55 protein-coding genes (2 of these 55 cut by a window edge) are annotated in these 56348 nt (G+C 62.7%); 22 read left to right on the top strand and 33 right to left on the bottom strand.

Going from position 1 to position 56348, the window contains the following annotated elements:
* The 4 genes from QKW60_RS19280 to QKW60_RS19295 form a co-directional block, all read right to left on the bottom strand.
* A protein-coding gene (locus QKW60_RS19280; RefSeq protein WP_282371115.1) for a xanthine dehydrogenase family protein molybdopterin-binding subunit crosses the window boundary here: on the bottom strand, positions 1 to 2039 show its 5' portion. Its footprint begins 202 nt before the window's first position; the window shows 2039 of its 2241 coding nt (coding positions 1-2039); the start codon lies at positions 2037 to 2039; the stop codon falls past the left edge of the window.
* A 1-nt stretch (position 2040) separates the two neighbouring features.
* Positions 2041 to 2517, bottom strand: coding sequence for a (2Fe-2S)-binding protein (locus QKW60_RS19285; protein WP_282371116.1), 477 nt, complete (start codon positions 2515 to 2517; stop codon positions 2041 to 2043).
* Positions 2514 to 3377: an FAD binding domain-containing protein gene (locus QKW60_RS19290; RefSeq protein ID WP_282371118.1), complete on the bottom strand. Its 864-nt coding sequence runs from the start codon at positions 3375 to 3377 to the stop codon at positions 2514 to 2516. Before QKW60_RS19290 ends, QKW60_RS19285 begins: the two co-directional genes overlap by 4 nt.
* A gap of 100 nt (positions 3378 to 3477) precedes the next feature.
* A complete protein-coding gene (locus tag QKW60_RS19295; protein WP_282371120.1) occupies positions 3478 to 5520 on the bottom strand; it encodes an NADH:flavin oxidoreductase in 2043 nt (680 codons plus the stop codon).
* 148 nt (positions 5521 to 5668) lie between these two features.
* On the opposite strand from QKW60_RS19295, the gene QKW60_RS19300 reads away from it, so the two are divergent.
* Entirely contained in the window at positions 5669 to 6313 is a 645-nt protein-coding gene (locus QKW60_RS19300) for a TetR/AcrR family transcriptional regulator (protein WP_282371122.1), read from the top strand.
* Here QKW60_RS19300 and QKW60_RS19305 read toward each other — a convergent pair.
* The gene (locus QKW60_RS19305; RefSeq protein WP_282371221.1) at positions 6297 to 6524 is read right to left on the bottom strand and encodes a sulfurtransferase TusA family protein; all 228 of its coding nucleotides are present in this window, start codon (positions 6522 to 6524) and stop codon (positions 6297 to 6299) included. The genes QKW60_RS19300 and QKW60_RS19305 overlap by 17 nt on opposite strands.
* 187 nt (positions 6525 to 6711) lie before the next feature.
* On the opposite strand from QKW60_RS19305, the gene QKW60_RS19310 reads away from it, so the two are divergent.
* The 3 genes from QKW60_RS19310 to QKW60_RS19320 all read left to right on the top strand — a co-directional run bounded on the left by QKW60_RS19310 (position 6712) and on the right by QKW60_RS19320 (position 12202).
* A complete protein-coding gene (locus QKW60_RS19310; RefSeq protein WP_282371124.1) occupies positions 6712 to 8397 on the top strand; it encodes an NAD(P)H-dependent oxidoreductase subunit E in 1686 nt (561 codons plus the stop codon).
* Position 8398: 1 nt separating this feature from the next.
* The gene (gene fdhF, locus QKW60_RS19315) at positions 8399 to 11179 is read left to right on the top strand and encodes a formate dehydrogenase subunit alpha (RefSeq protein WP_282371125.1); all 2781 of its coding nucleotides are present in this window, start codon (positions 8399 to 8401) and stop codon (positions 11177 to 11179) included.
* A 354-nt stretch (positions 11180 to 11533) separates the two neighbouring features.
* Positions 11534 to 12202, top strand: coding sequence for a hypothetical protein (locus QKW60_RS19320; RefSeq protein WP_282371126.1), 669 nt, complete (start codon positions 11534 to 11536; stop codon positions 12200 to 12202).
* 21 nt (positions 12203 to 12223) lie between these two features.
* Here the strand turns inward: QKW60_RS19320 and QKW60_RS19325 are convergent, their stop codons facing one another.
* From QKW60_RS19325 to QKW60_RS19345, 5 genes are all read right to left on the bottom strand, one after another.
* Positions 12224 to 12871, bottom strand: a complete 648-nt coding sequence (locus tag QKW60_RS19325; RefSeq protein ID WP_282371127.1) for a response regulator — start codon at positions 12869 to 12871, stop codon at positions 12224 to 12226.
* Positions 12871 to 14226, bottom strand: coding sequence for a sensor histidine kinase (locus QKW60_RS19330; RefSeq protein WP_282371128.1), 1356 nt, complete (start codon positions 14224 to 14226; stop codon positions 12871 to 12873). The genes QKW60_RS19325 and QKW60_RS19330 overlap by 1 nt, the downstream gene beginning before the upstream one ends.
* Before the next feature lie 219 nt (positions 14227 to 14445).
* The gene (locus QKW60_RS19335; RefSeq protein WP_282371130.1) at positions 14446 to 15663 is read right to left on the bottom strand and encodes a hypothetical protein; all 1218 of its coding nucleotides are present in this window, start codon (positions 15661 to 15663) and stop codon (positions 14446 to 14448) included.
* A 272-nt stretch (positions 15664 to 15935) separates the two neighbouring features.
* Complete coding sequence (locus QKW60_RS19340; RefSeq protein ID WP_282371133.1) at positions 15936 to 17255, bottom strand: amidohydrolase family protein; 1320 nt, start codon at positions 17253 to 17255, stop codon at positions 15936 to 15938.
* Positions 17252 to 18076, bottom strand: coding sequence for a purine-nucleoside phosphorylase (locus tag QKW60_RS19345; RefSeq protein WP_282371137.1), 825 nt, complete (start codon positions 18074 to 18076; stop codon positions 17252 to 17254). Before QKW60_RS19345 ends, QKW60_RS19340 begins: the two co-directional genes overlap by 4 nt.
* Before the next feature lie 186 nt (positions 18077 to 18262).
* On the opposite strand from QKW60_RS19345, the gene QKW60_RS19350 reads away from it, so the two are divergent.
* Genes QKW60_RS19350 through QKW60_RS19360 form a run of 3 tightly spaced genes read left to right on the top strand, consistent with a single transcriptional unit; the run spans position 18263 to position 23420 of the window.
* Positions 18263 to 19315, top strand: coding sequence for an efflux RND transporter periplasmic adaptor subunit (locus tag QKW60_RS19350; protein ID WP_282371139.1), 1053 nt, complete (start codon positions 18263 to 18265; stop codon positions 19313 to 19315).
* Positions 19312 to 20376 carry an efflux RND transporter periplasmic adaptor subunit gene (locus QKW60_RS19355; RefSeq protein ID WP_282371141.1) on the top strand — a complete coding sequence of 355 codons (1065 nt, stop codon included), beginning with the start codon at positions 19312 to 19314 and terminating at the stop codon, positions 20374 to 20376. Before QKW60_RS19350 ends, QKW60_RS19355 begins: the two co-directional genes overlap by 4 nt.
* Entirely contained in the window at positions 20373 to 23420 is a 3048-nt protein-coding gene (locus tag QKW60_RS19360) for an efflux RND transporter permease subunit (protein ID WP_282371143.1), read from the top strand. The genes QKW60_RS19355 and QKW60_RS19360 overlap by 4 nt, the downstream gene beginning before the upstream one ends.
* 78 nt (positions 23421 to 23498) lie before the next feature.
* Here the strand turns inward: QKW60_RS19360 and QKW60_RS19365 are convergent, their stop codons facing one another.
* Positions 23499 to 24431: a ribokinase gene (locus QKW60_RS19365; RefSeq protein ID WP_282371145.1), complete on the bottom strand. Its 933-nt coding sequence runs from the start codon at positions 24429 to 24431 to the stop codon at positions 23499 to 23501.
* A gap of 130 nt (positions 24432 to 24561) precedes the next feature.
* On the opposite strand from QKW60_RS19365, the gene QKW60_RS19370 reads away from it, so the two are divergent.
* Both QKW60_RS19370 and QKW60_RS19375 read left to right on the top strand, forming a co-directional pair.
* Entirely contained in the window at positions 24562 to 26067 is a 1506-nt protein-coding gene (locus QKW60_RS19370) for a caspase family protein (RefSeq protein WP_282371147.1), read from the top strand.
* Positions 26068 to 26144: 77 nt separating this feature from the next.
* The gene (locus QKW60_RS19375) at positions 26145 to 26831 is read left to right on the top strand and encodes a hypothetical protein (protein ID WP_282371148.1); all 687 of its coding nucleotides are present in this window, start codon (positions 26145 to 26147) and stop codon (positions 26829 to 26831) included.
* A 226-nt stretch (positions 26832 to 27057) separates the two neighbouring features.
* On the opposite strand, the gene QKW60_RS19380 is transcribed toward QKW60_RS19375, so the two are convergent.
* Positions 27058 to 27243, bottom strand: coding sequence for a hypothetical protein (locus QKW60_RS19380; RefSeq protein ID WP_282371163.1), 186 nt, complete (start codon positions 27241 to 27243; stop codon positions 27058 to 27060).
* Here QKW60_RS19380 and QKW60_RS19385 point away from each other — a divergent pair.
* The gene (locus QKW60_RS19385; protein WP_282371165.1) at positions 27233 to 29602 is read left to right on the top strand and encodes a caspase family protein; all 2370 of its coding nucleotides are present in this window, start codon (positions 27233 to 27235) and stop codon (positions 29600 to 29602) included. The two genes, QKW60_RS19380 and QKW60_RS19385, sit on opposite strands and share 11 nt — an antisense overlap.
* An 8-nt stretch (positions 29603 to 29610) precedes the next feature.
* Here the strand turns inward: QKW60_RS19385 and QKW60_RS19390 are convergent, their stop codons facing one another.
* The 7 genes from QKW60_RS19390 to trpB all read right to left on the bottom strand — a co-directional run bounded on the left by QKW60_RS19390 (position 29611) and on the right by trpB (position 34389).
* Positions 29611 to 30126 (bottom strand): helix-turn-helix transcriptional regulator, encoded by a 516-nt coding sequence (locus QKW60_RS19390; protein WP_282371166.1) that lies wholly within the window; start codon positions 30124 to 30126, stop codon positions 29611 to 29613.
* Positions 30127 to 30141: 15 nt separating this feature from the next.
* Positions 30142 to 30570, bottom strand: a complete 429-nt coding sequence (locus QKW60_RS19395; protein ID WP_282371168.1) for a hypothetical protein — start codon at positions 30568 to 30570, stop codon at positions 30142 to 30144.
* Between the two features lie 109 nt (positions 30571 to 30679).
* On the bottom strand, positions 30680 to 31003 hold the full coding sequence (locus QKW60_RS19400; RefSeq protein ID WP_282371169.1) for a hypothetical protein: 324 nt from the start codon (positions 31001 to 31003) through the stop codon (positions 30680 to 30682).
* Between the two features lie 294 nt (positions 31004 to 31297).
* A complete protein-coding gene (locus QKW60_RS19405) occupies positions 31298 to 31858 on the bottom strand; it encodes a helix-turn-helix transcriptional regulator (RefSeq protein ID WP_282371170.1) in 561 nt (186 codons plus the stop codon).
* 39 nt (positions 31859 to 31897) lie between these two features.
* Positions 31898 to 32347: a hypothetical protein gene (locus tag QKW60_RS19410; RefSeq protein ID WP_282371171.1), complete on the bottom strand. Its 450-nt coding sequence runs from the start codon at positions 32345 to 32347 to the stop codon at positions 31898 to 31900.
* A gap of 135 nt (positions 32348 to 32482) precedes the next feature.
* Positions 32483 to 32809, bottom strand: a complete 327-nt coding sequence (locus QKW60_RS19415; RefSeq protein WP_282371172.1) for a hypothetical protein — start codon at positions 32807 to 32809, stop codon at positions 32483 to 32485.
* A 347-nt stretch (positions 32810 to 33156) separates the two neighbouring features.
* Complete coding sequence (gene trpB / locus QKW60_RS19420; RefSeq protein ID WP_282371173.1) at positions 33157 to 34389, bottom strand: tryptophan synthase subunit beta; 1233 nt, start codon at positions 34387 to 34389, stop codon at positions 33157 to 33159.
* Positions 34390 to 34525: 136 nt separating this feature from the next.
* On the opposite strand from trpB, the gene QKW60_RS19425 reads away from it, so the two are divergent.
* The gene (locus QKW60_RS19425) at positions 34526 to 35560 is read left to right on the top strand and encodes an endonuclease/exonuclease/phosphatase family protein (RefSeq protein WP_282371174.1); all 1035 of its coding nucleotides are present in this window, start codon (positions 34526 to 34528) and stop codon (positions 35558 to 35560) included.
* A gap of 3 nt (positions 35561 to 35563) precedes the next feature.
* Here QKW60_RS19425 and QKW60_RS19430 read toward each other — a convergent pair whose 3' ends face one another.
* From QKW60_RS19430 to QKW60_RS19455, 6 genes are all read right to left on the bottom strand, one after another.
* A complete protein-coding gene (locus tag QKW60_RS19430; protein WP_282371175.1) occupies positions 35564 to 36010 on the bottom strand; it encodes a GNAT family N-acetyltransferase in 447 nt (148 codons plus the stop codon).
* A complete protein-coding gene (locus tag QKW60_RS19435; RefSeq protein WP_282371177.1) occupies positions 36007 to 36657 on the bottom strand; it encodes a phosphoribosylanthranilate isomerase in 651 nt (216 codons plus the stop codon). Before QKW60_RS19435 ends, QKW60_RS19430 begins: the two co-directional genes overlap by 4 nt.
* A 21-nt stretch (positions 36658 to 36678) precedes the next feature.
* Positions 36679 to 37038 (bottom strand): LapA family protein, encoded by a 360-nt coding sequence (locus QKW60_RS19440; protein WP_336619177.1) that lies wholly within the window; start codon positions 37036 to 37038, stop codon positions 36679 to 36681.
* Between the two features lie 9 nt (positions 37039 to 37047).
* Entirely contained in the window at positions 37048 to 37329 is a 282-nt protein-coding gene (ihfB, locus tag QKW60_RS19445; protein WP_282371178.1) for an integration host factor subunit beta, read from the bottom strand.
* Between the two features lie 294 nt (positions 37330 to 37623).
* Complete coding sequence (gene rpsA / locus QKW60_RS19450) at positions 37624 to 39309, bottom strand: 30S ribosomal protein S1 (protein ID WP_282371180.1); 1686 nt, start codon at positions 39307 to 39309, stop codon at positions 37624 to 37626.
* Between the two features lie 108 nt (positions 39310 to 39417).
* A complete protein-coding gene (locus QKW60_RS19455) occupies positions 39418 to 40014 on the bottom strand; it encodes a (d)CMP kinase (RefSeq protein ID WP_282371182.1) in 597 nt (198 codons plus the stop codon).
* Positions 40015 to 40111: 97 nt separating this feature from the next.
* Here QKW60_RS19455 and QKW60_RS19460 point away from each other — a divergent pair, with 97 nt between their 5' ends.
* The 4 genes from QKW60_RS19460 to QKW60_RS19475 all read left to right on the top strand — a co-directional run bounded on the left by QKW60_RS19460 (position 40112) and on the right by QKW60_RS19475 (position 43341).
* Positions 40112 to 40555 carry a MarR family winged helix-turn-helix transcriptional regulator gene (locus QKW60_RS19460; RefSeq protein ID WP_282371185.1) on the top strand — a complete coding sequence of 148 codons (444 nt, stop codon included), beginning with the start codon at positions 40112 to 40114 and terminating at the stop codon, positions 40553 to 40555.
* Positions 40552 to 41193 carry a cysteine hydrolase family protein gene (locus QKW60_RS19465; protein ID WP_282371187.1) on the top strand — a complete coding sequence of 214 codons (642 nt, stop codon included), beginning with the start codon at positions 40552 to 40554 and terminating at the stop codon, positions 41191 to 41193. Before QKW60_RS19460 ends, QKW60_RS19465 begins: the two co-directional genes overlap by 4 nt.
* 75 nt (positions 41194 to 41268) lie before the next feature.
* A complete protein-coding gene (gene bchE, locus QKW60_RS19470) occupies positions 41269 to 42822 on the top strand; it encodes a magnesium-protoporphyrin IX monomethyl ester anaerobic oxidative cyclase (protein ID WP_282371189.1) in 1554 nt (517 codons plus the stop codon).
* A gap of 39 nt (positions 42823 to 42861) precedes the next feature.
* Positions 42862 to 43341 carry a YHS domain-containing (seleno)protein gene (locus QKW60_RS19475; RefSeq protein ID WP_282371190.1) on the top strand — a complete coding sequence of 160 codons (480 nt, stop codon included), beginning with the start codon at positions 42862 to 42864 and terminating at the stop codon, positions 43339 to 43341.
* A gap of 16 nt (positions 43342 to 43357) precedes the next feature.
* Here the strand turns inward: QKW60_RS19475 and QKW60_RS19480 are convergent, their stop codons facing one another.
* From QKW60_RS19480 to trmB, 4 genes are all read right to left on the bottom strand, one after another.
* A complete protein-coding gene (locus QKW60_RS19480; RefSeq protein WP_282371191.1) occupies positions 43358 to 43855 on the bottom strand; it encodes a hypothetical protein in 498 nt (165 codons plus the stop codon).
* Complete coding sequence (aroA, locus tag QKW60_RS19485; RefSeq protein WP_282371192.1) at positions 43852 to 45201, bottom strand: 3-phosphoshikimate 1-carboxyvinyltransferase; 1350 nt, start codon at positions 45199 to 45201, stop codon at positions 43852 to 43854. The genes QKW60_RS19480 and aroA overlap by 4 nt, the downstream gene beginning before the upstream one ends.
* 66 nt (positions 45202 to 45267) lie before the next feature.
* Positions 45268 to 46329: an amidohydrolase family protein gene (locus QKW60_RS19490; protein WP_282371194.1), complete on the bottom strand. Its 1062-nt coding sequence runs from the start codon at positions 46327 to 46329 to the stop codon at positions 45268 to 45270.
* 49 nt (positions 46330 to 46378) lie between these two features.
* Positions 46379 to 47071, bottom strand: coding sequence for a tRNA (guanosine(46)-N7)-methyltransferase TrmB (gene trmB, locus QKW60_RS19495; protein ID WP_282371195.1), 693 nt, complete (start codon positions 47069 to 47071; stop codon positions 46379 to 46381).
* A gap of 168 nt (positions 47072 to 47239) precedes the next feature.
* Between trmB and era the strand changes: the two genes are divergently transcribed.
* From era to QKW60_RS19510, 3 genes are all read left to right on the top strand, one after another.
* Positions 47240 to 48148, top strand: coding sequence for a GTPase Era (gene era / locus QKW60_RS19500; protein WP_282371196.1), 909 nt, complete (start codon positions 47240 to 47242; stop codon positions 48146 to 48148).
* A 102-nt stretch (positions 48149 to 48250) separates the two neighbouring features.
* Positions 48251 to 48586, top strand: a complete 336-nt coding sequence (locus QKW60_RS19505) for a DUF1491 family protein (RefSeq protein WP_282371198.1) — start codon at positions 48251 to 48253, stop codon at positions 48584 to 48586.
* 351 nt (positions 48587 to 48937) lie between these two features.
* Positions 48938 to 50017, top strand: a complete 1080-nt coding sequence (locus QKW60_RS19510; RefSeq protein WP_419762707.1) for a DUF2235 domain-containing protein — start codon at positions 48938 to 48940, stop codon at positions 50015 to 50017.
* Here QKW60_RS19510 and QKW60_RS19515 read toward each other — a convergent pair.
* Both QKW60_RS19515 and metF read right to left on the bottom strand, forming a co-directional pair.
* Positions 50001 to 50483: a PaaI family thioesterase gene (locus QKW60_RS19515; protein WP_282371225.1), complete on the bottom strand. Its 483-nt coding sequence runs from the start codon at positions 50481 to 50483 to the stop codon at positions 50001 to 50003. The genes QKW60_RS19510 and QKW60_RS19515 overlap by 17 nt on opposite strands.
* Positions 50484 to 50577: 94 nt before the next feature.
* Complete coding sequence (gene metF / locus QKW60_RS19520; protein WP_282371199.1) at positions 50578 to 51444, bottom strand: methylenetetrahydrofolate reductase [NAD(P)H]; 867 nt, start codon at positions 51442 to 51444, stop codon at positions 50578 to 50580.
* Between the two features lie 103 nt (positions 51445 to 51547).
* Here metF and QKW60_RS19525 point away from each other — a divergent pair, with 103 nt between their 5' ends.
* The 4 genes from QKW60_RS19525 to QKW60_RS19540 all read left to right on the top strand — a co-directional run bounded on the left by QKW60_RS19525 (position 51548) and on the right by QKW60_RS19540 (position 55608).
* On the top strand, positions 51548 to 52453 hold the full coding sequence (locus QKW60_RS19525; protein WP_282371201.1) for a LysR family transcriptional regulator: 906 nt from the start codon (positions 51548 to 51550) through the stop codon (positions 52451 to 52453).
* 71 nt (positions 52454 to 52524) lie between these two features.
* Complete coding sequence (locus tag QKW60_RS19530; RefSeq protein WP_282371203.1) at positions 52525 to 53937, top strand: MFS transporter; 1413 nt, start codon at positions 52525 to 52527, stop codon at positions 53935 to 53937.
* A 53-nt stretch (positions 53938 to 53990) separates the two neighbouring features.
* Complete coding sequence (locus QKW60_RS19535) at positions 53991 to 54752, top strand: glycerophosphodiester phosphodiesterase family protein (protein WP_282371205.1); 762 nt, start codon at positions 53991 to 53993, stop codon at positions 54750 to 54752.
* A gap of 64 nt (positions 54753 to 54816) precedes the next feature.
* On the top strand, positions 54817 to 55608 hold the full coding sequence (locus QKW60_RS19540; RefSeq protein ID WP_282371208.1) for an inositol monophosphatase family protein: 792 nt from the start codon (positions 54817 to 54819) through the stop codon (positions 55606 to 55608).
* A 78-nt stretch (positions 55609 to 55686) separates the two neighbouring features.
* Here the strand turns inward: QKW60_RS19540 and QKW60_RS19545 are convergent, their stop codons facing one another.
* Positions 55687 to 56073 (bottom strand): GFA family protein, encoded by a 387-nt coding sequence (locus QKW60_RS19545; RefSeq protein WP_282371209.1) that lies wholly within the window; start codon positions 56071 to 56073, stop codon positions 55687 to 55689.
* A protein-coding gene (locus tag QKW60_RS19550; RefSeq protein ID WP_282371210.1) for a rhomboid family intramembrane serine protease crosses the window boundary here: on the bottom strand, positions 56070 to 56348 show its final stretch. 465 nt of this gene lie beyond the right edge of the window; only the last 279 of its 744 coding nucleotides appear in the window; its start codon lies off the right edge, out of view; it ends in the stop codon at positions 56070 to 56072. The genes QKW60_RS19545 and QKW60_RS19550 overlap by 4 nt, the downstream gene beginning before the upstream one ends.

Here is a 56348-nt window from a genome sequence, read left to right on the forward strand (position 1 = left end):
GCGACCGGCACGCGGTAGTCGAGGAATGTCGGGTTCTGAAGCCGACCGTCCGGACCATAGATATATTCCTCGTTCAGCGCCCAGCCGATGCCCTGCACCGCTCCGCCCTGCATCTGTCCCTCGACATAGTCGGGATGGACGGCCTTGCCCGCATCCTGGAAGACGGTGTAGCGCAGCACCTTGGTCGCGCCGGTCTCACGGTCGACCTCGACATCGCAGAGATGGACGCCAAAGCTGACGCCCGCGCCATCGGCATTGACCTCATAGTGCCCGGCGATGGGCCCCCCCGTCTCGGCCGAAACGGCAGCGATCTCGGCCAGCGACATCGGCGGGAACTTCCCGGCATTGGGGCCGGCAGGGACTGCAGCGCCGTCTTTCCATTCCACGGCCTCAGGGTCGATGCCCCAGATTTTCGCGGCGCGGGCGCTCATCTTTTTGATCGCATCGCGGGCGGCCTTGATCGTGGCCAGCCCCACCGCGAAGGTCACGCGGCTGCCATCGGTCACGTCGTTGTACCCCAAGGACGAGGTGTCGGCGACGATGGTGCGGATACGTTCATAGGGAATGCCCAGTTCCTCTGCCGCCATCAGGCTGATGGAGGCGCGCGAGCCGCCGATATCCGGATTGCCTTCGGTGATGCCGACCGTACCGTCGGTGTTCACGTTGAGCGACACACAGGTATTGCCGCCGAAGTTGAACCAGAAGCCGCAGGAGAGGCCGCGACCCTGACCGGGCTTCAGCGGGGCCTTGTAATGCGGATGGGCCTTTGCCGCCTCCAGCGTCGCCACCAGCCCGATATCGGGGAAGGTCGGCCCGTAAGAGGATTTCGTGCCCTTGCGCGCGGCGTTTTTCAGGCGGGTTTCCAGGGGGTCGAGTCCCAGTTCGAGGCACAACTCATCAACCACGCTTTCCACCGCATAGACCGCCATCGGCGCACCGGGCGCGCGATAGGCCGCTTCCTTCGGGCGGTTGGTGAGGACTGACCAGCCGTAGGTGCGCACGGCTTCCAGATCATAGGCCGCGAACGCGGCCGAACAGCCGAATTCGGTCGTGCCGCAGGGAAACGCACCGCCCTGATAGCGCAAGGTCGCCTCTCCTGCCGTGATCCGACCATCCTTGGTCATGCCGATCTTGACGTCGGAGGATGATGACACGGTCGGCCCCGTTGCACGGAAAACCTCGTCCCGGCTCATCACGATCTTGACCGGCCGGCCCGCCTTTTTCGACAGCATCAGGGCCACAGGTTCGATGAAGACCGTCGTCTTGCCGCCAAAACCGCCGCCGATTTCGGAGGCGGTGACGCGCAACTGGCTCGCCTCCATCCCCATGATCGAGGAGCAAAGCGTGCGGACATAGAACTGACCTTGGGTGCAGCACCAGAGATCGGCCTTGCCGTCCGAGGTGACCGAGGCGAGGCAGGCATGGGGTTCGATATAGCCCTGATGGGTGGCCGCCGTTTTAAACGACCGCTCGATGATCTTGTCGGCCTTGGCGAACCCGGCCTCCATATCGCCGTGACCGAATTCGAAATGCGCGGTGACGTTTTCCGAATATCCCTTAGGCACGTTTTCCTGCACCCGACCCGCCTGCACAACAGGCGCGCCCGGCTTCATCGCCTCATCGACATCGGTCACATGGGGCAGCACCTCGTAGTCGATCTTGATCGCCTTGAGCGCGGCTTTCGCCGCTGCCGCATCGGTTGCGGCGACGGCTGCCACGGCATGACCATCGTAAAGCGCCTTGCCGCGCGCCATGCAGTTTTCCTGCACATCGCGGATGAAATCATCCTCAGGCACGGCGAAATCATCGCCGGTGATCACGGCCTTCACGCCCTTCAGAGCCAGTGCGGCCGAAACGTCGATGCTCTTGATCCGGGCATGGGCATGGGGGCAGCGCAGGATGCGCCCGGTCAGCATGCCGGGTGCCGTGGCATCGGCCCCATACATCGCCCGGCCCGTGACCTTGTCCACCCCGTCGGGGCGGCGCACACGGGTGCCGACCTGCTTGAACTCGCGGCGGGTATATTCGTCCAAGGACATGTCAGGCCCCCCTCATTTCGGCCGCCGCCGCCTGAACGGCGCGGATGATTTTGTCGTAACCCGTGCAGCGGCAGAGATTGCCGGCCAGCCAATAGCGCAGCTCCTCATCGCTCGGGTCCGGGTTCTTTTCCAGAAGCGCCTTGGCGGCGACGAGAATGCCCGGCGTACAGACCCCGCACTGAAGCGCCGCGCCGTCGATGAAATGGCGTTGCAGCGGGTGGAGTTCGTCGCCGTCGGCCATTCCCTCGATGGTCGTGACCTCGGCCCCCTCGGCCTCGGCCCCCAGCACGAGGCAGGAACAGACAAGGCGGCCATTGACGGTCACCGAACAGGCCCCGCAATCACCGGTGCCGCAGCCTTCCTTAGCGCCGGTCAGGCCAAGCCGGTTCCTAAGCACGTCGAGCAAGGTCTCATCCGGTGCGCAGAGAAACTCAAAAGGATCGCCGTTGATCGTTGTGGAGACATGCAGCTTGGTCATTTCGATCCTCCGGCGCGGGCATAGGCGATAAGGGCGGCGCGTTTGGCCAATGTTCCGGCCATTTTCGTGCGGTATTCGATCGTGCCGCGCTTGTCGTCGATCGGGTTGCAGACCGCTTCGCAGGCCTTGGCCATTGCCGCGAGCGCGCCGTCATCAAGGTTCGTACCGACCAGCGCCTTGCCCGCATCGTCGGCCACGACGACCGTCGGCGCGACGGCACCCAGCACGATCCGGGCCGCTTTCACAGTACCGTCCGCGTTAAGTTCCAGCGAAACACCGGCCGAGGCTACGGCGATGTCCATTTCTGTTCTCGGGATGAAGCGCAGATAGGCGTCAGAGGCACGATCCGGCCGCGCGGGCAGGAAGATCGAAGTGATGATCTCGCCCTTCTTCAGCGTCGTCTTGCCGGGGCCTGCCGGAATGTCTGCCACGGGACAATCGCGTTCGCCATCGGGACCCGCGATCCGGGCGACCGCGTTGGCGGCGACCAGCGAGGGCACCGCGTCACCGGCGGGCGAGGCATTGCAGAGATTGCCGACCATGGTGCAGCGGCCCTGTACCTGCGTCGAGCCGATCAACTGCACACCCTCGGCCACACCGGGCCATGCGGCGCAGAGCGCGGCGTGCTCACCGATCTCGGCACCCGATACAGCCGCCCCGATGCGGAAACCGCCGCTCTCCGCGACGATCCCGCGAATGCCTGGGATCTTCTTGATGTCGACGATCAGGTCGGGCTCGACCATGCCGGACCGAAGCTGCACGAGCACATCCGTGCCCCCCGCCAGAATCCGGGTCAGACCCTTTTCAGCAGCCAAGGCTCCTGCCGCCTCGGCAGCCGTTTTCGCAGCCAGATATCTCATCTTTCGCCTTTCCTCCCGACCGTCGCTTGCGGTGGCTCTCCCGGTCTGATTGCCGGATTCGAGCCACCACAATAACGAACGGAGACGAAAGCGAAAGACGTCAGATATCTTTCACCAGCCGAAGCGCATCATAGATCGCCGCATGCGTGTTCCGCGCCGAAACCGCGTCGCCGATGCGGAAAAGCTGAAACCGGCCTTCGGGGTTGGTGCGCAACTCCTGCGGCCGACCGTCGATCAGTGCGGCATGGTCGACTTCGCCACGGTTGACCGACTGCTCCTTGAGGTCGAAGTAGAGGTCGGCATTCGGCATCGTGCCGCAGTTCACGACGATCTGGTCGTAGTCCTTGTCCTTCGTGAATTTGGAGTAATCCGTCCCGAGTGTCGCCATCAGCCGGTTGCCCGCCTTGCGTACCGCCTTGAGAAGCCAGGTCACGGTGAAAGTGACGTCCTTTTCCTGCAAACTCCGCATGTAGGGGACAAGGTTCATCGCCATGACATCAGGCGAGAAGCTGCGGTCTCGGGTCATGATCTCGACCTTCGCGCCGCTCGCGGCAAGCACGTCGGCCGCCTGAAGCGCCGAATGATCGCCGGCCTCGTCGTATATCAGGACGTCACGGCCGGGCTTGGCATCTCCCGACAGGATATCCCAGGCCGAAACCGTGAGGTCGTCACCGGAGGAAAGGATGTCCGTGTGCGGCAGGCCGCCCGTCGCGACGATCACGACATCGGGATTGAGGGCCATCACATCGTCGGCCTCGGCCCAGGTGTTGAAACGGAACTCGACGTCGCGCGCAGCACATTGCGCCATGCGCCAGTCGATGATCCCGATCATCTCGGACCGGCGCTTCGTCTGCGCGGTCAGCCGAACCTGCCCGCCGGGCTGGTCGGCGGCCTCGAACACGGTGACATGGTGGCCGCGTTCGGCGGCGACCCGCGCCGCCTCGAGCCCGGCCGGACCAGCGCCCGCGATCACGATCCGCTTCGGCTGATCCGCGCGCGCGATCTTGTGCGGCATCGTCAGTTCGCGGCCCGTCGCCGCGTTGTGGATGCAAAGCGCCTCGCCCGCGCCGTAGATCCGGTCGAGACAGTATGTCGCGCCGACGCAGGGCCGGATGTCGTCCTCGCGGCCCTCCCGGATCTTCTGGACGATATAGGGGTCGGCCATGTGGGCGCGGGTCATGCCCACCATGTCGAGTTGCCCTGTCACGACTGCGTGCCGCGCCGTTGCCACGTCAGGAATACGCGCGGCGTGGAAGGTCGGCAGGCCGACTTCGGCTCGGACCCTTCCGGCGAGATCGAGATGCGGAGCCGACCGCGCGCCCTGGATCGGGATCATGTCGGTCATCGCCGGGTCGGTGTGGATGCGGCCGCGGTTGATGTTGAGATAGTCGACCTGTCCGCTCGCCTTGAACATATGCGCGATCTCGAGACCCATTTCTTCGGTGATGCCGCCCTCTTCGGCCTCGTCGGGCGCAAACCGCGTGCCGACAATAAAATCGTCTCCGACACGGCGGCGCACCGCGTTAATGATGTCGAGCGTCAGGCGCATCCTCGTGGCGAGGCTTTCCTTGCCGTAGGGCCCGTCGAGTTCGTTGGTGAGCGGCGAGATGAACTGGTCGAGGAGATGACCGTGGGTCATAATCTCAACCCCATCGAGGCCCGCCTGTTTCATCCGCTCGGCGGCATCGGCGAAATCGCCGATGATCCGTGCGATGTCCCAATCCTCGGCGAGCTTGGGGAAGCGGCGATGCGCCGGTTCGCGGTCGCGGGTAGAGCTGACAGAGGGCAGCCAGGCGCCCTTGTCCCAACCGGTCCGTCGACCGAGATGGGTAAGCTGGATCATCACCGCGCAGCCTTGATCGTGGCATTCGTCGGCGAGCTTTTTCATCCAGCCGACGACTTCGTCCTTCCAGACGAGCACGTTGTTGAAGACCGGAGGGCTGTCGCGGCTGACCGAGGCAGACCCCGCCGTCATCGTCATCGCGACCCCGGCCTTTGCGCGCTCCACATGATAGGCGCGGTAGCGGTCCTTCGGCATGCCATCTTCGGGATAGGCGGGTTCATGGCTCGTCGTCATGATCCGGTTTTTCAGCGTCAGATGCTTGAGCTGATAGGGCTGCAACAGCGGGTCGTTCGAAGCCATGGCACATGTCCTGTCGAATTGCCCGGGCCTGTCCCGGGCGGTTGTGGAATCGCTTTTAGAGCGGTTTTGGATCCTCAGAATGGCAAAAACCGACACATGTGTCGATTTTTTACGCCCGCATCCCCCAATTACGCGGTAAGCGGGTAGTATGGACGACTTGGAACCCCTTGGACGCGGTTGGCGCGGCACGGAAAGCGGCTGGATCGAGGCCGCTTACGCGATGCTGATCGAAGGCGGGGTGGAGGCGGTAAAGATCCTGCCTCTGGCCAAGCGGCTACGTCTGTCGCGAACCAGCTTCTACTGGCACTTTCCCGACCGAGAGGCATTGCTGGCGGCGCTGATCACCCGCTGGCAGGAGAAAAACACTGGCAACCTGGTCCGCCAGACTGAGCTCGTCGCCCCGACAATCAATGCCGCCGTTCTTAATCTCTTCGACTGCTGGATCACCCCCGAACTCTTCGACGCGGCGCTTGACCACGCGATGCGAAACTGGGCGCGGACGGATACCGCCCTGAAAGCCGCTTTCGACGCGGCCGACGCAGCCCGAATTGCCGCAATACGCGCGATGTTTCAACGTCACGGCTATGTTGCGGAAGAGGCCGACATCCGCGCCAATGCGATCTACCTGACGCAGGTGGGCTACATCGCACTCGGGACAACCGAAACGCTGGAGGCGCGTCTTGGGCGCATTCCGACCTATCTGGAAACCTTCACCGGTCGCCCGGCCTCAGATGAGGAACTGCAGTTCTTTCTGGCCCGCCACCGCAACGGCGCGGTCAGCGGCGGCGGATGAGGTAGATCTGCGCCGCGCCATCCTCGACCGTGGAGATCAGGTCGTGCCCCGCCTCGGCGCAGAAATGCGGCACGTCGATCACCGCCGCTGGATCGGTGGCGACCAGCCGCAACACGGCACCGGGTTCCATGCCCGATAGACGCTTGCGCGCCTTAAGAACCGGCAAAGGGCACAAAAGCCCGGTCGCGTCGATTTCCTGATCCCACATCATGACGCCCGGGATACGCAAGGTGGCGGATTCTGTCCATCACTCTTCAAACGGGTATGAGAAAATACGTCACTGGAAAGTGACGCTTTCGATAGAGATCTTCTATCGGTCCACGAGATTGCGAAATTGATCCGATGGGACCGGTTTGACAGAAGCGGCACCTGAACTGTGTACGACGGGATACGTAGCCATGGCACTCGACGACAAGGGCGGCGTCTGGAAATCCGGACGGGGCAAGGGACGCAAGACGCCGAAGGGGCGGCAGCTGGAGGATCAGGCCTGGGCCGAGGTCCGCGCGCTTCTGGGCGACGGTCCGCGCCGCCGTGATCTGCTGATCGAGTATCTGCACCTGATCCAGGACAAGTATGGCTGCCTCTCGGCCCCGCATCTGCGGGCGCTGGCCGAGGAACTCGGCACCGGCATGGCCGAGATCTGGGAGGTCGCGACCTTCTACGCCCATTTCGATCCGGTGAAAGAGGGCGAGGCCCCGCCCCCCGACCTGACGATCCGGGTCTGCGAGTCGCTCTCTTGCGAACTGGCGGGTTCCGAGGCGCTGATCGCCGCCTTGGAAAAGGGCATGGACCCGAAGAAAATCCGCGTGTTGCGCGCGCCCTGCATGGGCCGCTGCGACACAGCACCAGTTCTGGAAATCGGCCACAAACATATCGACAACGCCACGCCTGAGAAGGTCGAGGCGGCGCTGAAGGATGGCCATTTCCACGCCGAAATTCCTCCTTACGAGGGTTTCGCTTCCTACAAGGCGACGGGCGGCTATGCAAAGCTGGCCGAGCTACGCAAATCCGGCGACTGGGAAAAGGTGCAGGAAACCGTGCTCGCCTCGGGCCTACGCGGGCTTGGCGGCGCGGGCTTCCCCTCGGGCCGCAAATGGGGCTTTGTCCGCGCCAATCCGGGTGTGCGCTACCTCGCCGTCAATGGCGATGAGGGCGAGCCGGGCACGTTCAAGGACCGCTACTATCTTGAACGCACCCCGCATCTGATGCTGGAAGGCATGCTGATCGCCGCTTGGGCGGTCGAAGCCGAACGTTGCTTCATCTATATGCGCGACGAATATCCCGCCGTTCTGGAAATCCTGCGGCGCGAGATCGCCGCACTGGAAGAGGCGGGCATCATCCTGAAGGGTGAGGTGGAACTCCGCCGCGGGGCCGGCGCCTATATCTGCGGCGAAGAAAGCGCGATGATCGAATCCATCGAAGGCAAGCGTGGCATCCCGCGCCAGCGCCCGCCCTACGTTGCCGCCGTCGGCATCTTCGATCGCCCGACGCTGGTTCACAATGTCGAAACCCTGCACTGGGTCACGCGGATCGTCCGCGAGGGGCCGGAAGTTCTGAATTCGACCGAGAAGAACGGGCGGAAGGGACTGCGCTCCTATTCCGTCTCGGGCCGCGTGGCGAAACCGGGCGTCTACCTGCTGCCCGCCGGATCGACGATCACCGATATCATCGACGCCTGCGGCGGCATGGCCGAAGGTCACGCCTTCAAGGCCTACCAGCCGGGCGGTCCGTCCTCCGGTCTGCTGCCCGCATCCATGTCCGACATCCCCTTGGACTTCGACACGCTCCAGCCGCACGGGACCTTCATCGGCTCTGCCGCCGTGGTGGTGCTGTCGGACAACGACTCGGCCAAGGCTGCCGCGCTCAACATGCTGCGCTTCTTTGAGTCTGAATCCTGCGGCCAGTGCACCCCCTGCCGGGTCGGCTGCGAAAAGGCTGTGAAGCTGATGCAGGCCGACAAGTGGGACGCGGAGTTGCTGGAAGACCTCTGCCAGGTCATGGGCGATGCCTCGATCTGCGGGCTGGGGCAGGCCGCCCCGAACCCGATCCGCCTGACGATGAAACATTTCCCGGATGAGGTCTGACATGACCGAGACAATCAAGTTCACCCTCGACGGTAACGAAGTTTCCGCCGCCCCCGGCGAAACGATCTGGGAGGTCGCCAAGCGCGAAGGCAAGGTGATCCCGCATCTTTGCCACAAGGACCAGATCGGTTACCGCCCCGACGGCAACTGCCGCGCCTGCGTGGTCGAGGTGGAGGGCGAGCGCGTTCTCGCCGCCTCGTGCTGCCGCAATCCCGCGAACGGGATGGTGGTGAAGACCGATACCGAACGCGCGAAGAAATCGCGCGAAATGGTCATGGAACTTCTGCTCGCTGACCAACCGGAACAGGCTAAGGCGCATGACGCCTCGGCGCATCTTTGGGACATGGCGGCCGCCAATGGCGTGTCGGAAAGCCGCTTCCCGAAGGTCGAAAAAGAGCGCATCCCGCTTCTCGACGACAGCCATGTGGCGATGCGCGTCAACCTTGATGCCTGCATCCAGTGCGGCCTCTGCGTCCGCGCCTGCCGCGAAGTTCAGGTCAACGATGTGATCGGCATGGCGGGCCGCGGGCATGACGCCTATCCGGTCTTCGACATGGCCGACCCGATGGGCCAGTCCACATGCGTCGCCTGCGGCGAATGCGTGCAGGCCTGCCCGACCGGTGCGCTGATGCCTGCGACGGTGGTCGATGAGGCGCAGGTCGGCGACCGGGCGGACTTTGACAGCGAGACGACCTCGATCTGCCCGTTCTGCGGCGTCGGCTGTCAGGTCAGCCTCAAGGTCAAGGACGGCAAGGTGAAATATGTCGAGGGCATCAACGGCCCCGCGAACGAAGGCCGCCTTTGCGTCAAGGGCCGATTCGGCTTTGACTATATCCACCACCCGCACCGGCTGACCAAACCCTTGATCCGGCGAGAGGATGCACCCGCCAAGGGGCTGAATGTCGATCCCGCGAACTGGTCGGAATTTTTCCGCGAAGCAAGCTGGGACGAGGCGCTGAATTTCGCCGCGAACGGGATGAAGACGCTCGCCGAAAAGACTGGCGGCCGCGCCATCGCGGGCTTTGGGTCGGCCAAATGCTCGAACGAAGAGGCCTACCTCTTCCAGAAGTTCATCCGGCAGGGTTTCGGCCACAACAACGTCGACCACTGCACCCGGCTGTGCCACGCCTCTTCGGTCGCGGCACTTCTGGAAAACGTCGGCTCCGGCGCCGTCACCGCGACTTTTAACCAGATCGAAAACGCCGATGTCGCCATCGTCATCGGCTGTAACCCGATCGAGAACCATCCAGTCGCGGCGACCTATTTCAAGCAGTTCACCAAGCGCGGCGGCAAGCTGATCGTCATGGACCCGCGCGGCGTCGGCCTGCGCCGTTTCGCGACCCATATGCTGAAATTCCGCCCCGGCGCGGATGTCAGCATGCTGAACGCGATCATGCACACGATCGTCGAGGAAGACCTCTACGACCGGCAGTATATCGAGGCCTATACCGAGAACTGGGAGGCCGAGAAGGCGCATCTGGCGAACTTCACGCCTGAGAAGATGGAACCGATCTGCGGCATCCCCGCCGACCAGCTTCGTCAGGTGGCGCGCGATTTCGCCACGGCGAAGTCCGGCATGATCTTCTGGGGCATGGGCGTCAGCCAGCACATTCACGGCACCGACAATTCGCGCTGCCTGATCAGCCTTGCTCTGATGTGCGGCCATGTCGGGCGGCCGGGCACCGGCCTGCACCCCCTGCGCGGCCAGAACAACGTGCAGGGCGCGTCCGATGCGGGCCTCATCCCGATGTTCCTGCCGGATTATCAGACCGTCACGGATGACAGCATCCGGGGCAAGTTCTCCGGCGTCTGGGGCTCGGGCGACTTCTCGAATGAGAAGGGGCTGACGGTGACGGAAATCCTTGATGCCGTCCATCATGGCGACATCAAGGGCATGTATATCCTTGGCGAAAACCCGGCCATGTCGGACCCCGACCTGAACCATGCGCGCGAAGCGTTGGCGATGCTGGACCACCTTGTCGTGCAGGATATCTTCCTGACCGAGACCGCGAACTATGCCGATGTGATCCTGCCCGCCGCCGCCTTCTACGAAAAAAACGGCACGGTCACGAACACCAACCGGCAGGTCCAGATCGGCCGCGCCGCAGTCACGCCGCCCGGCGAGGCGCGCGAGGACTGGGCGATCACCACCGACCTTGCCAACCGGATCGGGCTGGGCTGGACCTATACCCATCCGTCCGAAGTCTTCGCCGAGATGAAGAAGACAATGAAGTCCTTGGACAACATCACATGGGAACGGCTGGAGAATGAAGGCGCGGTGACCTATCCGTCGCTCAGCCCCGAAGACCCCGGCCAGCCCATCGTCTTTGGCAACGGCTTCCCGCGCGCAGGCGGACGGGCGAAGTTCACGCCCGCCTCCGTCATCCCGCCCGCCGAACTGCCCGATGCCGACTATCCGATGATCATCACCACCGGCCGCCAGCTCGAACACTGGCATACCGGCTCGATGACCCGGCGGTCGAAGGTGCTGGACGCGGTGGAGCCCGAGGCCAACTGCTCGCTCCATCCCGACACGCTCAAACAACTGGGCGTCGAGCCGGGCGAACGCATCCGCCTGTCGACCCGGCGTGGATCGATCGAGATCATGGCGCGGGCCGACCGAGCCATCGCCGAGGACATGGTCTTTGTGCCCTTCGCCTATGTCGAAGCGGCCGCGAATATCCTGACGAACCCGGCGCTCGACCCCTATGGCAAGATCCCGGAGTTCAAGTTCGCGGCCGTGAAGGTTGAGAAGATCACCGCAGAGATGGCAGCCGAGTAACGGCCCCATCTCGCGCGCATTCGGACTGCGACTGCCAGTTCACGTGCATTTAAAAGTGGCCTGTATCCCATTCCGAACCTTACCCGTTCGGAATGGGATATTTGTTTTCATCCCATCACCCAGGTAGGCTTTAGCGACGCTCTTCGTCCGACCAAGGTCGGATGACTTTGCCCCCGCGCTGAGACACGATTGACAATAGGCGCATCAGGGTGGCGTCATTTGGACTGATAGGAATGGGATCTGGGGAGCGCATAGACAGTGCCGCATTGGAAAACGTAGCCGTCGGAGTTCAAGGCTCCGATTTGCTCGCTGGCCGTTGTCATATGTGTATCGTCGATCCGAAAGGAGAAGCGCTTGAGCGATGAAGCCAAACGGCTTCTGTCCCGTCGTGCCGCACTGAGCCGCCTCGGTGCGCTGGCCGTTGGCGCCTATTGCGCACCCGCACTGACCACCCTCAGCACCGCCGAGGCAAAGGGATCGAATTCGGGCAGCAGCTCGGGCAGTTCCGGTTCGGGATCGGGAAACAGCGGATCCGGATCGGGCAATAGTGGCTCGGGCAGCGGCAGTTCTGCATCGGGCAGCTCGGGATCAGGCAGCGGCGGGTCGGGAACTGGCAAAAGCGGAACCAGCTCATCCGGCGGCAAACCCCGTGTCTTCGGTGGCGACGGCATTCATGTCCAGTTCTCCGACGGGCATATCGAACGCATCCGCGACGGGAGCTTTGAACGGCTCAACAAAGGCGGAAAGACCGTTGAGCGGCGTGCCGCCAGACAATCGGATGTCAACAGGCTCCGCAGGCTGAACGCATCCGCGAAAGGGCATAGGTTGCCCAATGGCGTTCATGCCGTCATCGAGATCGACGAGGTGAAGGGCCATATCGAGATCACCGACTATCGCGGCTGGACCGAAACCGTTTCTGGCAGCACCTATGAGTTGAAAGACCCGAACGGCCGAACCGTCACCCGACGGGCACTGACCGCTAAGGATATCTTTCGCATACGCGATGCCCTGAACCTGGAATAAATCTCGAAACGCGGTAGGCGGTCACTTCTTCCAGTAGTCCCGCGCCATGACCGCCGCCTCGACCCGGTTGCGGACGTGCAGCTTCTGCAGGATCGTGGTCATGTAGTGCTTGACGGTTTTCTCCTGCAGCGACAGCTCCAGCCCCACTTCCTTGTTGCTTTTGCCCGCCGCGACGAGTTTCAGGATATCCTCTTCGCGCCGCGACAGATCTTCGATCGGATTTGCCGGGCGCTTTGTCCCGCCATCGTCGCGCATGGCATTAAGAATGCGCGCTGCCAGCGCGGGCGAGACGTAGGACTGACCCCGCGCCAGGTCCCTGACAATCGCCACCAAATCCCGCGAGCCCACCCCTTTCAGGACATATCCCTTGGCGCCCGTCTTTAGCGCCTGCATCACGTCGTCGTCGTCCTCGGATACCGTCAGCATGGCGACAACCGGTGGATCCGGCAGCGTCACGATGCGACGCAGGGCGGCAAGCCCACCGCCACCCGGCATCGACAGGTCAAGAAGTACCACGTCGGGCCGATGGGCTTCGGTCAGTTCGACGGCACTGTCTGCGTCCTGTCCTTCGCCAACCACCGTAATCCCTTCGGCATCCGACAGGCTTCGGGCGACCCCTTCACGGTAGAGCGGGTGGTCATCGGCAATGACAACGCGGATCTGATCCATCAACTCGCCTCCGCTTCAAGTTCCATTTCAATCATCCCACCAGGGCCATCGCTGCGGTTGCCCACGGTCAACGTGCCTCCCAGACTTTCAACCCGGTCGCGCAGGCCGGACAGGCCGATGCCGGAAAAGTCGTTCGCTTCGGCGGGAGGCGCCTGCTCCCGAAAACCCGCTCCCCGGTCCGCGACACGAAGCCGGATCACTCCGTCGCGGGCAGTCAGCGACACTTCCTGCCCGGCACCGCCCGCATACCGCCAAGCATTGTTCAAACCTTCCTGGACGAAGCGATAAAGGCAAATCTTAGCGGCTTCGGACAGTCCGGCCGCCCCTTCCATATCGCAGGTCAAGGCCACGTCCGTGCCAGTTCGGACCATATGCGCTTCGGCCACGTTACGTATGATCTCACAGGGCGACCGCGCCTCGATATCGGGTAGCGACAGACCTTTCGAGATGCTGCGCACCTCACGGATGGCGTCCTTGACCGCCCGTTCTACTGCATCGAGCTCGGCAGTATCGTCCACCGAGTCCCGCAGATTGTCGAGCCGCAATGCCGCAAAACTCAAGAGCTGGGCAGGCCCGTCATGCAGGTCGGCGCCAATCCGGCGCAGCGCTTGATCGTTCATCGCCGATGCACGGGCGGCGGCCTGCTGAACCCGTTGCCGCAAAGTCGTGTTGTTGGCCGACATCGCCGAAAGGTCGTCAAGCTGCCGGGTGAGCGTCTCGCGCTGTAGATCGATGGTTCGGCTGCCGCGCAGCACGATTAGAAAGAGCAGGCTTCCCACCGCCAGAAACAACAGCGCAACAGCCAGCCAGCTGTTGCGCCGGGCCTCGGCCAGATCGCGTTCAAGCTGGATTGCAGACGCGTAGAACTCCGCGACACCGATCACTTCACCGGACCAGACCTCGCGGATCGGGCTGTAGATTTCCAGAAGCGGAATGCCAAGCGCGCTCTCTCCCTGATCCTCCTCGTCATTCAGGTCCTCGAAATCGGCCCTAATCTCGCCGCGGAACGCGGCCGCAAGGTTCTCCGTTACATCAAAATGCTGCCCGACGATGGACTTGTCTGACGCCTCTACCACCAGCCCGCCAGGTTTCCACAGCTTGAACGAGACAACCCTGTCACCAAGGGGCGTATTGCTAAAAACCTCATCCAGCGCGCGCCTTGCACCGGGAGGCAGGTCATCTGTTTCGGCAATGTCCTGACTCAGCGGCGCAATGATGCTGTCCATGTATTGCGAAGTGGCATAGGCGGTGTTGCGCACTACACTTTCCTCGATCCGTGCGACAACGACGTTACCGATGAGGATCATGGCCAGGACCATGACGACGCCACCCGCGATCGCGAACTGCGCGGCCAAGGACCTGTCGTTCCATGATCTGAAAGGCTTTGCTGTCACACCGTCGCCCCCTCCCTTTCGGACTGTTGTAGGGGCTAACGGCACCACAGGATACGGGCTTTGGTCGGAACAATGCAAATTGCCTTGGCCCCGGCAAGGATCGACCGTGCTTGCTGCCGCAGGGATCCATTTCGCATTGGCAGATTGCTCTGACAACTCCCCAAACCGTGGCGACGGCGGCTAAGGATTGTCAGCCTTATTCAACTGCTGCAACAGCAGGCTTCGTAGATACAGGAGCTGCTGATCCCGATTGGCGCGGGTTGCCTGTGGCTGCGATCTTTGAGCACCGCTTTCCGACGCAGCTACACGCCCCCGGCCGGCCAGCCACACCTCAACCGTGCCTTTCGGCGGTGCCGGGCTGAAACTTGTGAAATCCCGAGCAACGGCACCGATCGCATCGGCTACAACGGCCGCAGCCTCGGCGTCCTCGGGGTGAAAGTACCGGACATTGTTACGGCTGACCACCAGGCCGACATGTCGTGACGCTTGCATGGCGAAGCCGTTCGCATCGAGTCCGGTCATGATGTCATCCATCTGACCTTGCTCGATGCTCGCCGGGAAATGGAGCAAGATCCGTTGCCGGAATACAGCTTCCTGTTCGGCATCCGGAACAGTTGGGGTTGGCGCCAACTGGTCATTCAAACCGAGATCTGGGCCCGGAGCATCCCAGAACACGTAGTGCAGCGGCGGATCTTCCTGAACAACCGGTTCCATCCGGTCCAGAAGCAGGCCCGGCTGACTGGCAGAAAGCGTCTTGATCGCCAGCAGGATCGAACCCCCGCCAATAGCAGGTTTCGGAGGTTCGTCCCGCGCGGCGGCCGTAGCGCCGCTTGAAGGGACCGCGACCGGTGGAACGGGCGCAACGGCCCCGACTGGTCCCGGCGACCCGAACAGAGTGATATGTTGGTCCATGATCCATGATTTGACCGAAGCCGGTGCAATCAACGCCAACGCTGTTCCAATCGCGAGCCCTGCCAAAAAACCACCGCCTACAGCGAGCGGTGTCCATTTCCGGTCGGAAGGCGCGGCCGGTTCGGGTGGCGGGGATGTGAACGCAGCAGCGGTGGGTTTCTGAACGGATCGGACTGCTGGGGATTCCACCATCTGACGAGGCGCGACCGGCGGGTCGACGCGCAACGGCAAAACCAGCGGTTCAGATACCTGCGGCTCCCGATCCGCGGATACGCGACGCCGCAAACCCGCATCGGAGACGGGGGCAGACCTCAGCCGGTCCCACGGATTGCGCTGCTGCAGTAGATTGTCGGTCTCGTCGGCGATACCCGCCTCTGCCAAAGCACGCTTGCGCTCCAGACGCGCTTCGGCCAGTCGTGCCTGAAACGATCCATCGGTTATCAAGTCTTCGAAATTGGGGGATTCGTCGCCGGAATGCGATGGCAAAGTGTCATCGTTCCTTGAACTTCCCATTGCGCGGACCTTTCGGCGGCAGTGACGGCTTTGAACTCGCCCGGACACACCGAAGCACTGAAATACAGCCCTCAAATCTTAAGGGCGGGACATCCGGCACCGGGCATATTACCCATAAAACAAGCAACATTCAAACCGACGGACAGCGGATTGTTTTCATCCTTGGTCGTCCGGTTCACCGCTCCGCATCAAACGGAGATGCTGCGGGCAGCAGGACTGGGCGCCGTCATCCTGCAAATGCCTGATCAGGCTTCACGAATCGCGTCTGCGACGCCTTGCACCGTCGTGATCTCGTCGGCGATCGAAACCGTCAGAGACCGCTCATCAACGATGTGCCGCCCGCGGGCAAAGACATGGGCGACATCTCCGCGCCCGGCGGCATAGACCAGCGCCGAGTAAGGATCGAAGCAGGGAATCAGGTGCGGCGCGGACATGTCGATCACGATCAGATCCGCCTGCATTCCCGGGGCCAGCACCCCGGTGCGGTCCGCCTGCCCGATCGCTGCCGCGCCGCCGCGCGTGGCCATCGCCACCACCTCGCGCGCGGGCAGCACATCCGGCTCTCCGGTCGCGAGAATCTGCATGAAGGCGGCGTGGCGCATCGCCTTCCACATGTCGAGGTCATTGCCGCTCGACGCGCCGTCAGTGCCAAGCGACAGGGTCACTCCGGCTTCACGCATCGCCTTGATCCGTGCGGTGCCTGACGCGAGTTTGGCGTTCGACAGCGGATTGTGCGACACGACCGCGCCACGTTCAGCGACCAGTGCAATCTCTTCATCGTCGAGATGGACCGCATGGGCCAGAAGCGTGCCGGGGCGCAGCATGCCTGCCTTCTCCAGCACCCGGATCGGCGTTGTGTCGTGTTGTTCCTTGGCAAGCGCCATTTCCGAAGGCGCCTCGGCCGCATGGACATGGATCGGAACGCCAAGCCGCTCAGACATTGCGGTCACCTCGGCAAGCTTGCCCGTGTCGAGCGTATAACAGGAATGCGGCATCAGCATCAGGTCGATACCGGGCATGTCGCGATGAGTGGTGACGAAGTCCTCAGCAAAGACCAGCCGCTCGGGCCAGGGTAGGTGGTCGATCCCGTCGAATCCGATGAACACCGGACCCACCGTCAGGCCAAGCCCGAGCTTTTCGGCCGCCGCGACGGTCGCAACCGGGTGGAAATACATGTCCACCACATGCGTCACCCCGCCCAGCGCCATCTCGGCCAGACCGAGAGCGGCCCCCGCCTGCACCGTTTCCGGCGTGACATGCGCCGCCTCGGCCGCCCAGACGGTTTGCAGGAACCCGTCCAGCGGACGGTCATCGGCCAGCCCACGAAAGAGCGTCATCGCGGCATGGCAATGGGTGTTGATCAGACCCGGCAGAACCAGCCCACCCTTGGCATCGATCACGCGATCCGCAGTCACACCTTCGACGTCCTCCTTTGGCCCAAGCGCCGCGATCCGTCCACCCGCAATGGCCAGCGCGCCATCGGCGATTTCGGTAAACGCCACATCCATGGTCAGGATGCGGGCATTGGTGATCAGCGTCTCGACGCGGGTCGGAAAGGTGGTCATGCATCCTCCTTGGGCAAAGCCGGGATAAGCGCCCTCATCAGCGCCAGAAAACGTGGCTGGATCGCGCGGGCGGTTTCCCAGACTTCGTCCTCATTGGTGATGTGGGTATCGGCGGTGCTGTCGACAGCGATGTTGGTCACGGTCGAGATGGCAAGAACCTTCATGTCCAGATGTCGTGCCGCGATCACCTCGGGCACGGTCGACATGCCGACAAGGTCGCAGCCCGCCGATTTCAGCATTCGGATCAAAGCGGGCGGTTCAAAGCTTGGCCCCACGACATGGGCATAGACCCCGCGGCTGAGGCCGCCGATCCGTTCGGCGAGCGCCACAAGATCGGGATCGTAGGCCCGGTTCATCGACACGAAGCGCGGGCCGATATCCGGGTCGTTCGGACCCTTCAGGGGATCGAGACCCGAGGCGACGGCAAGCGACAGGTGATCCTCGATCACCACTAGATCGCCGGCTTTGTAAGCCGGGTTCATCCCTCCCGCCGCGTTCGTCAGAACCAGCGTCGAGGCCCCCAGTTCCTGCATCACCCGGACGGGAAAGACGACCTCCTGCGGCGAATATCCCTCATACATGTGAACCCGGCCCTGCATCACGACGCAATCGCGGCCGAAGAGGCGGCCGATCCGCAATCGACCCGCATGGCTCGGCGCGGTCGATACCGGGAAATGCGGGATGTCGGCATAGGGGATGGCCATGCCCTCCACCTCATCAGCGAGCGGGCCGAGGCCGGAGCCGAGTACAAGCGCAATGTCGGGACGCGGCGCACCGAGGGCCCGGATGTGGTCAGCCGCCGCCAATATCCGCTCGCGCATTTCCGCTCTCCCGCAAGGTTCAAAATCCTTGTCGCATCATGGCTTTGTCCGGGCAAGTCCGGCGTCAAGCCCGATGCTTGCTTGCCGCCGCGTCGCACCCTTTCCTAGCCGTTCCGCCCTCGCGCCTGTCGCTCTGCTTTGTTACCGTTACCAAAATCGCCGAGTCGAAACCGACGGAGAACAGCCATGTGTCTGACAAGACTGGCCGCCCTTATCGCCTTAGTTTCGGCACCGGCCCTGGCGGACACACCGCTGGCGGTGGAGATCATCACAGCGAAAGCAGTTCCCGATGAACGCGTATATTCGCTAACCGGGGAAATCCGCGCCCGCGATGAACTGGCGGTCGCGTTTCCGCAAGGTGGCCGGATTGCCGAAGTTCTGGTCGATGCAGGGACAACCGTAGCGCCGGGTGCGGTTCTCGCACGGCTGGATGCGGTCCAGCAGGAACAAGCGTTGCGCGCGGCCGAGGCAGGGCTGTCCACCGCACGCGCCGATCACCGGCAGGCAAAGGAAAACCTCGACCGGCAGGAGGCGCTTCTGGACCGCGGCGCGACAACCCGCATCGCCCGCGACAGCGCCGAGGACGCGCTGCGCATCGCCGAAGGCGCGTTGGCGCAGGCCGGAGCGGTGCTCGATCGGGCCAAGAAAGCACTGGCAGATACCGAGATCACCGCACCGGGTGACGCGACCGTCACCAGCCGCATGGCAGAGGCCGGTCAGGTCGTGGGCGCCGCGCAGCCGGTTTTGGAGCTTGCGCTCGGCACCGGGTTCGACGCCGTCTTTGACGTGCCCGAGGGCATGATGACGCTCGGCCCCCCGCCAGAAAGCGTGATGCTCAACGCCATCGACACGCCTGAGGTGACGTTTACCGGCCGGATCACCGAGGTGTCGCCAGTTGTAGACGCCCGGACCGGCACCGTGGCCGTTACGGTCGGGGTCGACGATCCTCCCGATGAACTCTCTTACGGCGACCCGGTCCGGGGCAGCGTGACGCTGTCGGGTCCAGCCTATGTTGTCCTTCCCTATACGGTGATCACCGCCGTGGCCGACAGCCCCGCCGTCTGGCAAGTCGATCCCGGGACCATGGCAGTTTCGCTGAAACCGGTCTCGGTCGAACGGTATGAAACCGGCACTGTCGTGCTTGCAGGCGGAATTTCCGACGGCGCGATGATAGTCGGACGCGGCGCGCAACTCCTCTATCCCGGCCGTGTCGTCCGGGCAGTGGAGGCGGGACAATGAGAACCGCGTTTGTCGTCCTATTTGCGTTGGCACTTCCCGCTGCTGCCGAAACCGCCAGCATCACAAAACCGCAGGAGCCACGCCCCGTGGTGTCGGTCATCGTCCAGCCCGAGGCGAGCCTGCCTGTCTCCTATGTCGGCACCGTCAGTGCGCGGATCGAGACCGATCTCGGCTTCCCGCTCGCCGGTATCATCGCCGAACGCCCGGTATCTGCCGGCGATGTTGTTGCGACAGGTCAGGTTCTGGCCCGGCTCGATCCCGAAGAACTCGACGCCGGATTGCGCGCAGCCGAGGCTGGTGTCGCTGTGGCAACCGCGCAGCTGCGCTCCGCCCGGGATGCGACAGATCGGGCACGCGAACTGGCGGCCCGCGGCGTCGGCAGCGAAACCCGGGTCGAGGATGCCGAACGCGCATTGGTCGCCGCCGAAGCAGGGCTGGAGCAGGCTGAGGCGACATTTGCCCGGGCACGCGACCTTTTTGACTTCGCCACCCTGACTGCGCCACAGCCGGGCGTGGTGACCGGCGTATTCGCCGAACCAGGCGCCGCACTCGCCGCAGGACAACCGGTGCTGCGGCTTGCAGGGACAGGCGAGCGCGAGGTTCTGATCGACCTTTCCGAGCAGGACGTCGCCAATCTCGACGTGGGGACGCGCTTTGGCATTCAGCTTGTGGCCAACCCCACGATCACCACCTCGGCCGTGCTGACACGTATCGACCCGGTCGCCGAACGCACGACCCGCACGCGACGGCTGCACCTTACACTGGACACCCCGCCTGACTCCTTCCGGCTGGGCGCGCTGGCGCGGGTGTCGCCATCTGCCGGGCCGGATGCTGGCGTGGTCCTGCCGCGGTCGGCGATCCTCGAAACGGAAGGCACACAGACGGTCTGGCGCGTCGACCGGGCTGACAACAGCGTGGAACGGACACCCGTGACACTGGGCATCGATATCGCTGACTTTGTCGTTGTCACAGGCGGTCTGGCCGCTGACGACGAGGTCATCGTCAAGGGCATCCATTCATTAAAGGACGGGCAGATCGTCGGCCCGCGCGTGGCCGAATGACCCGTTTCAACCTCTCCGACTGGGCGCTCAACCACCGCTCTTTTGTCTGGTTCCTGATGATCGTCTCGCTTCTGGCGGGGATAATGGCCTATTTCGAGATCGGCCGCGAAGAAGACCCTGATTTCGCCATCAAGACCATGATCATCGCCGCCGCCCTGCCCGGTGCGGATGTTCAGGAAACGCTGACCCAAGTCACTGACCGGATCGAGAAGAAACTCGAAGACCTAGATGAGCTGGACTACACCCGGTCCGTCACACTGCCCGGCCAATCCATTGTCTATCTGGAATTGCTGCCGACAACAAAGGCCCGCGAACTTCCGCGGATCTGGCAGGAAGTGCGCAACATGATGGCTGATATCCGGCCCGACTTCCCGGCCGAATTTGCGGGGATGCAGTTCAACGACAGTTTCGGCGACGTCTTCGGCAATGTCTATGCCTTCACCTCGGACGGGTTCACCCCGCGCGAGGTGCGCGACTATGTCGAGCGGGTTCGGCGCGCCGTACAGGCCCTTCCCGATGCGGGCAAGGTGGAGCTTTTCGGCACACAGGACGAAACGATCTATCTGGAATTCTCGACCGAGCGGCTCGCCGCGCTTGGCCTCAATCAGCAGGCGGTGCAGGCGACGCTGGCCGCGCAGAACGCGATCCTCCCTTCGGGCGTGATCGACGCTGGCCCCGAACGGGTTCTGGTTCGGATTGGCGGACAATTTTCCGGCACCGAGAGCCTTGAGGATATAAACCTGCGCGTCGGTGACCGCTTCTTCCGCCTGACCGATGTCGCCGATATCCGCCGCGCCTATCAGGATCCGCCGTCGGAGCTTTTCCGATATCGCGGGCAAGAAGCGGTTGGCCTCGCCGTCGGCATGAAGAAGGGGTCAAACATCCTCGAATTCGGCGAGGAACTGAACGCGGTCATGGCGAGGGCGCAGGCCGACCTGCCTATCGGGGTCGAAATCCATCAGGTCGCCGACCAGCCGCATGTGGTTGATGAAGCCGTAGGGCATTTCCTCAAAGCACTGCTTGAGGCGGTGCTGATCGTGCTGGCCGTCAGCTTTATCTCGCTCGGGTTGCGCGCGGGGTTCGTGGTGACACTGACGATCCCCCTCGTCCTCGCCATCACCTTCGTGATCATGCATTACCTCGGCTTCACGCTTCAGCGCATCTCGCTCGGTGCGCTGATCATCTCCCTGGGCCTGCTCGTCGATGACGCGATGATCGCGATCGAGACAATGATCTCGCGGCTGGAAAAGGGGGAAAACCTGCGGGCCTCGGCCTCCTACGCATGGACCTCCATCGCCTTTCCGATGCTCTCGGGGACATTGGTCACGGTCGCGGGGTTCATCCCCATCGGGCTCAACAACTCTGCGGCGGGGGAGTTCACGTTCTCGCTCTTCGTCGTCATCGCAGTGTCGCTTCTGGTCTCATGGATCGTCGCCGTTCTTTTCGCACCGCTTCTTGGCGTCACCTTCCTACCCGCGAAGATGGCGCATCATTCCGCTGAACCCGGACGGGCGCGTAAGATGTTCCACGTACTCCTCCGCTGGGCGATGGCCCATCGCTGGTTGACCATCGGCTTAACCGTCGGGGTTTTTGCCCTTTCGGTCTTCGGCATGCGTTTCGTCGAACAGCAGTTCTTCCCCAATTCCGACCGGCCGGAACTGATCCTCGATTTCGCCCTGCCGCAGAACGCGTCGATCACTGCGACAGCGGCCGAGATGGACCGGATGGAAGCCTATCTGGAAGGCGACGAGCGCGTCTTGTTCTGGTCCTCCTATGTCGGACGCGGTGCACCGCGTTTTCTTCTGGCCTATGACGTGCCGACACCGGGGCCGAATACCGGGCAGATCGTGATCCAGACCCCCTCGGTCGAGGCACGCGACGCTTTGCGCAACGAACTGCGCGACCGGGCGGCGAAAGAGTTCCCGGGCATCGACATCTTCGTCAAGCTTCTGGACATCGGCCCGCCGGTCGGTCGCCCCGTTCAGTACCGAATCTCGGGCCCCGATATCGGAACCTTGCGCGACTACGCCCGCGATCTGACGGCGATTGCGGACAGCGACAGCCGACTGCGCGACATCGTCATGGACTGGAACGAACCGGCCCGCGTGGTGCGCGTCGACATCCTTCAGGATCGCGCCCGGCAACTCGGCATCACGCCCCGCGACATCGCGGCAGCGCTCAATGCGATCTATGACGGCACCAAGGTAACGGAGCTGCGCGACGACGCCTATCTGGTCGATATCCTTGCGCGTGGCGACGACGCATCGCGGCAATCGGTCGAGGCGCTGGCCAGCCTGCAACTCTCCACCGCGGGCGGCGTGACGATCCCGCTCCGCTCGGTCGCAACCTTCCGCTACGAGACTGAGCAGCCGGTCATCCACCAGCGCAACCGAATGCCGACCATCACCGTGAAAGCGGGAATCGAAGGCAAGGACCAGCCCGCCACGATCGTGAAGGCGCTGGAAGGCAAGATCGCGGACTTCAACGCCACCCTGCCCTTCGGCTACGCGGTCGAGGTCGGCGGTTCGGTCGCAGAAAGCGCCAAAAGCCAGGCCCCCATCGCCGCTGTCGTACCGCTGATGATCCTGATCATGCTGACGCTGATCATGATCCAGATGCAAAGCTTCCGCCTGACCTTCGTCGTCCTCTGCGTAGCCCCCCTTGGCCTCATCGGCGTTGTCGCGGCGCTGGTGCCTTCCGGCGCGCCCCTTGGTTTCGTCGCGATTCTCGGCGTGCTGGCGCTCATTGGCATCCTCATCCGCAACTCGATCATCCTCGTCGATGAGATCGAGGTGCTGAAGGACAAGGGCCGGTCGACATGGGACGCGGTCTTTGAAGCCTCGGATGCCCGCGCCCGCCCGATCCTTTTGACGGCGGCGGCGGCGAGCCTTGCTCTCATCCCGATCTCGCGCCAGATCTTCTGGGGGCCGATGGCCTATGCGATGATGGGGGGCATCATCGCGGGCACGGTCATCACACTGGTCTTCGCCCCGGCGCTGTACCTCGCGGTCTTCAGGGTTAAACGCGATGATGGTGAAGCGTGAAGGATTTTGGTTCAAAATCCTTCCCCGAAAAAGTTTTGTTCCAAAACTTTTTCTATCTAGCCGTCATTCAGGTCCCGTTCAGTTAAAACTGCCCGAGGCAAGAAACGCTTCGACCTCGGACCGCGACGGCATTGACGGCGCGGTTCCCGGCCGGGTCACGGAAATGCCAGCCCCCGCACAACCAAAACGCACGGCAGCGACGGGGTCGGCGCCACGAGCGAGTTCGGCCGCAAAAGCCCCGTTGAATGCATCACCCGCACCTGTCGTCTCCACCACCGGGCCCGCAGCAGCGGCAGGTACATGCACGCAACGCGCGCGGTCGCGATAAAGCACCCCGTTTTCCCCAAGCGTGATAATCGCGGCACCGACACCCTGTTCAAGTAGCTGCCCGGCGGCGCGCTCGGCATCCGCGATGCTTCGTACAGCGATCCCGGTAATGCCCTCAGCCTCGGATTCATTCGGGGTGACGTAATCGCACAGTTGCAGCATCTCGGGAGCGATGGCCGCCGCTGGCGCCGGGTTCAGGATCGTTATCGCCCCGCCCGCCCGTGCGATCTCAAGGCCGCGACGGGCCGCCGCCATCGGCTGTTCAAGCTGGGTGAGGAAGATCGCTGCGCTGCTGATCGCCTCTGCCCGCGCCTCGACATCGCCGACCGATATCCGCCCGGCCGCCCCGGGCGCAATGATGATGGCGTTATTACCGGTCGCTTCCTCGATGAAGATATAGGCCGCGCCGGTATAGCTGTCCGCATCTTCCGTCACATCGGCAGTCACCCCGGCCTTGGCCCATGTCGCCCGCGCAATCTCGGCAAAGGCATCGCGGCCCAGCCTGGTGACAAAGCGCACATCCGCCCCGGCCATGGCGGCGGCAACCGACTGGTTCGATCCCTTGCCGCCGGGGCCGAGAACGAAACTGTTGCCGAGTATGGTTTCCCCGATTCTCGGCTGCCGCTCTGCCCGATAGGAGGTATCGGCGACGAAAACCCCAAGGATAACGATACTGTCTCTCATTCTTCCCCCGAAACGGTCGCGGCCCGCGTGGATATTCAGCCAAAGGTAATGAGAACCTGAATAGAAAAACACCCGATTTGCGCTATGCTGGGCATATTGTATTTCTACCGACCGCGAGCATGGAGGCACCATGAGATTGCTGCCCGCCGCTCTGCGCCGGGCATTGTTTTTTTTCGTCCTGGCGTTTTGCATCATCCCGAGTGCCAAGGCTGCCGAACGGCAGGCTCTAGTCGTGGGTATGGCCAGCTATGCCCATATCCCGCCCTTGCGGAACACCGTCCACGATGCGCAGGCCCTGTCAGAGACGCTTGAACGGATCGGGTTCGAGGTCACGACGCTGATCGACGCACCCAAGGCGGAACTGGCCGAAGCCCTGTCCGATTTCGCCTTCCGATCCGAGACAGCCGATCTGGCGCTCATCTACTTTGCCGGGCATGGCGTCGAGGTGCAGGGAGAGAACTTCCTGATCCCGGTGGATGCGGTGGTGAAGTCAAACCGGGATATTCAACAGCAGTCGATTTCGCTGACTGCCATGCTGTCGGCGGTCGATCATGCCCGCAAGATGCGGGTCGTGATCCTCGACAGTTGCCGCAACCGCCCCTTCGACGATCTGATTGAGACCGACGGCTCTTCGACTTCAGACAGCACATCAGGTGCGCGCGGTGCAGGGGGGCTTGCCCCCGCCGCACCGGATCGTGGCACGCTTGTCGCCTTTGCAGCGCGTGACGGGCAAGTCGCCCTTGATGGTGTTGGCGAAAACAGCCCCTTCGCGCAGGCTCTTGTCGACAATATCGCCGAGCCGGGGCTGGAAATCAGCCTGATGTTCCGGCAGGTGCGGGATGAGGTTTTGGCCCAGACCAACAACCTGCAAGAGCCGCATACCTATGGCTCGCTGCCGGGCATGCCCTACTACATCGCCGGTGAGCCCGATGCCCGGTCCGAACTCGCCGTGGATGATCTGCGCATCGCGTGGTCCGCACTCCGGGGCGAGCAGGCAGCGCAGCTTGAACGGCTGGCCGCGGATGGCGACACAAGGGCAATGATGGGACTGGCCTATATGCGCCTGAACCCGAATTCGGACAATTTCGCCCCGGCACAGGCGGCCGATCTGCTGGCGCGCGCGTCGGCGGCAGGTGCCCCAGAGGCGATGCACGAACTGGCCCGTCTCTATGAGGCTGGAACTGGTGTGGAACAGAATACGGCGAAGGCGCTGGCACTCTTTGAACAAGCCGCCGCCCTCGACTATGCGGACGCAATCAACGATCTTGGTTTTCTTCACTATCAGGGCGGTCTTGGTTTGCGCCGCGACCCCGCCAAGGCGCTGGAGTTCTTCGAACGCGCTGCCGAGCTGCGCCAGTCGCAGGCACTTTTCAACTATGCGGCCCTGATCGACGACGGGCTGGTCCCCGGAAAGGGGCCTGAAGCGGCAGCAGACTATCTCTATCAGGCGCTTAGGGGGGGCAGTTCCGACGTCCTCAACCTGCTGAGCGAGCAGCCCAAGATGTTCAAAGCCGGAACCCTGCGGGCGCTTCAGGCCGAACTCTCGGACCATGGATTTTACAGCGGTGCATTTGACGGCGATTTCGGCCCGGCCACACGGACCGCGATACGCGCGGCATACGGATTGATTGAATAACAGGAGGAAAGATCATGCAATGTGCAGATCTCCGACGGCAGATCGCTCCACGAACGGTTTTCGCGGGAGCGGCGATATTGTCGATTGCCCTGACCCCGGCCGCCACGATCGCGGCTCCGGGTACCAAAGCACAGCCCCAATTCGTTATACACAACAATCCCGTTGATCTTTCAGCACCGATCGTTCGGGTTCAAAGCAAGACGACCAGTTCGCAGCAAAGCACCGGCACCGGCGGGCGACAAACAAGGTCATCCCCGTCTTTGGGAGGTGGCGGTGGAGCATCTTTAAAGAGGTATATCTACCTCAACCCACGCGAGACGGATAAGATCTCGGATGCACTTGGCGGCGCTCTCAAAACCTGCAGCCCGGATTTCGTCGACCGCCGCTACCGGATCGACTGCATCCGATTTTACTTTCGCCAGATCGCCAGCGAACTGCCCAGGACCGGGGAATATGCCCCTGTGCGAGATGCCCTTACAACCGCCGCCGACAAGCTGGATGCGATCATCCGGCAAAACCTCGACCCCAACGCGCCAACAATTAGGCCCCGCCTGAATGGAAAATCCGCCGCGCCGCGCCTGCCACCGATCCGTGCCATAAGGCCAGAGTCCGAGGCACGCGCGATGAGAGCCGCGCAGGCGGTCATAGAGGAGGCCGAAACGGTCCTCCTGCGTTCAACGGAGAACTCGGATCGCCGAATGGCGCATTATCAGCAGATCGCAGCGGCAATTGACTCGACCAAGGTCTTGCTGCGCTCGACCTGAACATACGTAGCCCCGAAACGCCGCTTCGTTGATGGAAAGTTACAGAAGTGGTAAGATGAAACATATTTTTTAAGTGAGGAATTTGTCATGTCAAAGCGGAGTATGATCCTCTGCGCCGTTATTGCGCTTGCGGCCTGTGTGCCAGTGCCGCCCCCCCCGCCCGATCCGGAGCCCGCATCCGTACCGCCGCAGGCCAGCGCCTCCGCGCCAACGGCGGCGACGACATCTACGCAACCTGCGGCACCGGTCCCGTCGCCCAGCTACGCAGGCGGCGGCGGTGGTGGCGGTGGCGGTGGTGGCAGCGGTGGTGGGTGGAACTGACCATGGCCGCCAGTTGCAAGTCGAAACGTGCCGCGTTGAGCGGCCTTCTACCGGCATTCTCAAACCGGATCGGTTCCGGAATGGCCGCCATCGTTGTCGTCCTGTCCGCAGGCCATGCAACCGCCCAGTCAGATCAGACTTACGTAACGCTGGAACGCCCGGCCGAAGTCCTTGGAATGCCCGGGCTCAGCATAGACCTGACGACACCCGCAACACGTCGCTACGCTTTGGTCATCGGCAACGGTGCCTATCTCCATGCCCCGCCGTTGGCCAATGCGGTCGCCGATGCCAGACTGGTCGCCAGCGTATTGAAACAGAGCGGCTATATCGTCCAGGAATATGAGGATCTTGACCGGCGTGGTTTTGAGGCGGCACTCAGGCGCATGATCGCAGATACCGGCAAAGGGTCGGAAATCGTGATCTACTATGCCGGTCATGGTGTGCAGATCGGCAATTCAAACCGCCTGATCCCGGTCGATGCCGAGATCGACTCGATCTATGACCTGCCGTTTGAAACCGTGTCACTGTCCAGCCTCCTGTCCATTGCTGGGGCGCGGTCACGGTCGCTTGTGGTGATCCTCGACAGTTGCCGCGACAATCCCTTCCCCGATCGCGGGGCTATTGTCGGGTTGGACGCCATACCTCAGGAACTGAGAACCGGTTTCGCCGCCCAGGATTCCCCGGTCAATTCCCTCATAGTGTTTTCGACCTCGCCGGGCGCGGTCGCGCTTGATGGACAGGGGGCCAACAGTCCCTTCACCGAAGCCCTGTACAACGCGGCGATAGCGGCTCCGGACGCCCCACTCGACAGCCTTCTCAAGGATGTCCGCCGCAGGGTCTATTCGGTAACCGGTGGACGGCAGGTGCCGTGGGAAAGCTCGTCACTGGTTGAAACGGTATCCTTCGATTCTGATCCATCTACGCCGGGATTCCAGAATGTTCTGGCAGCGGATGCCGTCCCTGGAGCGGAAGCGACCGGAGCTTCGCTCGCGCTATCCCTGCCGCTTGACCGAAAGGTACGTGTCGGAACCGCGCTTCGCGATACGGCGGCCCAACCAATGGCTGCCATAACGGTGACCCGCCCGCCCCAATATGGCCGGTTGGAACTGACCAGCGGTGAAACCACCCGCGGACTGGTGCCCCTGACACAGATGACAGAAGGGGTGGAAAACCTCGTCTATTCCAACAGCCAACCAGAGCTTTCGGCTCTGGCGATGACCGTTCCGGCAATCACCGATGAATTCACCGTGGCGAGCGACGGCAAGGCACAGACAGTCCAGCTGACACTGAACGTCGACCCTTGTGACTATCAGGCGGGCGATCACCTTGACCCAGACGGCGTGGGCGTGGCCCGGTACCCGAATGAAATCGACGTCGACGCCGCACTGGCCGCTTGCGAGGCCGCTGTAGCGCGAGAGCCGACGAACGGCAGGTTCCACTACGAACTGGGAAGGGTTCACCTCGCGCTGCTCAATCTCGATGCCGCAGAGGCTGAATTCACCCTGGCACGCGAGTACGGTCATACCCGTGCCTGGCACGCACTCGGGATGCTGGTGATCGCGCGCGAGCAGATAACCGCAGGAGCCGCCCGCACCCGCGCGCCGGAAGAGGCACTGGCGCTTCTGGCAATGGGCGTCGATCAGGGCGATCCCTATGCCTATCACTCGCTCGGCCAGCAGCTTCTGGAACTGGCGGACGACCCGGCGCTGAAACGCCAGGGCTTCGACCTGCTCTCCCGGTCACTGGAGGTCGGGCATACTTTCTCGATGAACACGCTCGGCTACTATTTCCTGCAGGAAGGCACCGACCACTACGAGCCCGAACGCGGTCTGCGCTACGTTCAGGAAAGTGCCGCGCGCGGAGACATCTACGGCTATGACAACATGGGCTGGGTGATGCTCAACGGCGCGGGTGGTGTAGCGCGCGATCCGAAGGCGGCGCTCGACTGGTTCCAAAAAGCCAGCGAGGGCGGCCATCCGAGATCGCCGACCTCGATCGGCCGAATGTATTTCAATGGCGATCTTGGGGCACCGGACTTTGCCGAGGCGGTAAAATGGTACGATGAAGGCCTGAGCCGGGGCGATGCCTGGGGCGGGGCCAACGGCGCATGGGTGATTGCCCAGCAAACACCGGCAGGCCTGACTCTGGGCGATGCTGTTGCGCGGGCGGCAAAGGCGATGGTCTTGCGGGACGCCGAAGCGGCTGCCTCGGCTCAGCAGTTGATCGACAGGCTTCCTTCAAATGCGCTCGACATGGGGGCGCAGGTCATGATGCACGAGCTTGGCTCTGATATTGTGCCTGACGGCGCATTCGGACCGGCAAGCGAGGCGGCGCTCGCAGCACTCGGTGAGAAGTTCTCAACAACTTTCCCGGTGGACAGAAAGGAGCGGCTGAACGAACTCGCCCGGCTCTATTGGGCGGCAAATCCGTTCCCCGTCATCGTGTTCTGAACCTCAGGTCATCCCGCCCTGGCGAGCGTGACAGGCTCGGCGGGGCGGCCTTCAATCAGTTCCTCGATGATGAGGCCAAGAAGCTGGGGTCTGCTCGTTACGCCGGCCTTACGGTAGATCGCGTTCGTCTGAGCCTTGACCGTCCCCTCAGATGTTCGCCTCATATAAGCAATTTCATGTATCGACAGTCCCTTGATCGCAAACATGGCCACATCGGCCTCCGCCGGGGTCAACTCCCATTCACGGAACCGTTCATCGAGTAGATCGTGAAATGCACCCGAGGCGAGCCTCAGCTTCTCCTCCGCCTCAGCCCGGACGCGACCGGCCTGATAATATGCAATGCCGCCGAGAACGAGGCCGAGGACAAGGCCCACGGCGCCGCCAACTTCCAGAAGTTCATGCACGGACCACGGGATCGGATAGGGCTGCAGGTGGAATATGGACGAAACCAAGTCAGCGACAACGACAATCGCGCAGATCGCCTGCGCGACCAGAATAACAATGATGAAATGCCGTGCCGTCATACGGCCGCCTTCCTCTCAATCAGGCACGTCAGCCGCGCCAGCTTCGCTCTCTTCAGTGCTCCCCGCGAAAGCAGACGCGTCGTCGCCATTGTCCCAGTTCGCGGCATTGGGTTGTTTGACTGTGACCCCATCCACGCCGGACTTGGCAGGTCGTTCCATCAACGACGGCGCTACGGCGTCAGGCGTTCCGCCGGTCCGCGGAGCCACTTGCCAGACATCGCGCAGCACCTCGCCGGTCCGGCTATCGAGCACGATTTCGCGCATACCATCGGACCTGCCGGCGACGATCCGTATACGACCGAGCCAAGTTGAAGACGCCGTAATCCGGTCGTAACCCTGAGCCCGCAACTGATCCGACACGTTGCCCACAAGATCGGATGCACCCGCCGACAATGCGAGGGTGAACCAAAGCACCGTGCCAAACACGAACTTTGAACCTGACACAGGTCCGCCCTCCCGGTGACGGCGTACCCCTTACCGCGAATATCGCCGGGCCGGGGGGAGTCCGCAAGCTGCCGGACACGCCCCGAGGCGCGTCCGGCGGATATTCGCCTTAGCCAGCGGATCCGGCTTCGCCACCACTGGCACCTTCGCCACCACCTTCGCCTGGGCTGGCACCTTCGCCGCCGCCCGAGTGCTCGCCGCCGCCGGAACCCTCGCCACCACTGGGCCCTTCACCGCCGCCGGAAGCCTCGCCGCCAGCGCCGTTTTCGCTGCCGCCAGTCCCTTCGGTGATGATCGTTGTGCCTTCGGTTGATGATTCTGACGTGGTTGCCGCCGTGCCTTCACCCGTCGCGGCCGTTTCCACATGACCTTCTGCGTGGCTCATCCCACCGGCAAATGCCAATGCCGCAGCAAGAAGTACGGAGTATTTCATTTCGGTTGTCCTTTGCTCTGAGGCCGGTGCCGACATTGGCCGACCCGGCTTGGCGCCGCGACATGCGGCCCGCCTCACACAAAGCGGCTTCTTCCCACACTGGCCATGTTTCGGAGGTTTATGCGCCGATCTTTGCCAAGCCGCATCGCGGATAAACGTCCGTTTACGGCACTTTTGTTAGGACCGAAGGACTTGGCGTCGGGCGGAAAGACGCCGAGGTCACCACTCTGCCTCGGCCCCTCAGTGTCATCAGCTGAAAGTTTATATCTAAATCCGGGTTCCCACCGGTTTCGGTCAGTTCACCAATTGAATGGCTGGTCCTGATTCAATGTGATGCAGGCTTTCCGGCATCTTGGGAATCATGTTGTCGTCCATCAAGTCTTCAATGAAGAGTGACAACAGTTGCGGCCGTCCGGAGACACCAGATTTGCGATAGATCGCATTGGTCTGGGCCTTGATCGTCCCCTCGGCGGTCCCTCGCAACGCAGCGATTTCCTGCATGGACAGACCCTTGATCGAAAACAGCGCCACATCGCGTTCGGCCGACGTCAGGCCCCAGTCGCTGAAGCGGGACTGCATGAGTTCCATGAACGCACCGGAAACCTGTCGCAATTGTTCTTCGGCCCGCTTCTGTCGGCGCAGGCCCCGTGCCAGAAGAATGATCCCCACTAAAGCGCCGCAGACCAGACCAAGCACCGCGCCGATCTCAAGTAATTCGCGCAGTTCCCAGCTCATCGGACGATGTTGAATGCCGAGGGCGCGAAGAAGTGTCTCACCAACCAGGAGTGAGGCGCAGAACACCTGAACGACCAGCAACAGCGATAGTGCAATCAGATCACGCTTGGAGCGGCGCATCACGACCTCCCCCTCACGCTGTCAAGGCGGCGGCGATCCTTACCCATCGGCGTTACCTTTGTCAGGTTTGCCTTTGGATTTGCCGTTGCTGGATTCTTTGTTGGATTCCTTCGAGGATTCTCCGCTCCCGGATTCCCCGCTTCCGGTCCCGCCGCTACCGGTCTCGCCGCCCCCGGTCTCACCGCCTCCGGTCTCACCGCCTCCGGTTTCCCCACCAGCGGAACCGCCGCTGCCGGCACCTCCACCAGATCCATTGGATTCTGCCGATTTCTCGTCGCGCGACGACGCACTTTCCGAATAATCGCGCAGAACTTCGCCCGAGGTCGGGTCTACAACGACCTCCCGGATCGTCTTGCCCTTCTGCGCTTTGAACCTGACACGGCCAAGCCACGTTCGCTTGCGATATGTGATGCGGTATCCCTCGCGGAGCAGCCTGGCGGCGACATCGTCGTCAAAGGACAGGGCCAAAGATGAGCCGGCTGTCGCCACTAGGCAAGCACCAGCAAGGAGGAAACCGCGTCTCGTCATATTCGCACTACACACCGCCCCCACGCGGGATGGTGTACAAACTCTTGCTATATCACAAGAATTTTCGGAATTTTGCGAGTTTTGGTTGCGCGTTCGTCAACGATCCTCGGATTCGCCAAAGATCTCTTCCGAAATCACCGTTATTCCGTCTTCTTCGAAATGCCGTTCCACGCCGATTCCGCGCCGGTCAATCTGCTCCATCACGCAGGCGCCATCGGCGTTGAACACGCGGCAGACATAGCCATCATCGCTTTTTGCGTCGATAAGCAGCATGTCGCTGTTCCAACGGACATCCACCTGGGCATAGCCGCTGGCGGTCAGTGCGCTCAACTGATCGCGGACGAGCTGCCCGAGATTCGCGGCCGGACGCAGGATGGTCACCTTTTCAAACGGCGAAGCAGTAATATCGGTCATATGGATCATTTGTCTTTTCCTTCTCAACTTTGCACTGGTAAGCGACGCTCATTCTGCACCCGCATCTTCGGCGCGGCCCACGTCCCGAATTGATCCGCAACTGCCCGGAAAACGCCATAAACCGACGGGAGACGGCCATAAACCGTAGTTTAGGGACCCCAAAAAATGGGAGATTACGGCATCAATGTGATGCAGAGGTCTTTTTTGCTTCCGAAATGGAGACGATAAGTCGTTTTAAGAACAATGCGTTAGCAAGAAATGCAGTGCACACGCCGTTTCGGAAAGTTCCAGACAGCCACTCGATCGCACCAGGCGAATCGCCTAGCGCTAGAGTTCGGCACGGATCTTGGAAGCTCTCAGGTGCGGATATCGAAGCCTAGATGCTTGGCCACGGCGAAGATATCCTTGTCGCCCCGACCGCACATGTTCATCACAATGATATGGTCTTTCGGCAGGGTCGGCGCGATCTTCATCACATGGGCAAGTGCGTGGCTGGGTTCCAGTGCCGGGATGATGCCTTCCAGTGCGCAGGACAGTTGGAACGCCTCAAGCGCCTCCTTGTCGGTGATCGACACATATTTTGCGCGGCCCGTCTCATGCAGCCAGGAATGCTCCGGTCCGATGCCGGGATAGTCGAGCCCTGCCGAGATTGAGAAGCCTTCGAGGATCTGGCCGTCGTCGTCCTGCAACAGATAGGTCCGGTTGCCATGCAGCACGCCCGGACGCCCGCCGGTGAGCGAAGCGCAATGCTCCATGCGGTCGTCAACACCCTTGCCACCAGCTTCGACGCCGATGATGTTGACCGACGGATCGTCGAGGAACGGGTAGAAGAGGCCCATGGCGTTCGACCCGCCGCCGATCGCGGCGATGACGGTATCCGGCAGGCGGCCTTCGCCCTCCTGCTCGGCCAGTTGCCAGCGCACCTCCTTGCCGATGATCGACTGGAAATCGCGCACCATGGCCGGATAGGGATGCGGCCCCGCCACCGTGCCGATGCAATAGAACGTGTCGCGTACATTGGTGACCCAGTCGCGCAGCGCATCGTTCATCGCGTCCTTGAGCGTGCCGCGGCCCGAGGTGACCGGCACCACCTCGGCCCCCAGCAGCCGCATGCGGAAGACGTTCGGCGCCTGCCGCTCTACGTCATGAGCACCCATATAGACGATGCACTTCAGGCCGAACTTGGCGCAGACCGTCGCAGTGGCCACGCCGTGCTGGCCCGCGCCAGTCTCGGCGATTATCCGTATCTTGCCCATGCGGCGTGCGAGGATGATCTGCCCCAGCACGTTGTTGATCTTGTGCGCGCCGGTATGATTCAACTCGTCGCGCTTCATATAGACCTTTGCGCCGCCGAGATGCTCGGTCAGGCGTTCGGCGAAATACAAGGGCGAGGGACGGCCCACATAGTGTTTCCAGAGCCAGTCCATCTCGGCCCAGAAACTGTCGTCGGTCTTGGCCTTCTCATATTCCGCTTCCAGATCGAGGATCAGCGGCATCAGCGTCTCGCTGACGAAGCGCCCACCAAAGATACCAAACCGGCCCTGCTCATCCGGACCCGTCATGAAGCTGTTGAGTTGATCATTGGCCATGTGTCTGCCCTCTCCTGACAGGCCCGGGCTTAGCGCGGCTGGGGCGGCGCGTAAAGATGCCGGAACGCCAGTCAGCAATCCGACATGCATTTATGATAGGATAAGGCCATTGGTTCATTGATTACCGGAGACCGCCATGGCCCGTCGCGGCGTCAGCTTTGCCAGCTTCAACCTCTACAACCTCAACGAACCCGGCCTCGCCGTCTATAAGGACACCGATGGCTGGGATCAGGATGCCTATGACCGCAAGATCGCCTGGACCGCAGTGATGCTGAGGATCATGAAGGCCGATGTCTTCGGCTTTCAGGAGTTGTGGCATGCCGACAGCCTGTCGGCCGCATTGGCCACAGCCGGGCTCGACGGGGAATACACCGCCATCGCACCGCCAGGACATGCGGGGCAAAAGATCGTCTGCGCCGCCGCCGTGCGCTCGGCGATACTGACCGGCACGCCCCGCTGGATCGAAAACTTTCCCCCCGACTTCATCCTGAAAAGCGGCGGCGATGACAGCCAGACCGGGGATATCGAAGTGCTGATCGACGCCTTTTCACGTCCTGTTCTGCGCCTGACGATCCAGCCGCATTCCAACGCGCCTGAGGTCGTGGTTTTCGTCTGTCATTTCAAATCCAAGGGGCCGACCCAGATCTTCCGCGAATCCTGGTACGACAAGGATGTTCATGGCCGCCATTCCGAGGCGATCGGTGGCGCGCTGTCGACCATCCGCCGCACGGCCGAGGCGATGGCGCTGAGGATGATCCTGACCGAAGAGATGAAGAACACCGACACACCAGTCGTGGTGATCGGTGATTGCAATGACGGCCAGCATTCCAACACCCAGAACATTCTGACCGGCCAGCCGCGCTTCCTTACCACTTTGTCGAAAGGCGGAGGCGACAACGACCTATACTCGGCACAGACGCTGCAGCAGTACCGCAGCGAACGAGATGTCTATTACACCCATCTCTATCAGGACATGCGCGAGTCGCTGGACCACATTCTTGTCAGCCAGGAATTCTACGACAACTCAAAGAAGCGGATCTGGGCCTTCGACGGGTTGGAGATCGCGAACGATCACCTGAACATTGACGACCACAAGGAAACCGGCACCGGCGATCACGGTGTTGTGCGCGCGCGGTTCGTCTACAAGCCCGCCGCCGATGCGGTTGTCTGATCTTCAGTCGAGACGGCGCTTGAACCCGGTATGCGATGGCGTGAATCCCAGACGCTCGTAAAAATGCCTTGCGTCGTGCCGGTCGGCATTCATCGTCAGTTGCATGAGCCCGCAATCCGCGGCACGGGCGCGGGCCTCGGCATCGGCGAACATCACTTGCCCGATCCCCTGCCCTCGCAGGTCGACAGCAACGCGGACGCTTTCCACCTGCGCCCGTCGCGTGGCGCGCAGCGACAGGCCGGTGATGAAGGTGAGCTGATAGGTTGCCACGATCCGACCGTCGTCCTCGCCGACAATAACCGTATTGCCGCCTTCGGTCGCTATTGCATCGAAGGCGGAATAATAATCATCGAGTGACGCACCTTCGCGCTCCGCACCAAGCGCATCGTCCCTGAGAAGCGCCACGATCGCTGGAACGTCGTCACGCCGCGCCTCGCGGAACCGGATCATACGGACACCGCTCTTTTTGCCGCGGCGATGAAGGCACGGATCAGATCGGCGTCCTTCACGCCCGGCGCGCTTTCGACACCAGACGACACATCGACCTGTCGCGCCCCGGTCAGGCGGATCGCCTCGGCAACATTGTCGGGCGTCAAGCCGCCTGCCAGCATCCACGGGCAGGGCCAGTATTTCTTCGCGACCAGTCGCCAATCAAAAGCAAGGCCGTTACCGCCGGGCAGGGCCGCGCCCTTGGGCGGTTTCGCATCGACCAGAAGCTGGTCGGCGACCTTGCCATAGGTTTCGATGGCCTTCAGGTCACCGGCTTCCGCCACGCCCACGGCTTTCATCACCGGCAATCCATAGCGGGCCCGGACCTCGGCAACCTGTTCGGGGCTTTCCGCGCCGTGCAACTGCAACATATCGAGTGGCACGGCAGACGTGATCGCATCCAGCTCGGCATCGGTCGCGTTCACCGTCAGAGCCACCTTGGCCACACCGGGCGGCACCATGAGCGCGAGCCGTGCAGCCGTAGGGATCTCAACATGCCGGGGAGATTTCGGGAAAAAGACCAGACCGATATAGGCTGCGCCGTTGTCAACGGCGGCCTCGATATGGGCGGGCTCTTTCAGCCCGCAGATTTTCACGCGGATATCCAAATAACCCCTCCGGGGAACCGGTCAGCCCGCCTTGCGACCCTCAAGCAGCGCCAGAACATCGTCCTCTGCCTCGGGCTTTTCCGCCTTGAGTCGACTGACTTCCTTTTCCAGACGCCCGGCCTCACGCTTGTGCTGGCTGGCGGCGGCGCGGTGTTTCGCCTCACGGAACCATTCCCAGACGAAGCCGATCCCAAGACCCGCGACAATCCCGGCAAAGATCGCGAGGAAGAGCGGCACCTCAAGCGACCACCCGATGCCGAGGAACTGGTCCAGTTCCTCAGGCAGCAGCCGCAAAGTCACCAGACCACGATTGGCCGAGGCAACGGCAATCAGGGCAATCCCGAGGAGGGCGAGAAAGAGAAGGCGAAGCATGCGCAACATGCGCGATCCTTACCCCCCGTTGAGACGGTCCCGCAAGAGCTTTCCGGTCTTGAAGAAGGGAACATGCTTTTCCTCGACCTCGACAGATTCACCCGTGCGGGGATTTCGACCGGTTCGGGCATCGCGCTTCTTAACCGAAAACGCCCCGAAACCGCGCAGTTCGACCCGATCGCCACGCGCCAGTGCCTCGATGATCTCTTCAAAGATCGTATTCACGATCCGCTCGACGTCACGCTGAAAAAGATGCGGATTCTCTTCGGCGATCTTCTGGATCAATTCGGACCGGATCATTCACAACCCCCCTTGTCGGCCATCTTACCGGCAGCCGCAGATTTTCTTTGCTCGAACTATAGGCGCAATCTGCTCGCCGACAAACAGGAAAGCCCTTGGAAAAGCGAGGACTTCCGTCGTCTTTGTGCTTTGAAAAGCCGGGAATCGACGTCGGACCCGACACTGCGGCGCAGCATTCTGGCCCGAGAGGACGCAAGCGGGGTCAGTCAGGGGGAGTTGATCCAACCGATTCGTTTCCGAAACGGAAACGGCCCCGCCGATGGCGGGGCCGTTCTGGTTGTCATGCTGTCAGGCTTACTTGTCGCCCGAACCCTTGAGTGCCGCGCCAAGGATATCGCCGAGCGAAGCGCCCGAGTCGGACGAACCGTATTGTTCCACGGCTTCCTTCTCTTCGGCGATCTCGCGCGCCTTGATCGACAGGCCCAGACGACGGGTCTTGCTGTCCACATTGGTCACGCGGGCGTCGACATGGTCGCCGACCTGGAAACGCTCGGGGCGCTGGTCGGCACGGTCGCGGGCGAGGTCCGAACGGCGGATGAAGGATTTCATGCCGTTGTACTCGACCTCGATGCCGCCGTCTTCGATCGCGGTGACGGTCGTGGTGATGACCGAGCCCCGCTTCACACCGTCAACCGCATCCGAGAACGTGTCTTCGCCGAGTGCCTTGACGGAAAGCGAGATACGCTCCTTTTCGACATCCACTTCGGTGACAGCGGCCTTGACCACGTCGCCCTTGCGGTAGTTCTGGATCGCATCCTCGCCACGCTGTTCCCAGCTGAGATCGGAGAGGTGAACCATGCCGTCGATGTCGTTCTCGAGACCGATGAACAAACCGAATTCGGTGATGTTCTTGACTTCGCCCTCGATCTCGGTGCCCACAGGATGGGTTTCCGAGAAAACTTCCCACGGGTTGCGCATCGTCTGCTTGAGGCCGAGCGAAACGCGGCGTTTCGCGGTGTCGATCTCCAGCACCATGACGTCCACTTCCTGCGAGGTGGAGACGATCTTGCCCGGATGGACGTTCTTCTTGGTCCAGGACATTTCGGAGACGTGGACGAGGCCCTCGACACCCGCTTCCAGTTCGACGAACGCACCGTAGTCGGTAATGTTCGTGACCCGGCCCTTGTGGACGGAGTTCAGCGCGAACTTCTCTTCGACCGAATCCCACGGATCGGACTGAAGCTGCTTCATGCCGAGCGAGATACGGTGGGTTTCCTTGTTGATCTTGATGACCTGAACCTTCACGGTCTCGCCGATCGACAGGATCTCGTTCGGGTGGTTCACGCGGCGCCATGCCATGTCGGTGACGTGGAGAAGGCCGTCAACACCGCCAAGGTCAACGAACGCACCGTATTCGGTGATGTTCTTGACCACGCCGTCGACCGTCTGGCCTTCGGTGAGGTTGCCGATGACTTCCGCACGTTGTTCGGCGCGGCTCTCCTCGAGGATCGCGCGGCGCGACACAACGATGTTGCCCCGGCGGCGGTCCATCTTGAGAATCTGGAACGGCTGCTTCATGCCCATAAGCGGGCCTGCATCGCGCACCGGACGGACATCGACCTGCGAACCGGGAAGGAACGCAACCGCGCCACCCAGATCGACGGTGAAGCCACCCTTGACGCGGCCGAAGATAGCGCCATCGACGCGCTCTTCTGCGGCATAGGCCTTTTCGAGACGGTCCCACGCCTCTTCGCGGCGGGCTTTCTCACGGCTGAGGACAGCCTCGCCGCGCACGTTCTCGACCCGGTCGAGATAAACCTCAACCTCATCGCCGACGGCGATTTCGGCTTGCTCTCCGGGATTTGCGAATTCTTTCAGATCGACGCGGCCTTCCATCTTGTAGCCGACATCGATGATGGCCTGGCCCGCCTCGATGGCGATGACCTTGCCTTTGACGACCGAACCCTCTTCGGGGGTGTCAATTTCGAAGCTTTCTTTAAGGAGGGCTTCGAATTCCTCCATGGTCGCTTTAGCGCACATGCGTGTTCAGTTCCTTTTCATCACGTTTTCTGGCCATGCGGTTGGCTCCGCCGGTCTTTGGTTTCGCGTCCTTCGGGCAGGCCCCGGACAAAGACAAAGGGCCGCAGCTTACGCCCGACCCTGCTCTATCCGTTTTTCTATGGCTTCAATCGCCTTATGGACGGCTGCGTCTATAGAGAGTTCCGTCGTATCTAGCAAGACCGCATCGTCGGCGGGTTTCAACGGCGCTGTGGTCCGTTCCGCATCCCGCTTGTCCCGCTCGATCACCTCGACCAGAACCTTGGCCTCGTCGCCACCCACTTCCAGCCAGCGTCGGTGGGCGCGCACCTTGGGGCTTGCCGTAACGAACAGTTTCACCTCCGCCTCAGGGCAGATCACCGTTCCGATGTCGCGCCCGTCAAGGACCGCACCGCCCTCGCGGCGCGCGAAGCTGCGCTGGAATTCGACCAGCGCGGCCCTCACTTCGGGGATGACGGCAACCCGGCTGGCCGCCTGCCCGGCCTCCAATGTTCTCAGATCATCGCGGGTCAGGTCGGCTTCGTTCAGGCGGCGTGCGGCCTCCACCGGATCGCCGCCCTTTGCGCCAACGGCGCGATAGAGCAGCCCGGTATCGAGATGGGCGAAGCCGAAATGCGCCGCAACTGCGCGGCTGATCGTGCCCTTGCCCGCCGCCGCCGGTCCGTCGATTGCCACTGTAAAGATCATGCGTCGACTCCTCCGGGACTCTGACTAGGCCAAAGTATCGGCAAGCTCAATTCGGCACTATTGACAGTATTAATGTCATTTTGACAATGTACATGTCATGAAGGATCTATACACAATCATCTGGCAGACCCGGCCCCTGCTTCAGCAAATTGAAACTGCCGTTGCCGCGGGCCTCGATGGCACTGGCCTGACGGTAAGAATGCGTGCAGTGCTTGAGATCCTCTTTTCCGACGGACCAATGACCGTGCCCGCATTGGCGCGCCGCCTGTCGATCCAGCGCCAATATGTCCAGCTCATGGTCAACGAGACAGAGGCGGCGGGATTCACCGCGCGTCACGCGAACCCGGCCCACAAGGCATCACATCTGGTGAACCTGACCGAGGCGGGTCGCGACGCCATTGGCAAGGCCCTGACCCGTGAAGCGACAATTGTCGAAAGAATCGCACTGCAGTTCGACCCCAACGACATCGCCGCAGCGAAGCGGGTAAGCGAAGGGCTGATTTCGGCATTCCGGCAGATCAACGGGGAAGAACCGGCATGATACTCGCAGTTTCGCTCGCCGCCCTTGCTGTCTTCCTCTGGCTCGCCATCACACTCTGGCGCTTCGTCCGGATCAGCCGCGCCGAACATATCGGTGACCGGCGTAAGGGAACCGCCCTGCTGCTGATCGACCTGCAGAAGGATTTCCTCGACAATGGCCCCTATCCGCCCGCGCAACGCGCCCAGGCCCTGGACGCGGTATCCCGGGCTGCGGTTCAGGCGCGAGGCAACGGATGGCCGGTGATCGCGGTCCGGCAGACGGTGCGCAGCCGGTCCCTGCGGCTGCTTGCGCGGCTCGCCCTCGGCGGCAAAGGGATGGACGGCACAGCCGGCAGCGATCTTGTGCCGGAGGCTGCCGCCCTGTCGGACCATGTTCTGAGCAAGGAGGTGCAGGATGCATTTGCATCCGGCGAACTCGACCGCCTGCTTGCACAACATGATGTCGCGCATTTGCGGATCGCCGGTCTGGACGGTGAGCACTGCGTTCGCGTCACATGTCTGGCGGCAATACAGCGTGGATATAACGTGACCCTGCTTTCCGACGCGATCCTGACCGCGCGCGACACTGGCTGGGACAAGGCCGCGCGGCAGGCCCAGATGCAGGGCGTGACCGTCGGAACCGTTGCTACGCTCTGCTGAAGCTCTGCTAAAGCCCTTACCGTCGCCTGCTGCCTGCCGCGCTACTTCCGGTCTGACCAACAGACCGGAGACCCCATGCGCCTGACGCTTCTCAACCCGCCCCACACCGCCATCGGTAGCCGTATCCCGGACGAGCATCTGCCACCCTTCGGTCTGCTCTGCATCGGCGGCCCCCTGATCGACGCAGGCCATCAGGTGCGGCTGGTCAATGCCGATCCCGGCCCGATGGAGATGGCGCGGATCGTCGTCGAATGCCTCTATGACCGCCCCGATGCGGTGCTGATCGGTCATTCGGGTTCAAGTTCCGCCCATCCGACCGTGGTCGAAATTGCCCGCGTGCTGAAACGGGCCCGGCCGGAGGTCACGATCATATATGGCGGGGTCTTTCCCACCTATCACTGGCAGGATGTGCTGGTCGAAGTGCCAGAGGTCGACATCATCGTGCGCGGCGAGGGCGAGGTGACAACGCCCCGGCTTTTGGCCACGCTGGAAGCCGGGATGCCATTCGACCATATCCCGGGCCTTGCCTACCGCGAAAACGAAACCCCCGTCGCGACACCGCCCGCCCCGATGCTGACCGACCTCGACAGCGCACGCATCGGTTGGGAACTGATCGACTTCGCCCGGCATTCCTATTGGGGCGGGCGCAGGGCTGTCATCCTGCAGTTCTCGCGCGGCTGCCCGCACCTTTGCACCTATTGCGGCCAGCGCGGCTTCTGGACCCGCTGGCGCCACCGCGATCCGGTCAGGTTCGCGGCCGAGATCGCCCGGCTGGTGCGCGACCATGGCGTTGAACTGATCAACCTTGCGGACGAAAACCCCACCTCCTCACGCCGCGCCTGGAAAGCGTTTCTGGAGGCTCTGATCGCCGAGGATGTGAAAGTCACGATCATCGGCTCGACCCGCGCCGACGATATCGTGCGGGATGCCGACATCCTGCATCTTTACAAGAAGGCGGGCGTCTTGCGCTTTCTTCTGGGGATGGAGGGCACCGACGAGGCGACGCTGAATGCGATCAAGAAGGGCGGCAGCCGGTCAAAGGACCGCGAGGCGATTCGGCTTTTGCGCCAGCATGGTATGATCGGTCTTTGCACCTTCGCCGTGGGCTTCGAGGAGGAAACCGATCGCGACTATTGGCGCATGCTGCGTCAGCTTCTGGCCTATGACCCCGATCAGGTCATGTCGATCTATGCCACCCCGCATCGGTGGACGCCCTTCCATGCTCAGTCTGCGACCCGCCGGGTGATCCAACCCGACCTGCGCCTGTGGGATTACAAGCATCAGGTGCTGGAAACCCCGAACGTCCCGGCCTGGCGTGTCTTTCTGTGGGTCAAGACCGTCGAGGCCACGCTGCAACTGAGGCCGAGGGCGCTCTGGCGGACCTACCTGCACCCTGACCCCGAAATCCGCCACGCAATGCGCTGGTATTCCCGCATGGGACGGCGGGTCGTGTTGCATGAGGTGTTGTCCTTCCTCTTTCGCGAAAGGCGGCGGGCCGGGCCGAGCGTGGCTGAGTTCTGGGGCGGCGGGCGATTTGATGAAGAGGCGCTGTCGCGTTCGGGACGATCGGAAAAACAAACGGGACGGACGATCATGGGCGGCACCAAGGTCCCCGCCTATCTGCGATGAACCGGGGCACGCGCCCCGTCACCCATGAAAGGAAACCTGATGAAACCCACTCTCATTATCGCCGCCCTGACCGCCGCCCTGCCGGTCTTCGCCGCCCCCGCTTTCGCGGCCGATGAACTCAACATCGCGCCGGGCCTCTCCTATGCCGGGGCGCCTGTCGGCCTTCACGGCGCAGACCCTGTCGCGCTCGTGAACGGTGATGTCGTCACCGGCGAGGGCGAGTTCTCCTCCGTCCTGAACGGCGCGGCCTATTACTTCGCCTCGGCCGGGAACAAGGCCGCCTTCGACGCCAACCCGGCCGCCTATGAGCCGCAGAACGGCGGCTTCTGCACCTATGGCGTCTCGGTCGGCAAGAAGTTCGACGGCGATCCGCGCCATGCGGTCGCGCATGAGGGCAAGCTCTATGTCTTCCTCAATGCCAAGACACGCGAACTGTTCCTTGAGGATGTTTCGGGCGCGCTGACCAAGGCCACCGAGAACTGGGCGAAGATCGAGCACGTCGCGGCGAGTGAACTCTGATGTCCCGCGCGCGTCCCTACCGGGGCGCGCGCCTTTGACCCAGCCAAAGCCGGGCCAGCGCGCCGAACAGCACCGCGAGAAGCAGCCATTTCGCAAGTGTCAGAAGACTTGTCGCCGTGGCAACGACCTCAGCGAAACCTTCGGGGTTCTTCAGCATCACCCGGATGAGCGCGTTTTCCAGATAGTCGATCCCGGCTGCAAAAACCGCGACCTTGGTCAATCGTCGCGCCAGCCTCTCTGGCGCCCAACGCTCAAACGCCTCGCGGAAGGTAATACAGAGAAGTGCCGGGAAAATGAGATCCAGCGCCTGTACAATCCAGAGATACCGCCACAGCGCACCTTCGGACAAAGCCGCCAGATAGTCCCGCGCGGTCCCGGCCCCATAGGGCAGATGCGGTGCGTCGAAGCTGCAAACAGCCCAGACCCCGCTGCACTCCATCGAGCTCGCGGCAACCATCGCAACGAACAGGAGAGCCGCCGTTATGGCAGCCGACCTGAACGCCCCGTCAGTCACTTGTTCGACCGCTCGACCGAGGCGCCGAGGCCGGTCATCAGGCCTTCGAAGACAGGGAAGGAGGTCGCTATGGGTGAACCGTCATCGACGCTGACCGGTTTCTGCGCGGCAAGGCCGAGAACAAGGAAGGACATCGCGATCCGGTGGTCGAGATGGCTCTTGCAGGTTGCCCCGCCCGGCACGCCGCCCGGGCCCATGCCGTGGACGATGAGCGTATCCTCATCCTCCTCGATCCGCACGCCACAGGCTTCCAGTCCGCGCGCCATGGCGTCGATCCGGTCGCTTTCCTTGACCCGCAGCTCCTTGACCCCGCGCATGACCGTCTTGCCCTCGGCACAGGCCGCGACTACGGACAGGACGGGATATTCGTCGATCATCGAGGCCGCGCGTTCTGGCGGCACCTCGATGCCTTTCAGCGATGATGCCTTTACGCGCAGGTCGGCGACCGGCTCACCGCCTTCCTCGCGCGGATTCTGAAACTCGATATCGGCACCCATCTCGACCAGCGTGGTGTAAAGCCCGTTTCGGGTCGGGTTCTGGCTGACACCGGGGACGAGGATGTCCGACCCTTCGACGATCAGCGCCGCACAAACGGGAAAGGCTGCCGAGGACGGATCGCGCGGAACGGCGACCGTTTGGGGTTTCAGCTCCGGCTGGCCGGTCAGGGTGATGACATGGCCCTCATCGGTGGCTTCCACCGTCAGGTCAGCACCGAACCCCCGCAGCATGCGTTCAGAATGGTCGCGGGTCGGCTCCTTTTCGATCACCACAGTCTGGCCCGGCGCGTTCAGCCCGGCCAGCAATACGGCGGACTTCACCTGCGCCGAGGGCATCGGCACGGTGTAGCGCACCGGCACCGGATCGGCCGCGCCGACGATGGTCATCGGCAGCCTGCCGCCCTGACGGCCATAGGCCTTCGTCCCGAACAATGCCAAGGGATCGGTCACCCTTCCCATCGGCCGCTTGTTGAGGCTCGCATCGCCCGTAAATGTCGCAGTGATGGGTGTCGTCGCCATCGCCCCCATGATCAGCCGCACACCGGTGCCGGAATTGCCGCAGTCGATGACGCTCGACGGCTCGGCGAAACCACCCACGCCAACGCCATGGACCGACCAATCACCCGGCCTGTGCTGGATCACCTCGGCCCCGAAGGCCCGCATCGCCTTGGCGGTATCGAGAACGTCCTGCCCTTCGAGAAGACCCGTGACCTTGGTTTCGCCAACCGCCATCGCACCAAGGATCAGCGAGCGGTGCGAGATCGATTTGTCCCCCGGCACCTCGGCCCGGCCCTTCAGGGGACCCGACTTGCGGGCGGTCATCGGGATCGGATCACCATGGGCGGACATCGGGGCTTCCTTCGCGCTGAACTCGGCCCCTGCCCTAGCGCAAGCCCGCGGAACGGTCCAGCCCGGTCAAACTTCTTCGCCGAGCCAGATCGAGGGATTGGTCTCGGCAATGCGGCGGAAGAGGTCTTCGCCCAAAGCCACGCGCAGGCGGAAACACACGGCGCGTTCCGACAGTACTTCTTGCCGGGTCATATAATAGTCAGAGCCAAACAGGACGCGCGAGGCGACATCTTCGTCTTCCAGAAAGAGCCGCAGGAACGGAACGAAGTCGGTGAAGTGGAAGAGTGTGTAGGAAATATCGGTCCAAAGCCCGGGATAATTACCGCAGGTGATCATCCGGCGGATCGCAACCTGCCAGTTGCCCTCGACCGCGTCGGGGTCGGTCGTGTCCACGCCGTCCTCCACATAGGCGCGCCAGTCGCGTTGGCCGCCGAAATGGGCTAGGCAGACGCGCAGTTCGGGGAAGGCCTTCATCACCGGGATGAAGGCCTGCGGTCTTGTATACATGTCGGCCACATCATCAACGATGCCCTTGCCGGTGACACCGCCGCGTGAGCAATGGCTCATCACCGGCAGGTTCCTTTCGACAAGCATTGGATACACCTCGTCCATCAGCACCCGGTGATAGGGGTCGAAGCCGAGACGCGGGTAGAGCTTCAGCCCGCGGAACCCGTGTTCCTCAATGCAGCGGCGCACCTCATCCGCCGCGCCCGGCAGGCGGGGATCGCAGGTGGCAAAGGGCAGCACCCGGTCGCGATACCGCTCTGACTTCGCCATTTCTGCCAGTTCGTCGTGCTGATCGCGAAGACCGACCGGCACCCTGCCGTGGTCGATCCCGGCCATTTCCATCGGCAGAACCACGAAGCGCGTATCGGGCGGGTAATGCGGCACGAGCCGGTCGAGCAGGTCGGACTGCCGCTTCACGCCCGATTCCTGGCTGAAACGGAAGAGACGGTCGAGGTTGTCGGCAATCGCTTCGTGCCCCACGAAACGAAAGAGAAAAGCAAGAAAGCGCACGAGAACCGGCACCTTCTTGAATATCCATAAGAGCGGATGCGGGTAGAGAACCGGCACATGCTGGTCAGTGAACGTGTGAACGTGGCAGTTGGTGATCCGGATATGCGCCATGGAAATGCCCTCTGAAATGCGGGCATTCTAGCACATTTCCCTCCTTCGGTCAGCGGCGCCGGAAGGTCAGGTAATGCGGCTCACGGCCTTCCCGCAAGGCCTTCTGCTCATACCGGGTGGACAGCCAGTCTTCCCACGGCTCCGCCCCCTGCCCGACCAGATCGAACCCGGCCTTCGGCACCTCTTTCAGCGTCTGACGAACATAGTCGCGAATGTCGGTCGCCACGCGGAACTCTGCGCCCGGCTTCATCACGCGGGCCAGCGGCAGAAGATGTTCTGGCGTCACGAAGCGGCGGCGGTGATGACGTTTCTTTGGCCAGGGGTCGGGGTAGTTGAGGAAGGCCTTGGCGATGGAGGCGTCTGGTAGGACATCCATAAGATCGCGCGCATCGCCGGGATGGACCGAAAGGTTCGTGACGCCTGCATCACGGATCTTGCCCAGAAGCATCGCCACCCCGTTGATGAAGGGTTCGCAGCCGATGATGCCGACATCAGGGTTTCGTGCGGCCATATGTACAAGGTGTTCGCCCCCGCCAAAGCCCACTTCCAGCCAGACATCACGCGCGTCGCCGAAGATGGCGGCGGGGTCGATCGGGCGGCGGTCGGGGTTTTCCTCGCGCGTGATATCGCTGGGCTGCAAGGCCCCCAGATCCTCGTTCAGGTAGGTCTTCTGGCTGGCACGCAGGGTCTTGCCGCGGATGCGGCCATAGAAATTGCGGCGGGGCTGGTCGGGGCTGGTCATGGCGCCCCTCTAGCGCCGGATCGCGCATATCGCAACCATGGTGCTGACCTTGGCACTTGCGACGGGGTCCAAGCCTGCCCCGCCATGGGACACGAACGTTAAAACACGCCCGCTGGCATGCCAGAGCGGAATCGGCTAGGGCTGAGCGAACCCCAGACAGGAATGCCCATGACCACCCGTGCCGGATTTGTCGCTTTGATCGGAGAGCCCAATGCGGGCAAGTCCACGCTTCTGAACCGAATGGTCGGGGCAAAGGTGTCAATCGTCACCCACAAGGTGCAGACGACGCGCTCCCGTATCCGTGGCATCGCGATGGAGGGCGAGGCGCAGATCGTCTTCGTCGATACGCCGGGTCTCTTCCGCCCGCGCCGCAGGCTTGACCGCGCGATGGTCAAGGCGGCATGGGGCGGCGCGGCAGATGCCGATATCGTCGTTCTTCTGATCGAGGCGCATCGCGGGATGACCGAGGGTGTGAAGGCGATCATCGACCGTATCGCCGATGAACTGCCCAAGGGCGTGCGCGTGGCGCTTGCGATCAACAAGATCGACCGGGTCAAGGCCGAGGCCCTTCTGGCCCTGACCGAAGAGCTGAACGCCGCCTATCCGTTCGAGAAGACGTTTCTCATCTCGGCCGAGCGCGGCCATGGCGTCGAGGACCTGAAGAAATGGCTGGCCGCCGAACTGCCCGAGGGTCAGTGGTTCTACCCCGAAGACCAGATCGCCGACCTTCCCCTGCGCATGATCGCCGCCGAAGTCACGCGGGAGAAACTGACGCTGAGACTGCATGAGGAACTGCCCTACCAGCTGACAGTCGAAACCGAGCGGTGGGAAGAAAAACCCGACGGCTCGGCCCGGATCGACCAACTCGTCTATGTCGCCCGCGACGGGCACAAGGGCATCGTGCTCGGTCACAAGGGCGAGACGATCAAGGCGGTCGGTCAGGCCGCGCGCGCCGAGTTGACGGAGTTTCTCGGCCGACCGGTGCATCTTTTCCTGCAAGTCAAGGTGCGGCCGAACTGGCTGGAGGAGAAGGAGCGCTATTCCGAGATGGGCCTTGAGTTCAAGGATGGCGATTAACGTCCTTTTCCGCAACTGGTGCCGCCTCGGGGGGCATCGAGCCCCCGCTCGGCGGCCTGCCTCCGGCGGGAGTATTTCTCGACAGAAAGTGGGAGGGGCGTCGTGAGCGCCCGGCTGACCGCGGACTTCTGGGTGCGCGCCTATCTGGCGCGGCTGCAGGCGGCGCATATCCCGGCCTATATCGTGGCGCGCGGGGATGCGACGGCGGGTGCGGTGCTGGTGAAGCTTGCCACGCTCGACGGGCAGGCGCGCCTGTTTCAGCGGTCGTTCGACCTGTTCACTGGCGCGCGGGTCTGGGTGGTGCTGGCCGAGGGCGCCGAGGCCGATGTAGACGCCTCGATCGCGCGTCAGCGGCGCAGCGATCCCGACCTCTGGGTGGTCGAGATCGAAAACCGCGAGGGACGGACATTGCTGGATGAGGACGGGCTGGCCGAGTGAAATTAGCGACTGAGGCAGCCGTCGCCGGTCGTGAGAATGCCCGCAAACGGCCACACGGCTGCTCAACCTTTCGTCAAACATGTTTCCATATCCTCAAATACCGGCGGCGTCCGACCTAGGTTAAGAAAGGACACCCGGTCATGCCGACCGGCTGCCGCCAAAGCGGGACAAGCACATGTCAGTACCGACCCTCACCGACCGAAGACTGGACATGCGGTGCATGGTGCGGGAACTGTTGCCGCAAGGGAAACAGAAACAAGCGGTAACAGGAAGTTACGGAATCCTGACTAGGTGCGACTCACGGTTCGAGTTAGGCTTCAAATTGGGTGAAGGAACGGAAGGACGGGAAGGGTGACACGGCTCACCAATCAGCTTCTGAAACTTCTGCGTATCGGCCGCAGGGTTGAAACGCAAAGCGCAAAGCGCGGGCGCGGGCCTACAGATCATGTCATTCTTCTCGATGGAACATTGTCCAGCCTATCCCCGGGGCATGAGACCAATATCGGCCGCATCTACCGGCTTCTGCAGAACTGCCAGTCGGCGCAGATGTCGATCTATTACGAGGCGGGCGTACAGTGGCACATGTGGCGCCATACGCCCGATGTGGCGATGGGACGCGGCATCAACCGGCAGATCCGCCGCGCCTATGGCTGGCTCGCCACCCGCTATCGGCCTGGTGACCGGGTTTTCCTGTTCGGTTATTCACGCGGTGCCTATGCGGTGCGCTCGCTGGCGGGCATCATCGATCAGGTCGGCCTGCTGAGATCGGACTGCGCCACCGAACGAAATGTGAAATTCGCCTACCGCTACTATCAGCGTGAAAGCGAAAGCCCCTTTGAGGCCGCCTTCCGCCGCCGCTACTGCCACGAGAAGGTTGAGATCGAGATGATCGGCGTCTTCGACACGGTCAAGGCGCTGGGTGTGCGGTTACCGTTCCTGTGGATGTGGACGGAGCCGCAGCATGAATTCCACAACCATTCGCTCGGCTCTGCTGTGCGGCATGGCTATCACGCGCTGGCGCTGAACGAAAACCGCGCGGCTTTCGACCCGATCCTGTGGGAAACGGCGGGCGGCAACTGGGATGGGCGGATCGAACAGGTCTGGTTCCGGGGGTCCCACGGCGATGTGGGCGGACAACTGGGCGGGTTCAACACCGCAAGGCCCCTGTCCAACGTGCCGCTGTTCTGGATGCTGGAGCGGGCAGAGCGGCATAACCTGTCACTGCCGCTCGACTGGCGGGAGGGGCTGGACATGGATGCCACCGTGCCCTCAGTCGGCACCACGCGCGGCTGGGGTAAAGCCTTCCTGCTGCGCGCGAAGCGGCACGTCGGGCGCGACCCGTCAGAGAGCATTCATCCGACAGCGCATCTCGACGATCCGGCAAAACGACGTTGGGCACTGCCAGCGATGCGGCTTACGCGCCGGACATGATCAGGCAGGTCGTCGTCCCGGTCGCGTAGATGCGGCCATCTTCAACGCCCCGGATCTCCCCCCGCGCCACACCGGTCGAGCGGCCTGAATGCTGTACGATCCCCTCGGCCTCAATCTCGATCCCCAGCGAAAGCGCACGCGTGATGTTCACCGAATAATCGAGCGTCGTGTAAAACCGCCCCTTGGGCACGGTCGTCATCACCGCGCAAGCCATGCAACTGTCCAGAAGCGTCCCGTACCAGCCGCCGTGAACCGCCCCCATCGGATTGGTATGGCCGAAACCCGCCTTGCCGCGAAAGACCACGCGGCCAGGCTCGACCAGGTGCAGGCTGTAAGTCAGCGTCCGCGCGATCGCGGGCCCGGCGATCTTGCCGTCCAAAATGCCGCGCATGAAATCGAGGCCGGACATCGACAGCAACGTCTCTCGGCTGGCGATATCAGCGGGGGATTCGGCGATGAAGGGCATTGGCATAGCGGACTCCGGTCTGTGCCGCGCCAGCCTGCCGCAAGAACCGGCCCCGGACAATCACTTGTCCGGGGCCGGGTTGCACAACGGTGCCTTAAGCCACGTTCTGCAGGGAGACCTCCGGCACGATGCCCAGTGCGAAACACACGTCGCGGGTCAGCGTGGGCCGGTTAAGTGTGTAGAAGTGAAGGTCATCGACACCGCCCTGCAACAGGTTGTCGCAAAGCTCGGTGGCGACGACGGTTGCCAGAAGCTCTTCGCGCCCGTCACGCTGGGCCGCGGTAAACGCCTCTTCCAACCAAGCGGGGATATGCGCGCCGCAGCTTTGGGCAAACCGCTTGGTCCCGTCCCAGGAGATGATCGGCAGGATGCCGGGAATGATCGGCGCCTCGATCCCGGCCTTCACGCAGGCATCTCGGAAACGGAAGAAGCTTTCAGCCTCAAAGAAGAACTGGGTGATGGCCGAAGAGGCGCCCGCATCGATCTTGCGCTTCAGCCAGTCGACATTGGCCTGCATATCGGCGGCTTCGGGATGCGCCTCGGGGTAGGCGCCGACGCGGATCTTGAACTTGCCGGTGTCGGCCAAGGCTTCGATAAGCTCGACCGACGAGGCGAAGCCATCGGGATGGGCGGTGAATTTCTCGACCCCTTTCGGAGCATCGCCGCGAAGTGCGACGATTTCCGTCACGCCTGCCTCGGCATAGGCATTGGCGATATCCAGTGTCTCCGCCTTCGTCGCCTCGACGCAGGTCAGGTGGGCGGCGACATTCATGCCGTAATGCGCGCCGATTGTGTTAACCACCTCATGCGTCAGTTTGCGGGTCGTGCCGCCCGCACCGTAGGTGACGGAGGCAAAGCTTGGTTTCAGAGGCGCCAGCATCTGCGCGGTTTCCCAAAGCTGGAACGACGCCTCAAGCGTCTTCGGCGGGAAGAATTCAAACGAGATGCGGGGTGCGGGCATGGCTGTATCCTTGTCTTCAATGCCCTCTTGTCTCATTGAAAGAGACGTGAGACAAATTCATAATCTTCAAGAACTATATGAGTATGATTGAAAGAACTCCGCGATGCATCTGGAACTGCGCCACCTCAGGACGATCAGGGCGATCCATGAAACCGGCGGCCTAGCCCGCGCCGCCGATACGCTGAACATAACCCAGTCCGCGCTGTCGCATCAGGTCAAGGGCATGGAGGATCAGGCCGGGGTAGAACTGTTCGTACGGCGGACCAAACCGCTGAAACTTTCCGCTGCCGGTCTGCGCCTTTTGCGGACCGCTGAACGGGTGCTGCCCGAGATGGAGGCGCTGGCCGACGAATTCCGTAGCTTGCGCGCAGGCCGGTCGGGGCGGCTGCACATCGCCATCGAATGCCATGCCTGTTTCGACTGGCTCTTTCCGGTTCTCGAACAGTTCCGCCGCGCGTGGCCTGAGGTCGATGTGGATATCCGCCCGGGCCTCGCCTTCGGCGCGATGGAGGCCCTGATGCGGGAAGAGGTCGATCTGGTGATCTCGTCTGACCCCGAGAAGCTGCCCGATGTCATCTTCAACCCGCTCTTCGACTACGCGCCGACGCTGGTCGCGGCGCGGTCCAACCCATTGGCGGGAAAACCCTATGTCGAGGCAGAGGATTTCCGCGATCAGATGCTGATCACCTATCCCGTGGACCGCACCCGGCTCGATATCTTCTCCGAAGTCCTGACGCCCGCCCGCGTCGAACCCCGCGCAGTACGGCAGGTGGAACTGACGGCAGTGATCCTGATGTTGGTCGCGTCGGACCGGGGCGTGTCGGTCCTGCCCGACTGGGTGCTGCGCGAGGTGAAGTATCAGCCTGACTACGTGACCCGTAAGGTGACGAAACCGGGCCTGACCAAACGTATGTACGCCGCTACGCGGGAAGAGGATGCGACAAAGCCTTTCATGGCGCATTTCCTAAGGCTCGCGCGCAGCGAACCGGTAAAGCTACAACGGGTGTGATTTGAGGCTTGACCTCAACTTAACCTGAGCAATTACGAAGATGCCGGTTGTTGCAGGTAAAGGGCACGAAGATGACAATGGCGGATCGGGTGGAAGGCACTGCGTGGAGGGATCTTTTGCGGCGGGACACTGCGGCGTCGCTGGCGCTGGTTTGTCTTGGCGTCTGGCTCCATGCCGCCGACAGCCTGATCGTGGCGACGATGATGCCTGCGATTGTCGCCGGGATCGGTGGCGATCACCTCGTCGCGTGGAACTTCGCGCTTTATGAGACCGGCTCCATTGTCATCGGCGCGGCGAGCGGGCTGATCGCAATCCGCCACGGGCTGCGCCGCCCGATGACAATCGCGGCGCTCGCCTTCGGCCTTGGCTGCATGGTCAGCGCGCTGGCGCCTGCAATGCAGATCATGCTGGCGGGCCGGGTCCTGCAGGGGCTGGGTGGCGGCGGCTTGACTGCCTTGGCCTTCGTCTCGGCACGCAGGCTTTTCCCGGCCCGGCTCATCCCCAGGGTCATGGCGTCGATGTCATTGGTCTGGGGCACCTCCGCCTTCTTGGGCCCGCTTTTCGGCGGGCTTTTCGTGACCTATGCGAATTGGCGCGCGGGCTTTGCCGTCTTCGGTCTTCAGGCGCTGTTGCTTGCCTTCTGGATCTGGTTCGGTCTTGCACCGGCTGACTCCCCTGCCACCGACGAAAAGGCCACGGACCGGATACCCTTCCGGCGTCTCGGGCTTCTTAGCCTCGCGGTTCTCTCCGTCACCTATGCCGGGATCACCGCGACACCGGGCGGTATGGCAGCGGCCCTGTTGGCGGGTCTTGCCGCGCTGGCGCTCTTTGCCCGACTTGACAGCCACAGCGCGGGCGACCGGTTGCTGCCCCGCCGCGCCTTCGATCCGCGCGATCCCGTGGGGGCGGCGTTGGTGATGGTGCTTGCAGTCAGCATCGCGACCATGGGTCTGGCGACATACGGACCGCTTCTGATGGACTTGATCCATAAGACCCCGCCCCTGATCGCGGGTTATGTCGTCGCCACGATCTCCATCGCCTGGACGGTGGGGGCGGTCCTGTCCGCCGGCCTCGCCGAACGCCACGACCCAAAGATCATCGCAGTCGGAATGTGCCTGATCGTCCTCAGCGTCGTCGGTCTGCTTTACGCGGTACCACGCGGCCCCGTGGGCCTGATCGCCGTTTTCGCCGCCTGCGAAGGGCTGGGTTTCGGCCTGTCATGGACTTTCATCCTGCGCCGCGGCACCCGGCTTGTCCGTGCAGAGGATGCCGATCGTTTCAGCGCGGGCCTGCCGACACTCAGCCGCCTGGGTTATGCCTTCGGCGCTTCCGCAGTCGGCATCCTTGCCAATTCCGCCGGATTCAGCGCCGGGGCGGGACCGGATGAGGCCGCGCATGTCGCCCGGGTGATCTTTGCAGGCAGCCTGCCCTTTGCCGGTATCGCGCTCTTTGCGATGCTGCGTTTCGTCACGGCAAGAAGGTGACGGGGCTTGCGCGCAAAGTGTCTTGGGTTTCATGATCCTGAAGGGGGGGGATCATGGCCACAAGCTCCGCACTGCACCCATTCCTCGATCACAACGGCCCCATCGCCTTTGCCCATCGCGGCGGATCGCTGGAGGTCGAGGAAAACACCATGGCGGCCTTTACCCATGCGGTGGCGCTTGGCTACAGCCATATCGAGACCGACGTTCAGGCGACACGCGACGGCGTTGCTGTGATCTTTCACGACGACACCCTGACCCGGATGACAGGTGAGTCAGTGCGGATCGCGGACCTGACATGGGCGGACCTGAAGCACCGCCGAACCAAGGGGGGCGCGGCGATCCCGCTTCTGGAGGACCTGCTGGCGGAATGGCCCGACCTGAAGGTCAACCTGGAGGCCAAGGCCGATGCAGCGGTCGAACCGATGGCGCAAGCGATCCGACGGTCGGACGCGCTGAACCGGGTCTGCGTGGGGTCGTTCGACGCGAGGTTAACCGATAGACTGCGCAGCCTGCTCGGCCCCGGCCTCTGTTGGTCACCGGCCCACAAGGGGGTGCTGGGCCTCTGGCTGCGCGGATGGTCCCTGCCCGGGCGGCAGCCCGATTTTCCAGTCGTGCAGGTGCCAACCACATTCCGGGGCATTCCCCTGGTCACCCCCCGCTTCGTCCGCGCCGCGCATGCGCATGGCATTCAGGTCCATGTCTGGACTGTGGACGAGGAAGCCGAGATGGAGCAGCTTCTCGATATGGGCGTCGATGGGCTGATGACCGACCGGCCAAGCCTTCTGAAGCAGGTCATGGCGCGGCGGGCGGGCTGAGGGGGCTTCACATCCCTTGTTTCCCCGCGTATAGCCGCCCCCTGATCCGCCGGAGTGATGACCGATGCAAGGCAGTGCCAACCTCAACCTGATGATCAAGGCCGCACGCAAGGCGGGCCGTTCCCTAGTGAAGGATTTCCGCGAGGTCGAGAACCTTCAGGTGTCGGTCAAGGGGGCAGGCGATTTCGTCAGCCGCGCCGATACGGCGGCGGAAAAGATCATCAAGGACGAGCTCCTGGGCGCCCGCCCGACCTACGGCTGGCTGGGCGAAGAAACCGGCGAGGCCGATGGCGCCGACCCGACGCGCCGCTGGATCGTCGATCCGCTCGACGGAACCACGAACTTCCTGCATGGCCTGCCGCACTGGTCGGTCTCCATCGCGCTGGAACATAAGGGCGAGATCGTCGCTGGTGTGGTTTTCGACCCCGCTAAGGATGAGCTTTTCTGGGCCGAAAAGGGCGCGGGCGCCTGGATGAACGAAAGCCGCATCCGTGTGTCGGGCCGACGCTCACTGGGCGAAGCGCTCTTTGCCACCGGAGTGCCCTTTGGTACGAAAAAGACCCTGCCCGCGACGATGCGCGATCTGGCGCGGCTGATGCCGGCGACGGCCGGCGTCCGGCGCATGGGGTCGGCCGCGCTTGACCTCGCCTATGTGGCGGCGGGCCGCTATGACGGCTACTGGGAGCGCGAGCTGAACGCCTGGGACATGGCGGCCGGGATCCTTCTGGTGCGCGAGGCCGGTGGCTTTGTCGAGGCCGTTCGCGAGGGCCGCGAGATTTTCGAAAGCGGGTCGGTCCTTGCGGCGAATGTCGAAGTCTTCTCCGCCTTCGCGAAGGTGCTGCGCGCGCCGGAATGACGGCGGTGGGGGCTGTCTGCCCCCTCTTGGCGCTGACGCGCCAATTCACCCCCGAGAGTATTTCAGGACAGAAAGTGATCAGGTCCGGTCGGACGGATGGTTGATGCCGTCGGTCCAGGCAACCGGGCCCAGATCACGCGGATTGACCCCTTCGAGGCAGGCGGCATTGACGCCGTATTCGTTCGGGTTCGACCGGCGGCGGTGATGGGTGTAGATGCCGCAGGTCTTGCAGAAAAAATGCTTCGCCGTGCCGGTGTTCCATGTGTAGAGCGTGAGGTTTTCCGCCCCCTTCACCACCCTGACCCCATCAAGCGGTGCGCTGACCGCAATGGCCCCGCGCCTTGCGCAGAAGGAACAATCGCAGCGCCGCGCGCTGGCAAGACCCTCGTGCAGCGTCACCTCCAGTTCAACCGCGCCGCAGTGGCAGGTGGCGCGATGCGGTGTCTTGATTTCGGGCAGCGTCATTTCCGGCGCCTTCTGATGATGGGAATGTTCGAGGTCGAATAGCGGGTCTCGGGATGCGGTGGGTGGCCTTCAGTCTTTTGCCAATAGGCCCGCGCGCCGCGTCTGAGCCACACGGGCAAGGCGAAGGCGATTCCGGCGATGAAACCACCCGCATGGGCCCAATAGGCCACACCGCCGCCATCGGCCGGGGTCGAGACGCCAGAGAATATCTGCATCGCGAACCACAGGCCAAGCATGACGAAAGCGGGAATCGTGAAGACCCGGAAGAAGACCAC

It is taken from the genome of Albidovulum aestuarii (genome assembly GCF_029961185.1).
Lineage (GTDB): Bacteria > Pseudomonadota > Alphaproteobacteria > Rhodobacterales > Rhodobacteraceae > Albidovulum > Albidovulum aestuarii.

Bases quoted from the DNA above. Each gene is read 5' to 3' on its own strand.
- QKW60_RS19285 (WP_282371116.1), bottom strand. From the start codon at position 2,517: ATGACCAAGCTGCATGTCTCCACAACGATCAACGGCGATCCTTTTGAG.
- QKW60_RS19290 (WP_282371118.1), bottom strand. From the start codon at position 3,377: ATGAGATATCTGGCTGCGAAAACGGCTGCCGAGGCGGCAGGAGCCTTG.
- QKW60_RS19295 (WP_282371120.1), bottom strand. From the start codon at position 5,520: ATGGCTTCGAACGACCCGCTGTTGCAGCCCTATCAGCTCAAGCATCTG.
- QKW60_RS19300 (WP_282371122.1), top strand. From the start codon at position 5,669: ATGGACGACTTGGAACCCCTTGGACGCGGTTGGCGCGGCACGGAAAGC.
- QKW60_RS19305 (WP_282371221.1), bottom strand. From the start codon at position 6,524: ATGATGTGGGATCAGGAAATCGACGCGACCGGGCTTTTGTGCCCTTTG.
- QKW60_RS19310 (WP_282371124.1), top strand. From the start codon at position 6,712: ATGGCACTCGACGACAAGGGCGGCGTCTGGAAATCCGGACGGGGCAAG.
- fdhF (WP_282371125.1), top strand. From the start codon at position 8,399: ATGACCGAGACAATCAAGTTCACCCTCGACGGTAACGAAGTTTCCGCC.
- QKW60_RS19325 (WP_282371127.1), bottom strand. From the start codon at position 12,871: ATGGATCAGATCCGCGTTGTCATTGCCGATGACCACCCGCTCTACCGT.
- QKW60_RS19340 (WP_282371133.1), bottom strand. From the start codon at position 17,255: ATGACCACCTTTCCGACCCGCGTCGAGACGCTGATCACCAATGCCCGC.
- QKW60_RS19345 (WP_282371137.1), bottom strand. From the start codon at position 18,076: ATGCGCGAGCGGATATTGGCGGCGGCTGACCACATCCGGGCCCTCGGT.
- QKW60_RS19350 (WP_282371139.1), top strand. From the start codon at position 18,263: ATGTGTCTGACAAGACTGGCCGCCCTTATCGCCTTAGTTTCGGCACCG.
- QKW60_RS19355 (WP_282371141.1), top strand. From the start codon at position 19,312: ATGAGAACCGCGTTTGTCGTCCTATTTGCGTTGGCACTTCCCGCTGCT.
- QKW60_RS19360 (WP_282371143.1), top strand. From the start codon at position 20,373: ATGACCCGTTTCAACCTCTCCGACTGGGCGCTCAACCACCGCTCTTTT.
- QKW60_RS19365 (WP_282371145.1), bottom strand. From the start codon at position 24,431: ATGAGAGACAGTATCGTTATCCTTGGGGTTTTCGTCGCCGATACCTCC.
- QKW60_RS19370 (WP_282371147.1), top strand. From the start codon at position 24,562: ATGAGATTGCTGCCCGCCGCTCTGCGCCGGGCATTGTTTTTTTTCGTC.
- QKW60_RS19385 (WP_282371165.1), top strand. From the start codon at position 27,233: ATGGCCGCCATCGTTGTCGTCCTGTCCGCAGGCCATGCAACCGCCCAG.
- QKW60_RS19380 (WP_282371163.1), bottom strand. From the start codon at position 27,243: ATGGCGGCCATTCCGGAACCGATCCGGTTTGAGAATGCCGGTAGAAGG.
- QKW60_RS19390 (WP_282371166.1), bottom strand. From the start codon at position 30,126: ATGACGGCACGGCATTTCATCATTGTTATTCTGGTCGCGCAGGCGATC.
- QKW60_RS19400 (WP_282371169.1), bottom strand. From the start codon at position 31,003: ATGAAATACTCCGTACTTCTTGCTGCGGCATTGGCATTTGCCGGTGGG.
- QKW60_RS19405 (WP_282371170.1), bottom strand. From the start codon at position 31,858: ATGCGCCGCTCCAAGCGTGATCTGATTGCACTATCGCTGTTGCTGGTC.
- QKW60_RS19415 (WP_282371172.1), bottom strand. From the start codon at position 32,809: ATGATCCATATGACCGATATTACTGCTTCGCCGTTTGAAAAGGTGACC.
- trpB (WP_282371173.1), bottom strand. From the start codon at position 34,389: ATGGCCAATGATCAACTCAACAGCTTCATGACGGGTCCGGATGAGCAG.
- QKW60_RS19425 (WP_282371174.1), top strand. From the start codon at position 34,526: ATGGCCCGTCGCGGCGTCAGCTTTGCCAGCTTCAACCTCTACAACCTC.
- QKW60_RS19430 (WP_282371175.1), bottom strand. From the start codon at position 36,010: ATGATCCGGTTCCGCGAGGCGCGGCGTGACGACGTTCCAGCGATCGTG.
- QKW60_RS19440 (WP_336619177.1), bottom strand. From the start codon at position 37,038: ATGTTGCGCATGCTTCGCCTTCTCTTTCTCGCCCTCCTCGGGATTGCC.
- ihfB (WP_282371178.1), bottom strand. From the start codon at position 37,329: ATGATCCGGTCCGAATTGATCCAGAAGATCGCCGAAGAGAATCCGCAT.
- rpsA (WP_282371180.1), bottom strand. From the start codon at position 39,309: ATGTGCGCTAAAGCGACCATGGAGGAATTCGAAGCCCTCCTTAAAGAA.
- QKW60_RS19455 (WP_282371182.1), bottom strand. From the start codon at position 40,014: ATGATCTTTACAGTGGCAATCGACGGACCGGCGGCGGCGGGCAAGGGC.
- QKW60_RS19460 (WP_282371185.1), top strand. From the start codon at position 40,112: ATGAAGGATCTATACACAATCATCTGGCAGACCCGGCCCCTGCTTCAG.
- QKW60_RS19465 (WP_282371187.1), top strand. From the start codon at position 40,552: ATGATACTCGCAGTTTCGCTCGCCGCCCTTGCTGTCTTCCTCTGGCTC.
- bchE (WP_282371189.1), top strand. From the start codon at position 41,269: ATGCGCCTGACGCTTCTCAACCCGCCCCACACCGCCATCGGTAGCCGT.
- QKW60_RS19475 (WP_282371190.1), top strand. From the start codon at position 42,862: ATGAAACCCACTCTCATTATCGCCGCCCTGACCGCCGCCCTGCCGGTC.
- aroA (WP_282371192.1), bottom strand. From the start codon at position 45,201: ATGTCCGCCCATGGTGATCCGATCCCGATGACCGCCCGCAAGTCGGGT.
- QKW60_RS19490 (WP_282371194.1), bottom strand. From the start codon at position 46,329: ATGGCGCATATCCGGATCACCAACTGCCACGTTCACACGTTCACTGAC.
- trmB (WP_282371195.1), bottom strand. From the start codon at position 47,071: ATGACCAGCCCCGACCAGCCCCGCCGCAATTTCTATGGCCGCATCCGC.
- era (WP_282371196.1), top strand. From the start codon at position 47,240: ATGACCACCCGTGCCGGATTTGTCGCTTTGATCGGAGAGCCCAATGCG.
- QKW60_RS19515 (WP_282371225.1), bottom strand. From the start codon at position 50,483: ATGCCCTTCATCGCCGAATCCCCCGCTGATATCGCCAGCCGAGAGACG.
- metF (WP_282371199.1), bottom strand. From the start codon at position 51,444: ATGCCCGCACCCCGCATCTCGTTTGAATTCTTCCCGCCGAAGACGCTT.
- QKW60_RS19525 (WP_282371201.1), top strand. From the start codon at position 51,548: ATGCATCTGGAACTGCGCCACCTCAGGACGATCAGGGCGATCCATGAA.
- QKW60_RS19530 (WP_282371203.1), top strand. From the start codon at position 52,525: ATGACAATGGCGGATCGGGTGGAAGGCACTGCGTGGAGGGATCTTTTG.
- QKW60_RS19535 (WP_282371205.1), top strand. From the start codon at position 53,991: ATGGCCACAAGCTCCGCACTGCACCCATTCCTCGATCACAACGGCCCC.
- QKW60_RS19540 (WP_282371208.1), top strand. From the start codon at position 54,817: ATGCAAGGCAGTGCCAACCTCAACCTGATGATCAAGGCCGCACGCAAG.
- QKW60_RS19545 (WP_282371209.1), bottom strand. From the start codon at position 56,073: ATGACGCTGCCCGAAATCAAGACACCGCATCGCGCCACCTGCCACTGC.